Origin of the sequence: Anaerostipes caccae L1-92, assembly GCF_014467075.1 — a bacterium.
Lineage (GTDB): Bacteria > Bacillota > Clostridia > Lachnospirales > Lachnospiraceae > Anaerostipes > Anaerostipes caccae.
The window spans coordinates 3,539,992-3,590,719 of record NZ_AP023027.1 but is presented as its reverse complement, the minus strand read 5'-3'; the positions used below and the strand labels follow the sequence as shown (position 1 = coordinate 3,590,719).

At 42.1% G+C, this 50,728-nt stretch carries 54 protein-coding genes (1 of these 54 cut by a window edge); 42 read left to right on the top strand and 12 right to left on the bottom strand.

Annotated features, from left to right (window positions below):
- Positions 1–329 precede the first annotated feature (329 nt).
- Genes rpmH through rsmG form a run of 8 tightly spaced genes read left to right on the top strand, consistent with a single transcriptional unit; the run spans position 330 to position 6,907 of the window.
- Complete coding sequence (gene rpmH, locus ANCC_RS17495) at positions 330–464, top strand: 50S ribosomal protein L34 (RefSeq protein WP_006568113.1); 135 nt, start codon at positions 330–332, stop codon at positions 462–464.
- 52 nt (positions 465–516) lie between these two features.
- Entirely contained in the window at positions 517–864 is a 348-nt protein-coding gene (rnpA, locus tag ANCC_RS17490; protein ID WP_006568115.1) for a ribonuclease P protein component, read from the top strand.
- Positions 861–1,103, top strand: coding sequence for a membrane protein insertion efficiency factor YidD (gene yidD, locus ANCC_RS17485; protein ID WP_006568116.1), 243 nt, complete (start codon positions 861–863; stop codon positions 1,101–1,103). The genes rnpA and yidD overlap by 4 nt, the downstream gene beginning before the upstream one ends.
- Positions 1,100–2,095 carry a YidC/Oxa1 family membrane protein insertase gene (locus ANCC_RS17480; RefSeq protein WP_006568117.1) on the top strand — a complete coding sequence of 332 codons (996 nt, stop codon included), beginning with the start codon at positions 1,100–1,102 and terminating at the stop codon, positions 2,093–2,095. The genes yidD and ANCC_RS17480 overlap by 4 nt, the downstream gene beginning before the upstream one ends.
- Position 2,096: 1 nt before the next feature.
- Complete coding sequence (gene jag, locus ANCC_RS17475; RefSeq protein WP_006568118.1) at positions 2,097–2,873, top strand: RNA-binding cell elongation regulator Jag/EloR; 777 nt, start codon at positions 2,097–2,099, stop codon at positions 2,871–2,873.
- Positions 2,874–2,928: 55 nt separating this feature from the next.
- Positions 2,929–4,302, top strand: a complete 1,374-nt coding sequence (mnmE, locus tag ANCC_RS17470; RefSeq protein WP_039946904.1) for a tRNA uridine-5-carboxymethylaminomethyl(34) synthesis GTPase MnmE — start codon at positions 2,929–2,931, stop codon at positions 4,300–4,302.
- Positions 4,303–4,304: 2 nt separating this feature from the next.
- Positions 4,305–6,188 carry a tRNA uridine-5-carboxymethylaminomethyl(34) synthesis enzyme MnmG gene (gene mnmG, locus ANCC_RS17465; RefSeq protein ID WP_006568120.1) on the top strand — a complete coding sequence of 628 codons (1,884 nt, stop codon included), beginning with the start codon at positions 4,305–4,307 and terminating at the stop codon, positions 6,186–6,188.
- Between the two features lie 8 nt (positions 6,189–6,196).
- Positions 6,197–6,907 (top strand): 16S rRNA (guanine(527)-N(7))-methyltransferase RsmG, encoded by a 711-nt coding sequence (gene rsmG, locus ANCC_RS17460; protein WP_006568121.1) that lies wholly within the window; start codon positions 6,197–6,199, stop codon positions 6,905–6,907.
- On the opposite strand, the gene ANCC_RS17455 is transcribed toward rsmG, so the two are convergent.
- Positions 6,904–7,854, bottom strand: coding sequence for an alpha/beta fold hydrolase (locus ANCC_RS17455; protein ID WP_039946905.1), 951 nt, complete (start codon positions 7,852–7,854; stop codon positions 6,904–6,906). The genes rsmG and ANCC_RS17455 overlap by 4 nt on opposite strands.
- A gap of 108 nt (positions 7,855–7,962) precedes the next feature.
- Here ANCC_RS17455 and ANCC_RS17450 point away from each other — a divergent pair, with 108 nt between their 5' ends.
- The 8 genes from ANCC_RS17450 to ANCC_RS17415 all read left to right on the top strand — a co-directional run bounded on the left by ANCC_RS17450 (position 7,963) and on the right by ANCC_RS17415 (position 15,753).
- Positions 7,963–8,733, top strand: coding sequence for a hypothetical protein (locus ANCC_RS17450; RefSeq protein WP_390610117.1), 771 nt, complete (start codon positions 7,963–7,965; stop codon positions 8,731–8,733).
- Between the two features lie 12 nt (positions 8,734–8,745).
- Positions 8,746–10,437, top strand: coding sequence for an arginine--tRNA ligase (gene argS, locus ANCC_RS17445; RefSeq protein ID WP_006568124.1), 1,692 nt, complete (start codon positions 8,746–8,748; stop codon positions 10,435–10,437).
- A gap of 162 nt (positions 10,438–10,599) precedes the next feature.
- The gene (locus ANCC_RS17440) at positions 10,600–11,373 is read left to right on the top strand and encodes a ParA family protein (RefSeq protein WP_006568125.1); all 774 of its coding nucleotides are present in this window, start codon (positions 10,600–10,602) and stop codon (positions 11,371–11,373) included.
- On the top strand, positions 11,370–12,263 hold the full coding sequence (locus tag ANCC_RS17435; protein WP_006568126.1) for a ParB/RepB/Spo0J family partition protein: 894 nt from the start codon (positions 11,370–11,372) through the stop codon (positions 12,261–12,263). Before ANCC_RS17440 ends, ANCC_RS17435 begins: the two co-directional genes overlap by 4 nt.
- A 10-nt stretch (positions 12,264–12,273) precedes the next feature.
- A complete protein-coding gene (locus ANCC_RS17430; RefSeq protein WP_006568127.1) occupies positions 12,274–12,771 on the top strand; it encodes a DUF4446 family protein in 498 nt (165 codons plus the stop codon).
- A gap of 18 nt (positions 12,772–12,789) precedes the next feature.
- Positions 12,790–14,067, top strand: coding sequence for a serine--tRNA ligase (gene serS / locus ANCC_RS17425; RefSeq protein WP_006568128.1), 1,278 nt, complete (start codon positions 12,790–12,792; stop codon positions 14,065–14,067).
- 10 nt (positions 14,068–14,077) lie between these two features.
- On the top strand, positions 14,078–14,749 hold the full coding sequence (locus ANCC_RS17420; RefSeq protein WP_006568129.1) for a response regulator transcription factor: 672 nt from the start codon (positions 14,078–14,080) through the stop codon (positions 14,747–14,749).
- Positions 14,746–15,753 (top strand): sensor histidine kinase, encoded by a 1,008-nt coding sequence (locus ANCC_RS17415; RefSeq protein WP_006568130.1) that lies wholly within the window; start codon positions 14,746–14,748, stop codon positions 15,751–15,753. The genes ANCC_RS17420 and ANCC_RS17415 overlap by 4 nt, the downstream gene beginning before the upstream one ends.
- Before the next feature lie 39 nt (positions 15,754–15,792).
- Here the strand turns inward: ANCC_RS17415 and ANCC_RS17410 are convergent, their stop codons facing one another.
- Positions 15,793–16,005, bottom strand: a complete 213-nt coding sequence (locus tag ANCC_RS17410) for a hypothetical protein (protein ID WP_022261129.1) — start codon at positions 16,003–16,005, stop codon at positions 15,793–15,795.
- 81 nt (positions 16,006–16,086) lie between these two features.
- The gene (locus tag ANCC_RS17405) at positions 16,087–16,437 is read right to left on the bottom strand and encodes a cupin domain-containing protein (RefSeq protein WP_006568132.1); all 351 of its coding nucleotides are present in this window, start codon (positions 16,435–16,437) and stop codon (positions 16,087–16,089) included.
- 175 nt (positions 16,438–16,612) lie between these two features.
- On the opposite strand from ANCC_RS17405, the gene ANCC_RS17400 reads away from it, so the two are divergent.
- The 12 genes from ANCC_RS17400 to ANCC_RS17350 all read left to right on the top strand — a co-directional run bounded on the left by ANCC_RS17400 (position 16,613) and on the right by ANCC_RS17350 (position 28,544).
- Positions 16,613–17,380 (top strand): ABC transporter ATP-binding protein, encoded by a 768-nt coding sequence (locus tag ANCC_RS17400; protein WP_006568133.1) that lies wholly within the window; start codon positions 16,613–16,615, stop codon positions 17,378–17,380.
- A complete protein-coding gene (locus ANCC_RS17760; RefSeq protein ID WP_006568134.1) occupies positions 17,370–17,765 on the top strand; it encodes an FtsX-like permease family protein in 396 nt (131 codons plus the stop codon). The genes ANCC_RS17400 and ANCC_RS17760 overlap by 11 nt, the downstream gene beginning before the upstream one ends.
- 30 nt (positions 17,766–17,795) lie before the next feature.
- Positions 17,796–19,418: an SLC5/6 family protein gene (locus ANCC_RS17395; protein ID WP_233458281.1), complete on the top strand. Its 1,623-nt coding sequence runs from the start codon at positions 17,796–17,798 to the stop codon at positions 19,416–19,418.
- Positions 19,419–19,590: 172 nt separating this feature from the next.
- A complete protein-coding gene (locus ANCC_RS17390) occupies positions 19,591–20,337 on the top strand; it encodes a DeoR/GlpR family DNA-binding transcription regulator (protein WP_009290224.1) in 747 nt (248 codons plus the stop codon).
- Complete coding sequence (gene pfkB, locus ANCC_RS17385) at positions 20,334–21,236, top strand: 1-phosphofructokinase (RefSeq protein WP_006568138.1); 903 nt, start codon at positions 20,334–20,336, stop codon at positions 21,234–21,236. Before ANCC_RS17390 ends, pfkB begins: the two co-directional genes overlap by 4 nt.
- 176 nt (positions 21,237–21,412) lie before the next feature.
- Positions 21,413–23,494 (top strand): BglG family transcription antiterminator, encoded by a 2,082-nt coding sequence (locus tag ANCC_RS17380; protein WP_006568139.1) that lies wholly within the window; start codon positions 21,413–21,415, stop codon positions 23,492–23,494.
- 6 nt (positions 23,495–23,500) lie between these two features.
- Positions 23,501–23,971, top strand: coding sequence for a PTS sugar transporter subunit IIA (locus ANCC_RS17375; protein WP_006568140.1), 471 nt, complete (start codon positions 23,501–23,503; stop codon positions 23,969–23,971).
- Positions 23,972–23,997: 26 nt separating this feature from the next.
- A complete protein-coding gene (locus ANCC_RS17370) occupies positions 23,998–24,300 on the top strand; it encodes a PTS sugar transporter subunit IIB (RefSeq protein WP_039946908.1) in 303 nt (100 codons plus the stop codon).
- A gap of 27 nt (positions 24,301–24,327) precedes the next feature.
- Positions 24,328–25,755 (top strand): PTS galactitol transporter subunit IIC, encoded by a 1,428-nt coding sequence (locus ANCC_RS17365; RefSeq protein ID WP_006568142.1) that lies wholly within the window; start codon positions 24,328–24,330, stop codon positions 25,753–25,755.
- Between the two features lie 3 nt (positions 25,756–25,758).
- Positions 25,759–27,051: a sn-glycerol-1-phosphate dehydrogenase gene (locus ANCC_RS17360; RefSeq protein WP_006568143.1), complete on the top strand. Its 1,293-nt coding sequence runs from the start codon at positions 25,759–25,761 to the stop codon at positions 27,049–27,051.
- Positions 27,052–27,064: 13 nt separating this feature from the next.
- Positions 27,065–27,760, top strand: a complete 696-nt coding sequence (locus ANCC_RS17355; protein ID WP_006568144.1) for an L-ribulose-5-phosphate 4-epimerase — start codon at positions 27,065–27,067, stop codon at positions 27,758–27,760.
- A complete protein-coding gene (locus tag ANCC_RS17350; protein ID WP_006568145.1) occupies positions 27,741–28,544 on the top strand; it encodes an HAD-IIA family hydrolase in 804 nt (267 codons plus the stop codon). The genes ANCC_RS17355 and ANCC_RS17350 overlap by 20 nt, the downstream gene beginning before the upstream one ends.
- Before the next feature lie 79 nt (positions 28,545–28,623).
- Here ANCC_RS17350 and ANCC_RS17345 read toward each other — a convergent pair whose 3' ends face one another.
- On the bottom strand, positions 28,624–29,166 hold the full coding sequence (locus ANCC_RS17345; protein WP_039946911.1) for a Uma2 family endonuclease: 543 nt from the start codon (positions 29,164–29,166) through the stop codon (positions 28,624–28,626).
- 163 nt (positions 29,167–29,329) lie between these two features.
- Here ANCC_RS17345 and ANCC_RS17340 point away from each other — a divergent pair, with 163 nt between their 5' ends.
- From ANCC_RS17340 to ANCC_RS17755, 3 genes are all read left to right on the top strand, one after another.
- A complete protein-coding gene (locus ANCC_RS17340; RefSeq protein WP_039946913.1) occupies positions 29,330–29,869 on the top strand; it encodes a 5-formyltetrahydrofolate cyclo-ligase in 540 nt (179 codons plus the stop codon).
- A gap of 103 nt (positions 29,870–29,972) precedes the next feature.
- On the top strand, positions 29,973–30,455 hold the full coding sequence (locus ANCC_RS17335; protein ID WP_006568148.1) for an MGMT family protein: 483 nt from the start codon (positions 29,973–29,975) through the stop codon (positions 30,453–30,455).
- Between the two features lie 108 nt (positions 30,456–30,563).
- Complete coding sequence (locus tag ANCC_RS17755) at positions 30,564–31,400, top strand: hypothetical protein (RefSeq protein WP_006568149.1); 837 nt, start codon at positions 30,564–30,566, stop codon at positions 31,398–31,400.
- A 189-nt stretch (positions 31,401–31,589) separates the two neighbouring features.
- Here ANCC_RS17755 and ANCC_RS17325 read toward each other — a convergent pair whose 3' ends face one another.
- Together ANCC_RS17325 and ANCC_RS17320 are read right to left on the bottom strand one after the other, a co-directional pair.
- Positions 31,590–32,426 (bottom strand): class I SAM-dependent methyltransferase, encoded by an 837-nt coding sequence (locus ANCC_RS17325; RefSeq protein WP_039946915.1) that lies wholly within the window; start codon positions 32,424–32,426, stop codon positions 31,590–31,592.
- A 177-nt stretch (positions 32,427–32,603) separates the two neighbouring features.
- Complete coding sequence (locus ANCC_RS17320) at positions 32,604–33,527, bottom strand: helix-turn-helix transcriptional regulator (RefSeq protein ID WP_006568152.1); 924 nt, start codon at positions 33,525–33,527, stop codon at positions 32,604–32,606.
- A gap of 131 nt (positions 33,528–33,658) precedes the next feature.
- Here ANCC_RS17320 and ANCC_RS17315 point away from each other — a divergent pair, with 131 nt between their 5' ends.
- Entirely contained in the window at positions 33,659–34,546 is an 888-nt protein-coding gene (locus ANCC_RS17315) for a PHP domain-containing protein (RefSeq protein WP_330367896.1), read from the top strand.
- 67 nt (positions 34,547–34,613) lie between these two features.
- Here ANCC_RS17315 and ANCC_RS17310 read toward each other — a convergent pair whose 3' ends face one another.
- Positions 34,614–35,681 (bottom strand): undecaprenyldiphospho-muramoylpentapeptide beta-N-acetylglucosaminyltransferase, encoded by a 1,068-nt coding sequence (locus ANCC_RS17310; RefSeq protein ID WP_006568154.1) that lies wholly within the window; start codon positions 35,679–35,681, stop codon positions 34,614–34,616.
- A gap of 25 nt (positions 35,682–35,706) precedes the next feature.
- Positions 35,707–35,952 carry a TIGR03905 family TSCPD domain-containing protein gene (locus ANCC_RS17305; protein ID WP_006568155.1) on the bottom strand — a complete coding sequence of 82 codons (246 nt, stop codon included), beginning with the start codon at positions 35,950–35,952 and terminating at the stop codon, positions 35,707–35,709.
- A gap of 112 nt (positions 35,953–36,064) precedes the next feature.
- On the opposite strand from ANCC_RS17305, the gene ANCC_RS17300 reads away from it, so the two are divergent.
- The 5 genes from ANCC_RS17300 (at position 36,065) to ANCC_RS17280 (ending at position 40,335) form a co-directional block, all read left to right on the top strand.
- Entirely contained in the window at positions 36,065–36,781 is a 717-nt protein-coding gene (locus ANCC_RS17300; protein ID WP_006568156.1) for a 5'-methylthioadenosine/adenosylhomocysteine nucleosidase, read from the top strand.
- Positions 36,782–36,845: 64 nt separating this feature from the next.
- A complete protein-coding gene (locus tag ANCC_RS17295; RefSeq protein WP_006568157.1) occupies positions 36,846–37,547 on the top strand; it encodes a hypothetical protein in 702 nt (233 codons plus the stop codon).
- Between the two features lie 47 nt (positions 37,548–37,594).
- Positions 37,595–38,395 (top strand): delta-lactam-biosynthetic de-N-acetylase, encoded by an 801-nt coding sequence (locus ANCC_RS17290; protein ID WP_039946919.1) that lies wholly within the window; start codon positions 37,595–37,597, stop codon positions 38,393–38,395.
- A 72-nt stretch (positions 38,396–38,467) separates the two neighbouring features.
- Positions 38,468–39,814, top strand: a complete 1,347-nt coding sequence (locus ANCC_RS17285) for a glucose-6-phosphate isomerase (RefSeq protein ID WP_006568159.1) — start codon at positions 38,468–38,470, stop codon at positions 39,812–39,814.
- Positions 39,815–39,822: 8 nt separating this feature from the next.
- A complete protein-coding gene (locus tag ANCC_RS17280) occupies positions 39,823–40,335 on the top strand; it encodes a dCTP deaminase/dUTPase family protein (RefSeq protein ID WP_006568160.1) in 513 nt (170 codons plus the stop codon).
- A 185-nt stretch (positions 40,336–40,520) separates the two neighbouring features.
- Here the strand turns inward: ANCC_RS17280 and ANCC_RS17275 are convergent, their stop codons facing one another.
- The 3 genes from ANCC_RS17275 to ANCC_RS17265 form a co-directional block, all read right to left on the bottom strand.
- Positions 40,521–41,942 (bottom strand): IS1096 element passenger TnpR family protein, encoded by a 1,422-nt coding sequence (locus ANCC_RS17275; RefSeq protein ID WP_006568161.1) that lies wholly within the window; start codon positions 41,940–41,942, stop codon positions 40,521–40,523.
- 125 nt (positions 41,943–42,067) lie between these two features.
- Positions 42,068–43,792 (bottom strand): phospho-sugar mutase, encoded by a 1,725-nt coding sequence (locus ANCC_RS17270; RefSeq protein WP_006568163.1) that lies wholly within the window; start codon positions 43,790–43,792, stop codon positions 42,068–42,070.
- 54 nt (positions 43,793–43,846) lie between these two features.
- On the bottom strand, positions 43,847–44,821 hold the full coding sequence (locus ANCC_RS17265; protein ID WP_006568164.1) for a phosphotransferase: 975 nt from the start codon (positions 44,819–44,821) through the stop codon (positions 43,847–43,849).
- 149 nt (positions 44,822–44,970) lie between these two features.
- On the opposite strand from ANCC_RS17265, the gene ANCC_RS17260 reads away from it, so the two are divergent.
- Positions 44,971–45,426: a hypothetical protein gene (locus tag ANCC_RS17260; RefSeq protein ID WP_022261120.1), complete on the top strand. Its 456-nt coding sequence runs from the start codon at positions 44,971–44,973 to the stop codon at positions 45,424–45,426.
- A gap of 69 nt (positions 45,427–45,495) precedes the next feature.
- A complete protein-coding gene (locus tag ANCC_RS17255) occupies positions 45,496–46,308 on the top strand; it encodes a hypothetical protein (RefSeq protein WP_006568166.1) in 813 nt (270 codons plus the stop codon).
- 57 nt (positions 46,309–46,365) lie between these two features.
- On the opposite strand, the gene rbr is transcribed toward ANCC_RS17255, so the two are convergent.
- Entirely contained in the window at positions 46,366–46,905 is a 540-nt protein-coding gene (gene rbr, locus ANCC_RS17250; protein WP_006568167.1) for a rubrerythrin, read from the bottom strand.
- Positions 46,906–47,061: 156 nt separating this feature from the next.
- Here rbr and ANCC_RS17245 point away from each other — a divergent pair, with 156 nt between their 5' ends.
- The 3 genes from ANCC_RS17245 to ftsH all read left to right on the top strand — a co-directional run.
- Complete coding sequence (locus ANCC_RS17245) at positions 47,062–48,366, top strand: pyrimidine-nucleoside phosphorylase (RefSeq protein WP_156340704.1); 1,305 nt, start codon at positions 47,062–47,064, stop codon at positions 48,364–48,366.
- Positions 48,367–48,422: 56 nt separating this feature from the next.
- Positions 48,423–48,827, top strand: a complete 405-nt coding sequence (locus ANCC_RS17240; protein ID WP_006568169.1) for a protease complex subunit PrcB family protein — start codon at positions 48,423–48,425, stop codon at positions 48,825–48,827.
- Positions 48,828–48,896: 69 nt separating this feature from the next.
- A protein-coding gene (ftsH, locus tag ANCC_RS17235; protein WP_006568170.1) for an ATP-dependent zinc metalloprotease FtsH crosses the window boundary here: on the top strand, positions 48,897–50,728 show its 5' portion. The gene runs 160 nt beyond the window's last position; 1,832 of the gene's 1,992 nt are visible here — the first part of the coding sequence; it begins with the start codon at positions 48,897–48,899; its stop codon lies beyond the right edge, outside the window.

Here is a 50,728-nt window from a genome sequence, read left to right as displayed (position 1 = left end):
TACAATCATAATACAATATATGTTGTCTGTGAAAAACTGTGGATAAATTTATTCACAAAATAAACACTAGGAAATATCAGGGGTTTCGACACATATAAACATATGATAAACAAATATTTCACATAGTTTTCCACATGTTATCCACAAATTGTGTATAACTTTTTAGAGTCCTACAATATCTATGGATGGAATAACTTTATCGCAAAAAAACATAGAATTCTCTTGACTTATGCAGGTGATTTTGACTATAATGGGAGTGATGTTTTTTAGAAAATATATGGTTTCATATATAAAATTACTATTTTTTGATTAAGGAGGTGTTTCTAGACATGAAAATGACATTTCAGCCAAAGAAAAGACAGAGATCTAAAGTTCATGGTTTCAGAAAGAGAATGAGCACTGCTAACGGAAGAAAAGTTATTAAGAGCAGAAGAGCAAAAGGAAGAAATAGATTGTCAGCATAGGTCGCAGTGATGTGACCTTTTCTTTTCTCTAAATAATAGGGAAGGAAAAGATATGAAGCATTATCATTCATTAAGAACAACTAAGGAATTTCAGCAGGTATATAAAACCGGTAAATCAAAAGCAAACAGATATTTAGTTTTATACTGCAGGGAAAATCAGCTTAATTATAATCGTTTTGGAATCTCTGTCAGCAAGAAGGTGGGAAACAGTGTCGTGAGACACCGGGTGACCAGGCTTCTGAGGGAGAGTTACCGTCTTCGTGAGTCAGAGTTTAAGCAGGGATTTGATCTTGTAGTTATTGCCAGAAATACGGTTAAGGATGAAGGTTTTCACACGGTGGAAAGTGCTTTGCTCCATCTGATGAAGCTTCATCGTTTAAAAAGAGATGAAAAACATTGAAAAAGATTTTGATTTATTTGATACAGTTTTATAGAGCACATTTGTCTAAATTAAAAGGAAAAGGAACTTGCATTTATACTCCGACCTGTTCAGAGTATGCAGTTGAAGCACTGGAAAAACACGGCGCGCTGAAGGGAAGCCTTCTGGCTGTGTTTCGAATATTGAGATGTAACCCTTTTGCAAAGGGAGGATATGATCCTGTTCCGGAAGTGAGAAAGGTGAAAGGTAAAAAGAAATGATGTATTTGGCTCAAGCAGCCCAGGCAGGCAGCGGTGGATTATTGTCTCCGATTGTATGGGTTTTCGGCGAGATCATGAAGTGGATTTACAATGGATTATCAGCTGTCGGTATTGAGAATCTTGGATTGTGTATTATTTTGTTTACATTGATTTCAAAGTTGATTATTTTTCCGCTGACGATCAAGCAGCAGAGAAGTATGAAGATCAACCAGGTGGCACAGCCTGAAATGATGAAGATTCAGAAGAAATACCGTGGTAAGAGAGATCAGGCATCTATGATGAAACAGCAGGAAGAGATGCAGAAAGTCTATGACAAGTATGGGACAAGCCCTACCGGAGGATGTGCGACTACATTGATCCAGTTTCCGATCATCATGGCTCTGTATTATGTAGTCAGAAATCTGGAAGGTTATATTCCTAACATTCCTAAGAGTGCGTATGAATTTGTTCTTGGAATTAACATTCAGAATACACCGGGATTCAAACTGAGTATTTATCTTATTATCCCGCTTTTGTCCGCTTTCTTTCAATATTTAAGTGCACGTACATCTATGGCAGACATGGATTCAGATAATCCGGCGGCAGGTATGTCTAAGAATATGATGCTGATGATGCCTATTATGTCTTTATTCATGTGTATCACTCTTCCGGTGGGAATTGGTATTTACTGGACTGCAAGTGCAGTTTTCCAGTGGGTACAGCAGATTTTGATCAATAATTACTATAATCATACAAACATGCAGAAGATCATTGAGAAGAGCAGAGAGAAAGCAGCCAAGAAGAAAGCTAAGAAAAAGGGTCCTTCAATGTATGAAAAAATGATGGGTGCTGCAAACGGCAGTACACCGTCAGAATCATCCCAGGATAATACGATCAGCAGCATTGCAAAGAAAAAAGTCACAAAAAATGTAGAGTATAACACAGAATCCCAGGGAGGAATTGCATCTAAGGCAAATATCGTGAAGAACCGGATGGATAAAGGGGGAAAATAAAATGGCAGTAACGCGTTTTACTGGCAAAACGGAATCTGATGCGGTTATGAATGCGGCCATGGAGCTGGGAATTCCGAGCACAGAAATTCAGTATGCAGTGATTGACAAAGGGAGCAACGGATTTTTAGGACTCTTTAAAAAGCCGGTGATCATTGAATTGACGGAAGAAGAAAAACCGGCTGAGCCTGTAATGGAAGATAAACCTGAGAAAACAGAGGAGGTGCAGGCTGCTCCAGAAAAGAAAAAGAAACAGGTCCAGGAACCCAAGAAGGCTGCCAGTGAGAATCCGAAAGAAAAAGTTTATAAACGCCCGGATAATATTGATCAGATCATAGACGACACAGAAGCATATCTGGATGAAGTATTAAAGGCGATGGGACTTGTTCCTAAATTAAATCTTTATTATAATACGACCGGAAATGTGCTGAATATTAATGTTACCGGTGAAAAGATGGGCGCTCTGATCGGAAAGCACGGACAGACACTGGATGCACTCCAATATCTCACGAGCCTGTTTGTGAATAAAGAAAGCGAAGCTTTTATTAAAGTAAAGCTTGATACGGAGAATTACAGGGAGCGCAGACAGGAAACTTTAGAAAAGCTTGCGCTCAGCATTGCAAATAAAGTGAAGAAGACAAAAAAACCGGTTCATCTGGAGCCTATGAATCCGAATGAACGCCGGATTATCCATTCTGCACTTCAGAGAGATCCTAAGATCGTGACAAAAAGTCAGGGAAAAGATCCTTACCGCAGAGTGGTTGTCATGCTGAAAAAATAATGAATTTGGGTTGCCTTTTGCGGCAGCCCTTTTTTGCCTTGCGGAGGACATTGAAATGGGAACAGATACAATCGCAGCGATAGCTACACCGCTGTCCAGCAGCGGGATTGGGATTATAAGAATCAGCGGGCCGGAAGCCATAGATATTGCTTCTGAAGTATTCCGCCCGAAAAGAGAAAAAGATATAAAAAAGGCAGCCACTTATACGGCTCATTACGGACATGCAGTGAAGGACGGAAAGGATATTGATGAATGTATTCTTCTGATTATGAAAGGTCCTCATTCCTATACTGCCGAAGACGTGGCGGAGATCAACTGTCACGGCGGAGTCGTCGTGATGAAAAAAATACTGTCTTGTATCATTGAAGCCGGGGCGAGGCCGGCAGAACCGGGTGAATTTACAAAACGGGCATTTTTAAACGGGAGGATTGATCTTTCCAGAGCAGAGGCCGTAATGGATCTGATTCACTCCAAAAATGAATTTGCCATGGAAACATCCTTAAAGCAGTTAAAAGGAAGTCTTTCTGAAAAAATTCGTTCTTTGAGAAAAGAGATTGTTCATAGTGTGGCGTTTATTGAATCCGCATTGGATGACCCTGAGCATTATTCTGTAGACGGATTCTCTGAACAGCTGAAAGTACAGGTAGAGCACGCCAGGGATGACATTCAGAAGTATCTTGATTCATCCGACAACGGGCGTATATTGAAAGAAGGTATTCACACGGCGATTGTGGGAAAACCCAATGCCGGGAAGTCTTCGATATTAAATGTCCTGCTGGGTGAAGAAAGAGCTATTGTCACAGATATCGCAGGAACTACAAGGGATACTCTGGAAGAGTCGATTCAGATCAACGGGATTCCGCTGAATGTGATCGATACGGCGGGTATTCGGGATACGGATGATGTTGTTGAGAAGATCGGTGTGGATAAAGCGAGAGATTCGGTGATAAAAGCGGATCTCGTCCTCTATGTTGTGGATACTTCGGTTCCGCTGACAAAAGAAGACGAGGAAATTATGAAGCTTCTTAACGGAAAGCAGGTAATTGTACTGTTAAATAAATCAGATCTGGAAACAAAAGTTTCTGAAAGTGAGTTTCTTGACAGAGGATTCCAAAATATCGTTCCAGTATCGGCGAAAAGTCTTTACGGACTGGAAGATCTTTATGAGAGGATCAATGATCTTTTCTTTAACGGAAGGGTATCGTTTAACGACGAAGTATACATTACAAATATGAGACATAAGAAAGCGCTGGCAAATGCAAAGGACAGCCTTGATCTGGTTCTGAAAAGCATCGAGGACCGGATGCCGGAGGATTTCTTTTCGATTGATCTCATGGATGCCTATGAGGAACTTGGCTATATTATTGGGGAGTCTGTGGGCGAGGATCTGGTAAATGAAATATTTGCAGAATTTTGTATGGGTAAATAGAGATGAAAAATTTAGAAGAATTTTATGATATTGTAGTTGTAGGTGCGGGCCACGCAGGCTGTGAGGCAGCATTGGCCTCAGCGCGCCTTGGATTTAAAACAATTTGTTTTACAGTGAGCATGGACAGTATAGCCCTGATGCCGTGTAATCCGAATATAGGAGGAAGCTCCAAGGGACATCTGGTAAAAGAGATCGATGCTCTTGGCGGTGAAATGGGTGTGAATATAGATAAGACTTATATTCAGTCCAAAATGCTGAACCGTTCCAAGGGACCAGCTGTTCATTCACTCAGGGCACAGGCGGATAAAAAGATGTATTCCATGGCTATGACACAGACAATGGGAAATACAAAAAATCTTACGGTCAGGCAGGGAGAAGTGACACAGATTCTGACACAGAACGGCAAAGTCACGGGAGTAAAAACTTACTCGGGTGCCGTTTATCATGCGAAAGCAGTGATCCTCACAACCGGTACTTACCTGAAAGCCAGGTGTATTTACGGAGATGTGAGCAATGAGACTGGGCCTAACGGTCTTCAGGCAGCCAATTATCTGACACAGTCTCTGAAGGATCTTGGAATTGAAATGCGCCGGTTTAAGACTGGAACTCCGGCCAGAATTGATAAGAACAGCATTGATTTTAATAAGATGGAAGAACAGTTCGGGGATGATAAAATTGTTCCGTTCAGTTTTACAAATACTAGAGAAGATATACAGAGAGATCAGATTTCCTGCTGGCTGACTTACACAAATGAGGAGACGCATGAGATCATCCGTGAAAATATTGGGCGTTCCCCATTATTTTCAGGTGCCATTGAGGGTACAGGCCCCCGGTATTGCCCCTCTATTGAAGATAAGATCGTAAAATTTCCGGATAAAAACCGGCATCAGGTTTTTATTGAACCTGAGGGTGAATATACGAATGAGATGTATGTGGGGGGAATGTCAAGTTCTCTGCCTGAAGACGTCCAGTATGCCATGTACCGCAGTGTGACGGGGCTTGAAAATGTTAAAATCATCAGAAATGCATATGCTATTGAATATGACTGCATCAATGCAACACAGCTGAAGCCTTCTCTGGAATTTAGGAAAATAGGAGGGCTGTTTTCAGCAGGACAGTTCAACGGAAGTTCCGGATATGAAGAGGCAGCTGCCCAGGGACTGATCGCAGGCATAAATGCTGCGAGAATGATCCAGGGAAAGGAATCTCTGGTCCTTGACCGCTCCCAGGCTTATATAGGTGTTCTGATCGATGATCTTGTAACAAAGGAGACGAGTGAGCCGTACCGTATGATGACTTCCAGGGCAGAATACAGGCTTTTGCTGAGACAGGATAATGCGGATCTCCGTCTTTCGAAAATAGGATATGAAATGGGGCTAATCAGTGAAGAGAGATATCAAAACCTGCTGGAGAAAGAAGCGCGGATAGAAAAAGAAATCAATCGGCTCAGCCGCGTAAATGTCGGGGCTTCAGGAAAGGTTCAGGATCTGCTTTCAAAATGTCAGAGCACGGAGTTAAAGTCTTCTGCGACTATGGCAGAACTGATCAGGAGGCCGGAGCTCACTTATGATATGCTTTCTCCCATTGATCCGGACAGGCCCGAATATCCTGAGGATGTGAGAGAACAGGTGAATATTAATATTAAGTATGAAGGTTATATCAAACGCCAGCTTTCTCAGGTGAGACAGTTTAAACGCTTAGAGAAGAAGAAAATCCCTGAGGGAATAAAGTATGAAGATATAGGTAACTTAAGGATTGAAGCAATACAGAAGCTGTCTAAGATACGTCCTGCATCGATTGGACAGGCGTCCAGGATTTCCGGGGTATCCCCGGCAGATATTTCGGTTCTTCTCATTTATTTGGAACAGCTTCATCAAGGGGCTTAGGAGTGTATATGATTAGTTTAAGAGAAAAAGCAGAAGAGTTAGGAATTGCATTGACAGACAGGCAGCTTGCTCAGTTTGAAATATATTATGAATTACTGACAGAGAAAAATAAGGTAATGAATCTTACTGCGATCACTGAGAGAGAGGATGTGATCCTCAAACATTTTGTGGATAGTCTGGCATTGGTGAAGGCGGAGTGTGGATTTTCTTCACAAAAAATTCTCGATGTGGGGACAGGAGCGGGATTTCCGGGAATTCCTTTAAAGATTGCATTTCCTGGATTAAAGATCGTACTTCTGGACTCCCTGAATAAGAGAGTTAAATTTTTGCAGGAAGTGATCGATGCTCTGGAACTGCATGATATTACGGCAGTCCATGGAAGGGCGGAGGACTACGCCAGGCAGAAGGAATACCGTGAGCAGTTTGACCTGGTTGTCTCCAGGGCAGTTGCCAACTTGAGCACGCTTTCGGAGTATTGTCTTCCCTATGTAAAGGTATCAGGAATGTTTCTTCCTTATAAATCCGGCAGGATCGAAGAAGAAATGAGAGAAGGAAAGCATGCGGTACATCTCCTTGGTGGAGAGATTGAAGATGTTGTGTCATTTGTACTTCCGGGTACAGACATGGAGAGGACTATTCTTAAAATAAAAAAACAAAAGGCAGCCCCGAAGCGCTATCCGCGCAAAGCAGGGCTGCCGTCAAAAGAGCCGATCCGTTAAAAAAAGATTTTGCAGGCTTTCAGGACTTCATCGGGATTTTCCAGATGAGGCAGGAGTTTTGACCCTTTAATAAAATGATATTCAACGGAAGGATTCAATACCTGGTACTGTTCAATGGTGTTTTCGGCCTCTGGCGTATGATCTCCCATGAGGAAGTAAATACTGTGGTTTAAATTTTTTATGGATGGAATCAGATTACAATTCAGGTAGTCTGAGATGAGGCTTGCATACAAATATTTTGTGTCTGATCCACATTTGTGAGCGGATTCATGACAGATATCCACATATTTCTGCTTAATGTCCTTAGGTCTGTGGAAATATTCCCGGGCAAGTTTTTTCTGGATCATTGGTCTGCTGTGCAGGATATTGTAAGTGAGTGTGCCGATGATCGGAAGCTCCATAAAATATTTGAGTACTTTTTTGCGGTTCCCGGGATAACGCCCTGCTTTTGTCATATTTTCAGGATTGATCATCATGAGCCGGCTGAAATTCCTGGGTTCTGTGTAGCATGCCAGAAAGATCAGAGATGATGACTTTCCGCTGGCGATGATGTCAGTCTTTGTGCCGATTACATTTTTGATAAAATCATTGATCAGCTGAACATAAAGATAGCTTGTATAAGTGATCCGCGGTTTGTCGGAACGGCCGCATCCCAGAAGATCCAAAGTATAGACCGTATGTGACCTGGAGAGTTCTTCTTTTATTTTATAAAATTCCAGTTCTGAGCTGCAGTTGTTCAGATCGTGAATGAGGAGAAGCGGAGAACCGGTTCCATGTTTTGTATAGTAGAGACTGCCGAATCTCCAGGAGTAAGTATTGCCGTATTTGGAGAACAGAGCATCCTTCATGGAGGATAGTGAGAAGACAAGCTTATTTATCAGATATACACATATTGTTGAAACAGTTGTAATGGTGGCCAGATTTCGCAGTTTTTTATAGAAACGCATACAGAGTCTCCTTTCTAATTTATTACTATTATTATATGACAAACAAGGATTTGATACAATAATACTTTGCATTCCTTAGAAATTCGTTTATCATAGAGAAAAGAGGTGGTGAGATATTTGGATGAGAAGAAGATTGATAAGGATCAGCTGATGTCAGATCTGGCAGCCTATTTATCTGAAGAATATATGGAGTGTGTGGCTGAAAAAGAAAAATTTATAGAAGAAAAATATAAACTGGAAGAAGAAAAAGAGCGGCTGATCCGTTGTGTGATGCTGGAAAAAGAAAAGAGACAGATTCGGTCAGTATTTTCTCCTTTGTCCTTAGATGAAAACCTCATGGAAGAAGTGAAGGAACCGGATACAAGAGAAGTGGAACATGCATTGGATGTGTTATCCAAAAATATACGGAAGATACAAAAAAAGTGTGATAGGCTGAAATCATATTTAAAAGGACTGGAAGAAACTTATTTTGTGGTTTCTGGTTTAGAGGAGCTGGATAAGAGTCAAGAGGAGGTTCTGTTTCTTCCTGCATTTTATGAACTTATGGATCATTTCAGAAAAATTCATCCTGAGATTACAGTCAGCTTTGAGAGAATAGAAAAAGAATCACCGGTGATTCTTACATTTTCATTCTTGACAGGATTTCATCAGATGATGAGATATTCTGTTCAAAAAATAGGAATTTGTTCTTTAAATATAGATACCTTTATTGAACATGACAGAATTATGCTGCAGTTTGTTATGAAACCAAAAAAACAGGCATCCATTCAAAAATTTAAAAAAAATAGAAATATATTGGAAGACATATTGACCAGAGAATTTGCAATTACCAGATGGCAGGAAAATTCAGTGGTATTGCAGGCAATCATAGAAGCATAAGTGAGGAGAAAGATGAGAAATAAAATAATTGATTTAATTACAGATTCTATTAAGGAATTGGACAGAGAGACAGTGAGCCGTATTTTAGAAATACCTCCTCAGGAGGATATGGGTGATTTCGCATTTCCATGTTTTCAGCTGTCTAAGATTTTCCGAAAAGCTCCGAATATAATAGCACAGGAGGTAGCAGAAAAGATAAAGAAAACAGATTTTGTCTCTAAGACGGCAGCTATGGGGCCTTATGTAAATTTCTTTATTGACAGAACAATGTTTGTAAGTGAAATGTTAAAACAGGTTTCTGTGGATAACTATGGAAGTTCTGAGATTGGATGTGGAAAAACTATCTGTATCGATTATTCTTCTCCGAATGTGGCAAAGAATTTTCATGTCGGTCATCTGAGGACCACACTGATTGGAAATTCTATTTACCGTATTTATAAAAAGCTTGGTTATCGGGTAGAGAGAATCAATCATTTGGGTGACTGGGGCACTCAGTTTGGAAAATTAATCGTTGCCTATAAAAAATGGGGAAGCAAAGAGGCTGTGGAACAAAACGGTATATCTGAACTGATGAAGATTTATGTAAAATTTCATGAAGAAGCAGAAAAGGACGATACTTTAAATGATGAGGCCCGGGCATGGTTTGTGAAGATGGAGCAGGGTGATGAAGAGGCTCTTTCTATCTGGGAGTGGTTTAAAGATATAAGTTTAATTGAATATAAAAGAATTTATGAACTTTTGGATGTAGATTTTGACTCTTATGCCGGTGAAAGCTTTTACAGGGACAAGACTTCTGCCGTTGTGGATGAGTTAAAGAAAAAAGGAATGCTGAAAGAAAGTGAAGGCGCCTTTATCGTTGATCTGGAGAAATATGATATGACTCCTTGTCTGATTATGAAAAAGGATGGAAGTTCTATTTATGCTACCAGGGATCTTGCCGCTATTTTTTATCGGAAAAAAACATATGATTTTGAAAAATGTATCTATGTCACCGGTATGGAACAGAAACTTCACTTTGCACAGGTGTTCAAGGTGGTGGAACTTATGGGATATGAGTGGGCCAAAACAGATTTGATTCATGTACCTTATGGGTTGGTTAGTCTGGAAGGCGGAAAACTTTCTACCAGAAGCGGCAATATTATTTATGCAGAAGATATTCTCCGTGAATCTGTATCAAAAATCAAAGAGGTCATCAATGATAAAAACCCGGATTTACAGGATAAAGAAGAAGTTGCAAAGATGGTAGGTATTGGTGCCATTATTTTCAATGATCTTTATAATCAGAGAATAAAGGATGTCACATTCAGCTGGGATAAGATTCATAGCTTTGATGGTGAGACGGGCCCTTATGTTCAGTACACTTATGCACGTGCTGCCAGTGTTTTGAGAAAGACTGGAATAACAGATGTGCCTGAAGAAATAGATTCTTCTTTATTGACAGATGAAGCATCGGTTTCCTTATTAAAAGAATTGATCCGTTTTCCAGAAGTTGTAGAGACAGCAGCAGAACGTCTGGAACCTTCGGTTGTTGCAAGATTTGTTATGTCTGTCGCCCAGGCATTTAATCATTTTTATCATGAAAATCAGTGTAATGTGGAAGATGAAAAACTTAAAAGGGCAAGGGTTAAGTTAGTAATAATTGCAAAGAAAGCAATCAAAGACGGCCTCGATCTTCTTGGAATGAAGTGTCCGGAACAGATGTAGTAAGAATATAAAGTTGGCTAAAGCAGATATGAAATTTCATATCTGCTTTGTTTTTATGTTTCACGTGAAACATTATTGTATTTATTTTCATGTTTCACGTGAAACATCTGGAAATGAAAAGTTGTAAGTGATATAATATTTCTTAAAAGGAGATTATATAATATGGGAAGAATTATCGCAATTGCTAACCAAAAGGGCGGCGTCGGTAAAACAACGACGGCGGTGAATCTTTCTGCTGCCCTGGCTGCTGCAGGAAAAAAGACACTTATCATAGATATGGACCCTCAGGGAAATACAACAACTGGTCTGGGATTGGACAAAAATGAATTAGAACATACGGTTTATGAAGTGATTTCATCTGAAATTACATTTGATGAATGTATTTGTCCGGAAGTTATTGAAAACTTATCTTTGGCCCCAGCTAACCGTAATCTGGCCGGAGCAGAAATAGAATTGATGACAGTAGACCGCATGCAGTACATACTAAAAGAGAAACTTCAGCCGACTGTCGAAAACTTTGAGTTTATTATCATAGACTGTCCGCCTGCCCTGGGAATGCTCACAGTCAACGCTATGACGGCTGCAGATACCGTAATTGTACCAATTCAATGTGAATTTTACGCACTGGATGGATTGACACAGTTAATGTATACGATTGAGTTGATACAGAAGAGTCTTAATCCTGACTTGAAAATTGAAGGTGCAGTGTTTACTATGTATGATGCCAGAACAAATTTATCGCTGCAAGTTGTAGAAAATGTAAAATCATATTTGAACCAAAATATTTATAAGACAATTATTCCGAGAAACGTGCGTTTGGCAGAGGCACCGAGCCATGGACTTCCGATTAATTTGTATGATCCTAAGTCAGTTGGTGCAGAGAGCTATCAAATGCTCGCAGAAGAAGTCATTGCAAACGGAGGAAAAGAGGAATGACGACGAAAAAGAAAACAGGATTAGGACGGGGACTGAACACATTGATACCAAGTGCTCCGGTTAAGGACACCGAATCAGAAAAGATTTTAAAAAAAGAAGAGCAAATAAAATCGGAGATTGTGGTACCGATATTGAAAGTAGAACCAAATCCGAATCAGCCCAGAAGACAGTTCGATGAAGATTCTCTTCAAGAGCTGGCGGATTCGGTCAAGCAGTATGGAATTCTTCAGCCGCTGATTGTAAAAAAACATGATAAATTTTATGAGATCATCGCGGGAGAGCGCAGATGGAGAGCAGCTAAATTAGCGGGCTTAAAAGAAGTGCCGGTGCTGATTAGAGATTATGCAGAAAATGAAATAGTAGAAATTGCATTGATCGAAAATATTCAAAGAGAAGATTTAAATCCCATTGAAGAAGCACTGGCTTACAAAAGGCTTATGGAGGAATTTTCACTGAAGCAGGACCAGGTGGCGGCAAAAGTTTCGAAGAGCCGTGCTGCCATCACGAATTCACTGAGACTTTTGAAACTGGATCAGAGGGTCCAAAATTTGTTGTCGGAAGAAATGATCACTACGGGGCATGCCCGTGCACTTCTGGCGATTGAAGATCCCGATCAGCAATATGAGACTGCGATGAAAGTTTTCGATGAGAAACTCAGTGTCAGAGAAATTGAGAAGCTTGTAAAACAGATGTCAAAGAAAAAGAAGGAAACTCCGAAAGAGGAGAATAAAGTTCAGGAATTTCTGTTTGCCAATATAGAAGAATCCTTGAAACAGGCACTCGGCAGCAAAGTGAATATAAAGAATCGAAATAACAAAGGAAAGATTGAGATAGAGTACTACTCAAAAGAAGAGCTGGATCGTTTAGTTGATATGCTGAGAACGTTATAGGAGGAATGAAATGACAACAGGTATTACAATTTTTGGAATTGACTTATTTTATGTTTTATGCGGCTTAGCCGGTGTATGTACCCTGGCACTGCTTTTAATTGTAGTATTGCTGGTGAAGACCAGCAGGTTAAAAAAGAAGTACCGCATGTTTATGAAGGGGGAAAATGGAAAGTCCCTTGAAAAGACTTTTGTAAAACATTTTGATGAATTGGAAAGAATTGAAGAAAATCATAAAATACTTGATGAAGAAATGGGAAGACTGAAAGATAAGCTTCAATTATCATATTCCAAAATGCAGGTTTTAAAATATAATGCATTTAAAGAAATGGGCGGAGAGACGAGTTTTGCGATTGCACTTTTGGATCACAGGAACAATGGAATTGTATTGAATGCCATGAGCAACCGTTATGGAAGTTATATGTATGCAAAAGAAATTAAAGATGGCCGTTCAGAGGTAGCACTTTCTAAAGAAGAGCAGATTGTGTTGGAAGATTGTATGAATAAATAAACATATCAGGAGGAAATCATGTTAGACATTAAATTTGTGAGAGAAAACCCGGAAGCAGTAAAACAGAACATTAAAAATAAGTTCCAGGACCGCAAACTGCCGCTGGTAGATGAAGTCTTAGAATTAGATGAAAAAAACAGAGAGATCAAACAGGAAGTTCAGTCTCTGAGAGCCAATAGGAATAAGATTTCCAAACAAATTGGCGGATTGATGGCACAGGGAAAAAAGGAAGAAGCCGAGCAGCTGAAACAGGAAGTGTCAAACCAGGCCGGCAGGATTGAGGAACTGACAGAGGAAGAAAAAGAAGTAGAAGAAAAAATCTTAAAAATCATGATGACCATTCCGAATATCATTGATCCGTCAGTGCCGATCGGAAAAGATGACAGTGAAAATGTAGAGATCGAGAAATTCGGTGAACCGATTGTCCCTGACTTTGAGATTCCTTATCACACGGAAATTATGGAAAACTTCAGCGGTATTGATCTGGACAGTGCAAGAAAAGTGGCAGGCCAGGGATTTTATTATTTGATGGGAGATATTGCGAGGCTTCATTCGGCAGTCATCTCTTATGCCCGCGATTTTATGATCAACAGAGGATTTACTTACTGTGTGCCGCCGTTTATGATCAGAAGTAATGTTGTGACCGGCGTCATGAGTTTTGACGAAATGGATGCCATGATGTATAAGATAGAAGGGGAAGATCTCTATTTGATCGGAACGAGTGAACACTCTATGATCGGTAAATTTATCGATACGATGATTCAGGAAGAAGAACTTCCGAAGACCCTGACAAGCTATTCCCCATGTTTCCGAAAGGAAAAAGGAGCTCATGGACTGGAGGAGAGGGGAGTTTACAGAATCCATCAATTTGAAAAACAGGAAATGATCGTTGTATGTAAACCGCAAGAAAGTATGGACTGGTATGAAAAACTGTGGAAAAATACCGTAGATCTGTTCCGTTCTCTGGATATTCCGGTCCGGACATTGGAGTGCTGTTCCGGAGACCTGGCTGATCTCAAAGTAAAATCAGTAGATGTAGAGGCATGGTCTCCGCGTCAGAAAAAATACTTTGAGGTAGGAAGCTGTTCTAATCTTGGAGATGCACAGGCACGGAGATTAAAGATCCGTGTGAATGGAGAAGACGGCAAGTACTACGCCCATACATTGAACAACACGGTCGTTGCACCGCCTCGAATGCTGATCGCATTTTTGGAAAATAATCTTCAGGCAGACGGCAGTGTAAAGATACCGGAGGCACTTCAGCCTTATATGGGCGGAATGAACGTCATTCAGTAAAGGATTTTATATGGAAAAAGCAAAGATTATTTTAGTGGAAGATAATCAGAAGATTCAGAAAGAACTCTGTGAGTTTCTGAGCAGATATGATTATGAGACAAAAGCACTCAATAACTTTGAAAATATAGTGGAGGATATCCTGAAGGAAAGGGCTGATCTGGTCCTTCTGGACATCAACCTTCCCGTGTACGACGGATATTATATATGCCGTGCGGTCAGAGAAAAATCGGATGTCCCGATCATCGTCGTCACAAGCAGAGACAGCGAGATGGATGAGCTGATGAGCATGAATCTGGGAGCCGATGATTTTATTTCTAAGCCGTATAACACACAGATTCTTGTGGCACGGATATCTTCTCTGCTCAAGCGTACAAAACATGTGAAAGAAGACTGGCAGATGACTCATAAGGGACTTTTGATCAATCTGTCAAACAGTACGGCATGCCACGGAGAAGAGCAGATAGAACTGAGCAAAAATGAAGTGAAGATTCTGTCTGTGCTTGTGAAGCATAAAGAGGAGATCGTTTCCAGAGATAATCTGATGGAAGAACTGTGGCAGTCCAATGAATTTGTAGATGACAATACACTGACGGTAAATATCAACAGGCTCAGAAAAAAACTGGATTCCATCGGGCTTGCCGATTATATTGTCACAAAGAGAGGGCAGGGGTATCTTGTATGAGCTTCAGGGCATATTTAAGAGATAAGTCATTATTTTTTGGACTTCAGATATTTTATCTGGCTTTTCTCGTATGGATGCTGAATCTGTTCCACGCCACAACCTTTGCTATTATATATCTGCTGTGTCTGTACTTTATTCTTATGATTCTTGCACTGGGAAATGAATATTTTAAGAGAAAACGTTTTTATGAGACGGCGCTGGAAAGTATGGATTCCTTAGATAAAAAATTTATGCTCCCGGAGCTTCTTGACAGGCCTGATTTTACAGAGGGAAAAATATTTTATGACTGTCTGTCACAGACTAATAAGTCTATGAGCGATGAAGTGGCAGAGTATAAGATCTCTGCCCAGGATTACAGAGAGTATGTAGAAATGTGGATTCACGAGGTGAAGACGCCCATTGCCGCTTCCAGGCTCATGATAGAAAATAATCCGTCTGAGGTGACAAAAAATATCAGCGAAGAACTGGAAGAAGTGGAATACTATCTTGAGCAGGCGCTGTATTATTCCAGAAGCAACGGAGTAGAGAAGGACTATATTGTAAAACGTATGAATCTGAATTCCATGGTTCAGGAACTGATCCGCAGCAATTCCAAGATTTTGATCCAGTCGAAGGTAAAGGTAAGCCTTGAAAATCTGGATTATGATGTTTATACGGATGAAAAATGGATGTCATTTATTCTAAAGCAGGTATTGATCAATGCAGTAAAGTACCGCAAAGATCATCCTGAAATCCGGTTTACAGCAGCAGATGAAAAGGAACAGGTACAGCTTTTTATAGAGGATAACGGCATCGGAATATCAGGAAAAGATCTTCCAAGAGTTATGGAAAAGGGTTATACGGGGACTACAGGAAGGAAGTATGCCAAATCCACGGGAATGGGATTGTATCTTTGCAGAAAGCTCTCAGATAAGCTTGGAATTGGATTTGCTGTCCGGTCAAAAGAAGGAGAAGGCACACAGATTAAAATCACATTTCCAAAAAATTCATTTGTGTATATGTAGATAAAAACCGCTGGACATAAGAATGTCAGCGGTTTTGTGTTATTTTGGATCATGTTCATCTGCATTTGGGCAGTCTTTGATATTTATTACCGGAGGACGGAAGGGATATAACTCCTCATAGGATTCCATCGCTGCCTCAGACTCTGGATTGGCAGGAATTAGTCCGGTACAGTCAGTCGTGGAACAGGTAGAACACATATCAAAAATGTTTTCATCGATTTCTTCATTGGTCAGTTCTTTTTTCTTTTTCATGATATCAACCTCCTTGTTGAGATACAATTAGTATGGTTGGTCCATGAAAAAAATATCATTCAAGAAGATTTTTCTAAAATTTTATTTGTCTAATAATATTAAGGCGATGATTTCCAGGTCTGTGTCACCGATATTTTCAATGCCGTGACCGCATCCGCTCATAGTATATGTAGTATCCCCTGCATTCACTTCATATTCGGTACCATTGTCATTGTACATGCCTTTTCCGGCTAAAATATGATAGGCTTCTCCTTCCTTTTCGTGGACATGATAGCCGAAGGAGCATCCCGGCGGGATGATGATTTTGCCGAACAGACGGCTGCTTTCTTTCATCTCTTCCTTTGTCAGAAAAGAAGTCTTCCGGATCGTTCCTTTGCCTCCCCGTGCATTTTCTACACTCTCAAACTTTACATCTTCATTTTTTAAATACATAGCTTTACCTCCATTTTTCTTGGTTATAGTATCAGTATAGAGGATAGCTTTTTAAATTACAATCCAAATAGAAAGTGACAAAAGTGTAAGTTTGCTGTAAGACAGTTCGATGGATAGAGTAAACAGACAGTGATATAGTAAGGATAACATAAAGAAAGCAAAGGAGAATTGGGATATGAAAACAGTATTGCAAGTTCAAAATATGGAAAAATATTATGGAAACAAAGGAAATGTGACAAAGGCTGTGGACGGCATCAGCTTTGACGTGGAAAAGGGTGAATACATCGGTATTATGGGAGCGTCCGGAAGCGGAAAAACTACGCTGCTTAACTGTATTTCCACGATTGACCGTGTGACCTCGGGCCACATCTTTATAGACGGAATGGATGTGACAAAACTAAAAGGGAAACATCTTTCCAAGTTCCGGAGGGAACAGCTGGGATTTATCTTTCAGGATTTCAACCTGCTGGATACACTGACTGCCTATGAAAATATAGCGCTGGCTCTGACCATTATGAAAACTCCGGCAAAGGAAATTGATGAAAGGGTAAAATCAATCGCGGAAAAATTAATGATAACAAAAGAACTGTCCAAGTATCCGTATCAGCTTTCCGGAGGACAGAAGCAGAGAGTGGCAAGCGCAAGGGCTATGGTAACCGACCCGTCCCTGATCCTGGCCGATGAGCCAACCGGAGCACTGGACAGCAAGTCTGCAAGAATGCTTTTAGACAGTATGGAAACTATGAACGCGGAACTGCATGCCACGATTCTTATGGTGACTCACGATGCGTTTACGGCAAGCTACTGTAAGCGGATTCTGTTTATCAAAGACGGTAAGATTTTTAATGAACTTGTGAGAGGCAGGGATTCCAGAAAAGAGTTTTTTGACCGCATCATTGAAGTGGTGACATTGCTTGGAGGTGACAGTACAAATGTATTCTAAATTAGCGTTTGGAAATGTAAAAAAGAGCATAAAAGATTTTACGGTATATTTTTTGACGCTGACATTCGGTGTCTGCCTGTTTTATGTATTTAACTCTATCGGCAGTCAGGAAGCGATGCTTAAAATTAATGAGTCACAGAAAAGTATCATTGAAATGCTTCAGATGGCAATCAGTTCGTTGTCTGTGTTTATTGCAGTAATTCTTGGGTTTCTTGTGATCTATGCCAACAGGTTTTTGATCAAAAGGCGGAAGAAAGAGCTTGGACTTTACCTGTGCCTGGGAATGGATAAACGGCAGGTTTCTAAAGTACTGATCATCGAAACCTTGTTTATTGGGGTGTTTGCACTGGCAGCAGGACTTCTGGCCGGAGTATTTTTATCTTAGGGGCTGTCTGCGGTAACTGCAAAAATGTTTATGGTAGAGATGAAGGAATTTACTTTTGTATTTTCCGGAGAAGCATTTATAAAGACGATCATTTACTTTGCGGTTATTTTCCTGATTGTTATGATCTTTAATACGTTCAGTATATCCAAGGTAAAGGTCATTGACCTTTTAACAGCAAATAAAAAGAATGAAGATTTAAAAGTAAAAAAACTGGGAGTTTCTGTTGTATTGTTTTTGATTTCTGTATTATGTATTGGAGTAGCTTATTACTTTATTCAGGAAAACGGTATGATGGAAGTAGATGGTCAATTTTGGATGAGTATTATCTTTGGTACGATCGGAACATTTTTGTTTTTCCTGTCTCTTTCCGGATTCTTTTTAAGAATTTTGAAGACGAACAAGAAGTTTTATTACCGAAAGCTTAATATGTTTATTTTAAGACAGATCAATTCAAAGATTACTACAACCTTTGTATCCATGACACTGCTCTGTTTGATGCTCTTAGTGGCAATCGGTGTATTTTCTACTGGAGCCGGACTGGCAACGACAATGGGCGGAGATATGAAGAAGGCGACACCATATGATGTATCTTATGTTAAGTATTTCCCGGAAGAAGAGAAGAACTTTAAAGTAAAGACAGACATGAGAAAAGAGTTTGAGTCAAAAGGAATCGATATGAACAAATTTGTTGATAAATCATGTATGATTTCCACAAGGCTCAATGCAAAACTTAAATTCAAGATATTCTTAAACGGCCGTGATAAACTTGTAGATTATCCTAAAGGTGTAAAAGAATCAATGGAAAAGTCATCGCCTGAAATTATAGGTTTATCAGACTACAACGAAGCCATGAGAAAGCAGGGAAAACAGACGATCAGTCTGAAGTCGGATGAATATGCAGTAAACTGTAATTTTGACAATATGAAGAAGCTGTGGAAAGACGTATGTAAAGACAGGGTAGAGATCAAAATGGACGGCAGGGCTCTGACTGCAAAGAGTTCTATGATCGACAGTACCTATTATTCTGCGTCTTCTCTGCCAATGGACATGGGAACTTTGATCGTTCCTGACGATGTTGCAGAAAAGTTTTCTGTGCATACAGTTGTGTATAACTGTCAGTTAAAAGATGATGTAGAAGAAAATACCCATAAACTAAGTAAACTGATGGAAAGTGTGTATCCGAACAAAACAATGGAGGAAAGAAATAAAGCGCCGTATCACACAGCGATCTATAGGGTAGAAATGATCGAACAGAGCGCGGGACTGAGCACTGTGATTACCTACATTGTTATTTATATAGGAGCAGTCTTCCTGATTACATGTGCAGCCGTTCTGGCACTGCAGCAGCTCAGTGAAAATTCAGATAACGTGGAAAGATATAATCTGCTGAGAAAAATAGGAGCGGATGAGCGAATGATCAATCACGCTATGCTGGCACAGATTGTTATTTATTTTATGGTTCCGCTGAGCCTCGCTCTGGTGCACTCCTATATCGGTGTGAAGGTTGCCAGTAACGTGATCGCAACATTGGGAAATGTAAATGCACTCAACGGCATCCTGGCTTCGGGAGGCGCTATCCTCGTGATTTATGGGGGATATATGTTGGCAACATATCTTGGAAGCAAGGCTGTCATCAAGGATAAAAACAGATAATCAGATGATAAAACCATATAAAAAACAGCAGATTTTCGAATATCTGCTGTTTTTTATTTCTTAAAAGGATCTTGTCATGCAGGTTTTTAAGGAATTTTAATGATTGAAAATGCATGATATTGATTGACTTTGAATGAAATGGTGTTATAATAAAAGAAAAAGAGGTGATTTTATGCTGCCGGATGAACGGTTTCGGAGGATTTTAGAGATAATACGGAAAAAACAGTCTGTCACAGTGCAGGAACTGGTAAAACAGATCGGGATATCTGAGTCAACAGTCCGCAGAGACCTGGCGGCTCTGGACAAAAAAGGTCTGCTGCATAAAGTTCACGGAGGAGCCACTTCTATTGATGCGGGATTTGGTGCAGAAGAAACAGTCGCGAAGAAATCTCTGAAAAATGTGGATGAAAAACGCCGGATCGCACAATACTGTGCAGAGATCATCAGGCCGGACGATTTTATTTATCTGGATGCCGGAACGACCACAGAGATGATGATTGATTTTCTGACAGAGAAAAAAGCTTCTTATGTCACCAATGGAATCATGCATGCAAAAAAACTCATGGATTATGGTTTTAGGGTATATTTGATCGGAGGAGAACTGCGTGCGGTAACTGAGGCGGTAGTCGGGGAGGAAGCCCTGGAAAGTCTCAGAAAGTATAACTTTACAAAAGGATTTTTTGGGATCAACGGGATTTCGAAAAAAAGCGGTTTTACAACACCGGATGTAAACGAAGCACTGGTAAAGAAGACAGCTCTTAGTCAATGTCTGGATGCTTATATCTTAGCCGATGCATCTAAATTCGGCAGGATTTCAGCAGTCTGCGTGGCCGGGCTGGATCAGGCAGTCATAGTTACAGGGAAACTTAAGGAACCAAGCTTTTTAAAATATACAGCGATTAAGGAGGTATCAGAATGATTTACACAGTAACATTTAATCCGGCGATTGATTACGTCATCAAGGTGGATGACCTGACTCTTGGGAAGGTAAATCGGACCAAAAGGGAAGATATGTACTGCGGCGGCAAGGGGATTAATGTATCGAATGTACTTGCCAATTTGGGGATCGACAGTGTGGGATTTGGATTTATTGCAGGTTTTACGGGAGATGCTATTGAGACAGGGGCAAAACAGCTGGGATTTAAGCCGGACTTTATCCGTCTCAGAGAAGGCATGACAAGAATCAATGTCAAGATCAAGTCAAATGAAGAGAGCGAAATCAACGGACAGGGACCGGATATCCATGAGGATGAACTGGAAATGATGTATCAGAAGCTGGATACATTAAAAGACGGAGATATATTGGTCCTGGCCGGAAGTATTCCGAACACTCTCCCTGAAGATGTATATGAAAAAATTATGGAAAGGCTTCAGGATCGAAAGATTCAGATCGTCGTGGATGCTACGAAAGATTTGTTATTAAACGTTCTGAAGTATCATCCGTTCCTTATCAAGCCGAACAATCATGAATTGGGAGAAATGTTTGGGGTTGAACTGAAAAATAATGAAGAAATCATTGAGTATGGAAAGAAGCTTCAGGAAAAAGGTGCAAGGAATGTTCTCATTTCCATGGCAGGAGATGGAGCAATCCTGATCACAGAGGAAGGGGATGTACACATTTCTCCTTGTCCAAAAGGTGAAGTTAAAAACTCTGTGGGAGCAGGCGATTCTATGGTCGCAGGTTTCCTGACCGGATATCTCAAAGCTGGAGACTATAAGGAAGCATTAAAGATGGGAATTGCCACGGGAAGCGCCAGTGCATTTTCTGAGGATCTTGCAACGAAAGATAAGATTATGGAATTGTATGAGCAGCTTTAGAATAATTTAATTGTCAAGTAGGAAAAAAGAGAAGTTTTTATGGCTTCTCTTTTTTTTGCACTTATTTGTGAAAAGAAATGTAACGGTGACATTTCTTTTCACAAAAGATGAAAAACCTCAAACTGTTTTTTACAGAGTGCGGATGATATACTCAAACCATAGATGAGGTGATAAATATGAACAAGAGATCTCGGGAAATCTTATCTACTCTGATTCAGAAAAAAGAATATGGGCAGGCGGCACAAATGAAGGAGCTTGCAGAGCAGTTCGGAGTTTCCGTAAGGACCATCCGGAATGACTTGGAGCAGATTAATGAATTTCTCAGCAAAAATGAATTGTCCGGCGTGAGTCTCGGAAAACAAGGCGTCATTGAGACGGGAAAAGATATAAATATGGCAAGGCAGTATCTTTTCCGGGATAATTTTTATTCCTATAAGCTGGAGAAAAACGAGAGAAAGATATTTATGGCGACATTGCTGATCTGTGAAAATGATTACCGGACCCTTTCGGATCTGGCGGACTGCATGTATGTGAGCCGGTCCACAGTGATTCAGGATTTGGAAAGCCTTAAAAAGTTTTTCAGGAAGCACAGACTTTATGTTGTCTCCCATTCCAATAAAGGATTGATGTTAGAAGGTGAGGAAAAAAACAAGAGATTATTGTTATTCTCCATGGTAAAAAGCAGTGAATCCGTATACCGGGAGGCACCGGTTTTTGAGAGACTGATCGGTTCTCTGAAAGAGGAGTGCCGGGTAGATATGGAAGATCTGAAGACTATGGAAAAGGTTATCAATCTGGCGGAACATTTTTCGGGAAGGTTTCTCACAGACACTTCCTTCACTGACCTTAAATATTTTCTTCTCTTAAGCCTGTACCGCATGCGGCTTAAAATTTATGCAGAGCAGGACGGCAAGAAAAACAGCAAATATGAAATGGCGGGGTATATATTAAAGCAGCTCAGTGACTTTGCTGGCATTGAGGTTGTGGAGGACGAAGTTAAATTTCTCGGCAGAATATTAAATGAGATGCGTTATATCAAAAAGACGACCAGCAACCAGGAAATTGTTAAGATGCAGGTGATCACAAGAACCTTTATTGAGCATGTTTCTATTGACATCGATTTGAATTTGCAGGGAGATTATATCTTCTATGAAAATCTCATTAATCATCTGGAATCCATGTTTTCATCAGCCATACGGGACAACACGGTGAGTTCAGTGGTGACAGAAGTCCTGGAGCGCTATCCGAAGATACAGAAAGCGGTACAAAACAATGTATTTGTCCTGGAAGATTACATAGGGCGGAAGCTGAATGAGGTAGAAATCTCATATATTGTGGTGCATATCTGTGCCGCAATTGAAAGAAACAGAAACTCCGCGGAGCGTTATTCGGTAATTCTGGTATGCAACGGAGGAATCGGAACATCCCAGCTTCTTCTGGCCAGGCTTAAAAAGTATTTCAATTTTCATGTAGCAGATATCATACCGGCTCATGACCTTAAGAATGTGGCTGTTGACGAGGCTGATGTGATTCTCTCTACAGTAGCTCTGGACACCGATTTAGAGTATATCCAGGTGGATCCTCTGCTGAATGACGGAGACTGCATCAATGTAGGGAAAAAACTTTCGAGGCTGAAAGGAAACCGGAGCACCGGTAAAAAACAGACGAAGAAAGAAAAGCCTGAGGCAGTTCATATGAAGCGGATCAAGGAAATCCTTACTTCGGATACGGACCCGGAAAAAATGATATTTAAAATAGAAGAGGTCGTCAATGAGTTCTTTCACAAAGAGGTGAGCCTGCCTCTGGCTGAAATGCTTCCAAAGCAGGCCATAAGGCTGAATGTGAGCTGTAAAACCTGGCAGGAAGCCGTCAGACAATCGGCTCAGTATCTGCTTGAAAATGATTGTATCGAGGAAAGATATATAAGTTCCATGATAAAGAATGTGGAGCAGAACGGCCCTTATATTCTCGTGGCACCGGGGTTCGCACTGCCCCATGAAGCTTTAAATGCCGGTGCAAAAAAGGTGGGTATGAGCCTGATCAGACTGGATGAGCCGGTAGTATTCGGTAAACCGGAGTTTGATCCTGTGGAGTGGGTCTGCTGTTTAAGCGCAATTAACAAAGAAACACATTTAAAGGCTATGTTCCATCTCGTGAATCTGTTTCACAATGAGAAGTTTCGAAATAAAATACGGCCGGCCCAAAGCAGAGATGAAGTCTATAACGCAATCAAACGATATGAATATGAAATGAGGTAATGCAGCATGATTTGGGAAGATTTAAAAGAGGAACTGGTGCTTACGGATCTCGATGCCGAAAGCTCCGGGGAAGTCTTTGAGCGTCTGGGAAAGACACTGATAGAGGAAGGTTACTGCAGGGATTCCTATATTGACGCCTTAAAGACAAGGGAAAAGGATTTTCCTACAGGGGTCAACATGGGAGGAGTAGGAATAGCCATTCCGCATACAGATAAAAGCCATGTGTACAAAGGCGCGGTAGCCATCGGAATCTTAAAAAAACCTGTGAAGTTTTATCAGATGGGGACAACAGATGAAGTGGTCATGGCAAGACTGGTATTTATGCTTGCCGTGGACGATCCGGAAGAACATCTGGTATTTTTACAAAGGATTCTGCAGGTGCTGCAGGATTCAAACACACTGAAACAATTGACGGAGTGTACGAAAAAACAGGACGTCATCCACATTATAAAAGAAAAAGAACAGTCACTTTCCTGAACAGGAAAAATGAAAGGAGATTTATTATGTCAGCAGTCAATATTTTATCCGTTTGCGGGTCTGGAACCGTAACATCATCTATGGTAGCGGCAAAATTGAAGGAAAAATTAGGAGAACGGGGATATTCTGTCTCCACTACGGAAGCCAGACCGACAGAGGCATTAAATCTTGCCCAGTCAGGGAGATTTGATATTCTTGCACATACCAGCCCGCTCCCGGACGGGGATTACGGCATTCCGATGGTTAATGCTTTTGCGTGCATTACAGGTATGGGAGAAGATGAATTTTTTAATCAGATTGTGGAAGCACTGAGGTCTGTCGGAAAATAAAGAGAGAGTAAAACGGAGGAAATACATATGGAAGCAATTCTTGCAACACTGAAAGCAATCATCGACAACTTCGGATCGGCAATCATCGTACCATTTATTATTTTCATTATAGCATTGATTTTTAAAGTCAAAGTACAGAAAGCATTTTTATCAGCGCTTTATGCAGGAGTATCCCTGATGGGATTTACTCTGATTCTCGGAGCGTTTACACCGATCATCACACCGATGGTCAAGAATATGTCCCAGGTCATGGCAGGCGTCACAGGGGTAAATTTAAATACGTTTGACGTGGGATGGCAGGCGACCTCCGTCGTTGCCTTTGCAACCAGCGCGGGAATGATCTATCTGGGTCTGGGGATTCTTTTACAGACGATCCTGTTCCTTGTAAAATGGACGAATATTTTTCAGCCGTCGGATCTCTGGAATAACTATTCCTATATTGTCTGGGGCGCCATGGTTATTTTCAAGACCCACAATTTTATTTTGGGAATCGCATGTATGATTCTTTTGAATCTGTACAGTCTGCTCATATCAGAGCTGGTTGCAAAGAGGTGGTCTAAATACTATAACTATCCCAACTGTACCATTATTGCCATGCACAATGTAGAACCCGCGATTTTTGCAATTTTGTTTGATCCGATCTTAAATAAGCTTGGATTCAACAAATTAAAACTGAATCCAAAATCGATAGAAAAGAAAATCGGATTTCTCGGGGAGCCCATGACTCTTGGATTTTTCCTCGGAATGTTTATCGGGATACTGGGAAGCATCAATAAACTTGGAACCATCGCCGGATGGGGTGATATTTTAGAAGCTGCGATAGCTACCAGTGCGGTCATGGCGATCTTTCCTAAAATAGCAAGTATGTTTGCCCAGGCGTTTGCGCCGATCACGGAGGCCGCAAGAAAATTCATGGGCAAAGCAGGTGACAGGGAATGGTATATTGCCGTCAACGATGCGGTCGGCTATGGAGAACCTGCTACTCTTACAAGCGGACTTCTGCTGATCCCTATTATGATCGTGGTTTCTACGATCCTCCCGGGCAATCAGGTGCTGCCGGTAGTAGATCTTCTGGCTATCCCATATATGGTACAGGGCCTGGTAGCGGTCTATAAAGGAAATATGTCAAAGATTCTTGTAGCCGGAACAATTTGGTTCAGCTTAGGGCTTCTCATGTGTACTTATACAGCTCCGCTGTTTACGCAGGTGGCAATCTCCGCGGGATTTGCGATCCCGGCGGGAGCAGCCATGATTACGAGCTTTAATATTCTTGGAAAACCAATGCTTGGGTTCGTATTCCTTGCATTCCTTTCCGGAAATCCTGTCTTCATCGCGATTGCAGTGATTGTCTACGCAGTCATGTTTGCAGTCTTTAAACTGAAGAACAAGGAGATCGTAGCTTACTTAGACCGTCAGGCGGAAAAAAATGAATCAGCGGAAGAAGCAGGGGTGTAAAGTATGAAGGTAGATGTGAATAAATTTTTAAAGCCGTGCAGCTGCGGCAGAAAACATGAAATCATTGTGGACGATATAATTATAGAAAGCGGGGCAGTCAGCAGACTCCCCGAGATCCTTGCAAGGGACGCATATAAGAAGTTTCAAAATATTGTAATGATCTGTGATGAAAATACTTATGAGGCAGCGGGAAAGACGGTGGAACGCCTTGTGCCGGGTCTGAAAAAGGCAGTCCTTGATCCGGAAAACCTCCATGCCAATGAACATGGCGTGGAGGCGGCACAAAAGTATCTTGACCAGATGGGCGAGCTGGATCTGATGATCGCTGTTGGGTCCGGGACCATCCATGACATCTCAAGGTATCACGCCTACGAGAAAAAAATTCCTTTCTTCTCCGTACCGACGGCGGCCAGTGTGGACGGTTTTGTATCCACAGTAGCAGCTATGACATGGCACGGATTTAAAAAGAGCTTTACTGCCGTATCGCCGATCGTTGTCATTGCGGACACGGATATTTTCAGCAGGGCACCGATGCGGCTGACGGCTTCCGGTGCTGCAGATTTGCTCGGGAAATATACGGCTCTTGCAGACTGGAAGATCACACATATCCTGATGGGAGAATATATTTGTGAAGAAATCTGTGAGATGGAGTATCAGGCACTGGATGCGCTGAAGGCCAGTCTTCCGGGACTGGCAGCCGGCGATGCGAAGGCTTATGAAGAGCTGATGTATGGACTCCTGCTTTCCGGTCTTGCCATGCAGATGACCGGCAACTCAAGACCCGCATCTGGGGCGGAGCATCATATGTCCCATTTGTGGGAAATGGAAGTGCTGAATGATTACATTGACTTTTACCACGGGGAAAAGGTTGGCGTAGGGCTGATCCTGGCTTCAAAAATCTACCACAAAGCGGCAGAGAAAATGCGCGGTGAAGCATTTACAGTGAAAGAATCTATGCCTGTAGAAGAAGAACTGATCAGAGTGAATTTTACTAAGCTTGGAATGTATGAGTCTATCATAGAAGAAAACACACCGAACCTGCTGGAAGAAGTTGACTCACAGAAGCTTTTGGAAAGGAAAGATGAGATCGCGGCGGTGATCGATGAGATCCCTTCAGCCGGAGAGCTTACCGATATGCTCAAAGAAGTGAATGGGGTCAGAACCCTTGAGGATCTTGGCTTTGACGAAAGCTTTCAGGAAAAAACTGCAAGATTGTCTCCTTATGTGAGAGCAAGAATTACCTTCATGAGACTGCTCAAGTTTTATAGTTTTTATGAAGAAGTGATCAACGGTTAGGGGGAAGGAAGATATGCTGGAAGAATTAAAAGAGCAGGTGTATGAGGCAAATATGGAGCTCCCGGCAAAAGGGCTCGTCACATATACTTGGGGAAATGTAAGCGGAATCGACCGCAGAAAGGGAATGTTTGTTATCAAGCCGAGCGGAATCGCCTACGAGGAACTCAGACCTTCCGATATGGTGGTTATGGATCTTGACGGAAATAAGGTGGAAGGGGATTATCATCCTTCCTCCGATACCCCGACCCATCTGGAACTATATAAGGCATTCGGACAGATCGGCGGTATTGTACACACACATTCTGCCTGGGCAACTTCTTGGGCCCAGGCGGGAAGGCCGGTTCCATGTTATGGGACCACTCACGCAGATTATTTTTATGGACAGATTCCATGTGCCAGAGGGCTCAGCGCAGAAGAAATCAGGGAAGAGTATGAGAAAAACACAGGTCTTGTCATTATAGAGACATTTCAGGGAAAAAATCCATCCTATGTCCCCGGAGTGCTTTGTACAAATCATGGGCCGTTTTCATGGGGGAAGGATGCCATGGAGGCCGTCCACAATGCGGTAGTGCTGGAAGAGGTAGCAAAGATGGCTGCCAGGACAGAACAGCTGAGAACAGAAGTGCATGAAGCGCCGAGGATGATTCAGGATAAACATTTTTTCCGGAAACACGGGCCGAACGCCTACTATGGAAATGCCGGAAAGTGAGGATGCGATGCTGGAAAACACTAAGGTCTTTGTTCTGGATATGGACGGCACGATCTACCTGGGGAGGGAACTGTTTCCGTTTACAAAAGATTTCCTCTCCAAAGTCACAGAGACAGGCAGGACGTTTTATTTTTTTACAAATAATTCATCCAAAAGCCAGCAGGCTTACATTGAGAAGCTGGATTTTATGGAGATTAAAATCACGAAAGAACAGATGATGATCTCCAGTCATGTGATGATCCGGTTTCTTATGGAAGAACATCATGGAAAAAGTGTCTATGTAGTGGGTACCCCCTCTTTGCTGGAGGAATTCAGGAAATTTGGAATAACACTTGTACAGGAAGATCCGGATATCGTGGTCCTGGGGTTTGACACGACTCTGACTTATGAAAAGCTTTCAAAAGCCTGCAGCTTTATACGCAGCGGCTGTCTCTATTACGGAATCAATCCGGATCTGAACTGTCCCATGGAGGGAGGAACTTTTATACCGGACTGTGGTTCCATGGCAAAGCTTGTGGAGGCTTCCACCGGAAGGTATCCGGAGTTTTTCGGAAAACCGTCCCGCCATACACTGGATTATATCATACGGGAGACCGGGTGCAGGCCGGAAGAAATAGCAATCGTCGGTGACCGGATTTACACGGACATTGCCGTGGCAGACGGAAGTAATGTGACGTCGATTCTGGTGCTGAGTGGAGAGAGCACTATGGAAGATGTGGAGAAGAGCAGTGTGAAGCCAGATCTGATTGTAAATGATTTAAGTGAGTTGACAATGCATCTGTAGAAGAAATATGTGTATTTAATTTTCATTATGGGGAGTTCCGTTACGGAACTCCCCATATAATGTATTAGTTTATGAATGATTATAAGTCAATTTTGCGAAAATCAATGATCAAATTTTCATAAATCTTGGATTTTACACTATCATGAAAGGTATATTCCGTAATATCTTCATTCATTAAATCGTGAACCATAATCCTGGACTTTTCAGGATCAACGATCCAGTATTCACGCACACCGGCAGAACGGTATTTAAAAAGCTTGATACTGTAATCCATGCGCCTGCTGCTCTGTGAAACAATTTCAATAATCCAATCCGGAGCCCCATGGCATCCCCTGTTATCCAGCTTGTTTTTATCACAGATCACAGATATATCAGGTTCTACATAATTCATGTCATCATTATTGAGAAAGACTGCAAAAGGTGCAGGATAGACTTCACATGAATCGTTTGAACTGTCAATGTAGTTTGCTATATATTGATTTAATTTGCTTATAATTTTTTGATGATTTCTGGTGGGCGGTGCCATATAATAAATGTGTCCGTTAATCAGCTCTGCCCTTGTACCATTGTGCATAGCATAAATATCTTCAGTGGTATAGAGTTTTTCTCTGGCTGATGACATATAAACACATCCTTTCATGGGGATTATAAGCAGCTTAATTAATAAATAAGCAGTTTTTTTATTATAATATGAGAAGGTATTTAGCACAAGTGTACCCACTTCATTTATTGTTATGCTATTCTTTCTGGTAAGAAAGTATTCTGAAAGCAAAGGAGATAAATTTATGGAAGATAAAAAGATGGTCCGTCAACAGATCAGGGAAAAGCTGAAAAAGTTATCCACAGAATACATGCAGGAATCAGATGAAAAGATACAGGAGATTATCTTAGAGTTACCGGAATTTAAGAGAGCCGAAACCGTTTTCTGTTATATATCCGTTGGAAAAGAGGTGTCCACGGAAAAGATTTTAGAAGAGTGCTTCCGACAGGGAAAAACTGTGGGTGTTCCGTTATGTACCGAACCGGGTATCATGGAAGTCAGGGAAATCAAGGGGATGGAACAGCTGGAAAATGGAATTTATGGACTGTTGGAACCGAAAAAAGATACTCTTCTTATCCGGAAAAAAGAAATTCAGCTGGGGATAATTCCATGTGTATCAGCGGACCTCTGTGGAAAACGCCTTGGACATGGGGCCGGATATTATGACCGGTATCTCTCTGATGCAGACTTTTATAAAGTTCTGTTGTGCAGAAGAAAACTTTTGTGGGAAAAAATCCCCACAGATGATTATGATGTATCTATGGATTTGGTGATTACAGATTAGATTGTACAGATATATCGTTTATATTTTTTGAAAATTATTTTCAAACCGTCTCATTGCATGGGGATTAAGTATAGTCTATGATTGAGAAAAGGAGGCGGGAATTATGGCAAATGAAGATAAAAAAGATTTTAATAAAATGCTCTACGAAGACAAAGGGATGCCCAAAATACAAATTGTGACGGATGAGGCGACGATAAAAAGATATGGCGGGGAAAGGATGTATTTTGCTCCTCCAGTCACTTATGATGAGATAATGAAAAAGATTCCCTGTGGAAAAGTGATTACCGTAGGCACGATCAGAGTCTATCTGGCTAAAAAGAATGATGCAGATTTTACAGATCCCATCACGGCAGGAATTTTCGTGTCGATTGCTGCCTGGGCAAGCTGTCAGCGTTCTGAAGATGAAACACCTTATTGGCGGACGCTGAAAGCAAGGGGAGAGTTAAATCCTAAATATCCCGGAGGGATTGAAGCGCAAAAAGAAAGATTAGAAGCCGAGGGACATACGATTGTTCAGAGAGGCAGAAAAAATATAAAATATTATGTGCAGGATTATGAGAACGTGCTTTTTGATTTAGAAGGATGATTGGTTTTAAATACGAATGCCCAAAATAGAACTTGCCCACATTGCCCGCGGTCAATCTGTTATATTCTTCTTGAAGTTATTCATCAGTTTTAGAACAAAGGAGAAGACATGAACATTTGGGAGAACACAGTACTGACAGATCAGGGAAAAGTATTACAGGCAAAGTTATTAAAGGGACAGACATTAAAAATCAAAAGAGCAGCCACAGGGACGAAAAAAGTACCGGTGGTGGATCTCAGACAGCAGACCAGTGTTACGGAAGGGGGATATGACCTTACGCTTCAGCCGGCAAGGACAGAAGGGGATAAGACAGTTATCCCAGTACTGCTTGAGAATAAAGGTCTGAACGAGAGTTATGATCTATGGCAGGTTGGATTTTATGCGGAAGACCCTGATGAGGGAGAGATCTTATTTTGTCTTTCACAGGCTTCTCAGGCAAAGAATATTCCTGCAGAGGCAGAAAGCCCCGGGTTCTCGATTACATGGGATTTTTATTTTAATACATCGGATACGGCACCGTTTGAAGTGGTATTGGATTCTGCAGGATTGGTGAGTATTGAACAGTATCAGATTCATACAGATGAAATAAATAAGGTGAGTGGAAAGATTGATTGTTTAAATTCGGTTTTAGAAACACTAGGAACAAAGATAACAGACGTTCGTAATGTTTTTGGGTATGGCACTTTCCATAACGGTTTTATTCAAATTGGAAAATTAGTTTGTGTGTCATTTGGGGTTGGTCTGGCCGCAAATATTGCCGCTGGAAAAAATTTATGCAGTGGACTACCAAAACCACTATCAGATATTGCAATATTAAATGTATACAATGGTGTAATGTCTAGTTATTCAAGGGCAAAAGTAACTAGTGATGGAGTATTATATGTAGAATCTGCACATAACTCTGGAGATTCACTATTGGTAAATGGAGCATATATTGCAAAATAAACTTAATATTTAACTGAAAATGAGAGACTCTCTACCGATCTTTATATTTTTGATTAGGTTTGGTATTTTATCAATTATTAATCAAGGAGCCATACACATACAGTTATTTCGCAATTGTAATATTTATTATCATAATAATACAGGTGGCCCTGCAGTGTAAAATGCACCGCAGAGCCACCCTTTCATGTATTATTCTATCTTTTGAGCCGATATGCACATTGTCTGTCCGTCCGGTCCATATGGAGCTCCGGCAATATCACCATAAACGTTTATATTGATGAAACCGGCTTCCAGTAAATCATGTTTGATCTCTTTTAGTGTAAATGTATGTTCCCAGACATTATACAGGGAAAAACTATCCTCGGTTACAACCGCATACTGGTTTAAAAAAGTTTGATCCTCCTCATAGCGGTAAAATGAATGAAGAGTTAAACATAGCTTTTCACTCCAAAAACCATTTTCACGAATATCCCAGTCCGTAGTTTCTTTCACGCCTTTATATTTTAAAGGAGTAAAAACATCAAATAAGAAAATACCCTCAGGAAAAAGAGAATCATAAATCTTTGCCAATAGTTTCTTTCTTGTATCGCGGGACAGAACACCAAAATCGCAGTATATGAGGGTTATCAGATTGTACTGAGAACCAAAATGAATCTTCGTGTAGTCTCCTTGAACGTATTTAATTTCTTTTTTAGTTTGGTAAGCCGAATTTTTCGCATAAGCGACAGATCTGTCTGACAAATCTATGCCGGTAACATCGTATCCCAGGTCGTAAAATAATTCAGTATAAATACCAGGGCCGCATCCCAGGTCTAATAATAACGGATACTCCTCTGGGCAAAAGTTTTCTGAAATCCATCCGGCAGATGTTTTCACAAAGCTTATTTCTCTTGTGGCTGAATCTAAATGCTCATTTAAGTGTGCTGCCAGCATACTTTTGGAGATGTGATCGTCATCCCAAATATTGTTGTTGGTCTGTTCAAACAGATCCGGTCGTCTTTCTAAGAGATTCAATAATTTTTTCATAATGTTTTGTCCTTTCATAATCTTGTTTGCATAACAACAAAACCTGTGTTTACAGATTCTAAAAAAATACATGCAGTTCGGATTATTTTTCGATTTCCACGTTTCATTTATACTGCTGTTTACGCAGCATCAAATGCGCCGGACAAAACCATCTCCCTTATAGTAAATATGAATGAATTATAAAGGAAGTGCAGAGGAAAGTAAAGTTTTATTATTCTTTCGATATTCCCTAGGAGAACATTGATACTTCCGCTTAAACGTTAAAGAAAAATTGCTGGGACTGTCAAAACCGCATCTTGTAGAAATTTCAGCTATACTCTTGTTTGTGTTTATAAGCAGCAGGGCGCCTTTGGACAGGCGGTATCGAATCAAGTACTGCATAGGTGAAATACCCAGAGTACGGTGAAAGCAGCGGAGGCATTCCCTCTCTCCGATATTTGCGGCCTGCGCAATATCGCAGAGCTTTAATGGTTCAGCATAACGGGACTGTATCATATGAATCATCTCCTTGATCCTGAAAGAATCCTGATCTGGTTTTGCAGAAGTATCAGAGATCTCAGGCTTATAAAATGTACAGAGAAGAAAGCAAAGTCTGGAAAGACATTCCCGGACGGTAAACTCATATCCTTCCCGGTTATTTGCCAAAGCGTCAAAGGCCATCATGAAACATTGTCTGATACTGACACCGGACGTATCTTCCGCAGAAAATAACACACAGTCCAAAGTACAGGAACTGATCAGAGGATACATATATTTTTTATAGAAGACCGAGCTGTCAGAACCGGAGATTAAATCGGTATGGAAGACCAGAGAATGAAGTCTGCATTCATTCGAGGTCTCTGCCTCGTGGAGGATGTTTGAATTGATCACGAGGCAGTCTCCGGCATTCATCCGAAAACGTTTTCCCGGGACCCGGACATCTAAAGTGCCTGATGGAAGGAAAATCACTTCGAGTTCCTCATGCCAGTGCCAGGGAATCCTGTTTATGGCATGAGAAGAATAGACAGAATCATAACCTGCACACGGAAATTCTATTGTACCGTGGGGACACACTTCCCTCCTGTCCTGGTCTGTAGAAACCGTACATTCCTGTAAACTCATAAGAAATCCTCCATTTTGTCGCTTTTCTTATATTATAAGTCTGAATATTGATTGTTTCAATTAGAAAAAGACGGTATTTATATAGATAGTACAAAGACCAGCGAATGGCATTAACAGGAGGTATGATTTTTATGATAGATTTACATATGCATTCTTATTACAGCGACGACGGGGAATATCAGCCGGAGGAACTGGTGAAAAAGTGTAAGGAAAAAGGAATTCAGTATATGGCTGTTACCGACCACAACAGCGTCCGGGCAGTCGGTGAGGGGAGAGAAGCAGCGCAAAAAGAAGGGATTCATTTTATTTCAGGAGTAGAGGTTGACTGTACCTTCAAAGACAGAAACTTTCATGTATTAGGCTATGGAATTGATGAGCAGAATCCGGTATTTCAGAAGATAGAAGACAATATATCAGTGCAGAGTGAAGAAGCTTCCGTAAAAATGCTGGAGGCAACAAGAAAACTGGGATTTGACGTGTCTGAGAGTGATATGGAAAAACTGACCGAAACGATGTTTTGGAAAAACCGGTGGACTGGTGAAATGTTTGCGGAAGTGCTGCTTAACAAGCCGGAATACAGGGATCACGATCTGCTCCTTCCATATCGTCCGGGTGGGGAGAGGAGCAGCAACCCATATGTGAATTTTTACTGGGATTATTATTCTCAGGGAAAACCCTGCCATGTGGATATAACGTTTCCTGCCATGAAAGAAGTGATCAGCCAGATTCATGAGAGCGGCGGGAAAGCTGTTCTTGCACATCCGGGACAGAATTTGAGAGATCATATGGAACTGTGGGAAGAAATCGCAGTTTCAGGAATTGACGGTGTGGAGGCTTTCAGCAGCTATCATACGCCTGAACAGGCATTGTTTTTCAGTCATGAAGCAGGAGAGAAACAGCTGTTTATCACCTGCGGAAGTGATTTTCACGGAAAGACAAAGCCGTCCATCAGTATCAGACAGCATGGGTACAGCGGCTCCTGGGAAGAGCTGTTAAAACAGCTGGAAGGGATTTTGTAATCTTGGTATAAACTTATAAAACAAAAACTCTGCCGGAATTTTTTCCTGAGGCAGAGTTTTTGTTTTTTTATTTTACTGAGAGTTCATTGGCCAGTTTTACGATGGTTCCAATCGGATCGGAAAGCTCACTCTGGTTCATTGCATTTATATAACTTGCCCTGTTCTCATAAACCTCATGGACGGCGTTCAAGAGTGATTTGGACGTCACTTCTTCTTCGTTCAAGACATAACTGTAACCCTGCCGCTGGAAAGACTGGGCATTTAAGATCTGATCGCCCCGGCTGGCATTTAAACCGAGAGGAATGAGAATATTTGGTTTCCTCAATGCGAGAAGTTCACAGATGGCGTTGGCACCTGCCCGGGAAATGATCACATCCGCACAGGCAAAAAGATGTTTCAGTTCTTTTTTTACATACTCAAACTGGCAGTAGCCGCTCTTTCCCGCAAGCATTGTCTCCAGGTTGTTTTTTCCGCAGATGTGAATGATCTGAAAGTCTTCCAAAAGCTCGTCAATATTCTCCCTGACCGCATTGTTGATTGCCACGGAACCAAGGCTTCCGCCGATGATCAGCAGTACCGGCCTGGAAGATGTAAAGTCACAGAGCTTCAGTCCTTTTTCCCTGGAACCGGTAAAGAGTTCCTCACGGATCGGAGACCCGGTCAGGACAGCTTTGCCCTCGGGGAGGTGTTTTACTGTCTCAGGAAAATTACAGCATACTCTGCTGGCGCTTGGAATACTTAATTTGTTTGCAAGGCCCGGCGTCATGTCGGATTCATGGATGATGACCGGGATGCCAAGATGCTTGGCAGCGATGACCACGGGTACGGTGACGAAGCCGCCCTTGGAGAACACAACATCGGGTCTCAACTTTTTAAGTGTTTTTTTTGCATCGAAATATCCCTTCATGACCCGGAAAGGATCGGTAAAATTTTTTACGTCAAAGTATCTTCTCAGCTTTCCGGAAGAAATTCCGTAATAGGGAAGATCAATATCTTCGATTAATTTCTTTTCCATGCCGTCCTTGGACCCGATATAGCTGATCTTATATCCCTCTTTTTCAAGAGCAGGCACCAATGCCATATTCGGAGTGACATGGCCGGCTGTACCCCCTCCGGTCAATACGATTCTTTTCATAATACCTCCAAAATCAAAACAAATGTCATCGGGTCTCTTTATATTCCTTTAAAGCTTTGGAGAGCTGGTCAGGACATGAGGTTCCGCGGAATCCGCACTGAATGCCTGAGAGGCGTTCGATCACCTCATCTACCTGCATTCCTTTGACCAGGGATGCCACACCGGTAGTATTCCCCTGGCAGCCTCCCCGAAACTCTACATTTTTTACCACATTGTCTTCTATTTCAAATTCGATCGCATTGCTGCAGACGCCTTTTGTCTTGTATATCACTATAATTACCTCCTGTTATATTTCTTTTATGGCATATTATATCATAAAAGTTCCAAAAGCTGTGGTATAATTTTTGTCAGGCTAAATTTATTGTTTGAAAGGAGAAGAGATTATGAAGATAGGAATCATAGGAGCAATGGAGGAAGAAGTGGAATCTTTGATCTCATCTATGGAGAATGCACAAAAAACTTCAAAAGCTTCCATGGATTTTTACGAAGGCAGGCTCTGGGGAAATGACGCAGTCGTGGTTATGAGCGGAATCGGAAAAGTGAATATGGCCGTCTGCACACAGATCCTGATCGACTGCTTCAGTGTTGATAAGCTGATCAATACCGGAGTCGCAGGAGGGCTTTATAAAGAGATAGAGATTGGGGATATCGTAATCTCCAGCGACGCGGTGCAGCATGATATGGACGCCGTGGGATTTGGATATAAGCCGGGAGAGATCCCGCGAATGGAGTGTTCCGTATTCAGGGCAGATGAAGAACTTATAAGAGAGGCAGAAGAGGCGTGCAGGAAGGTCAACCCCGATATCCGTTGTTTTACAGGCCGGGTTTTAAGCGGCGACCAGTTTATTTCAAGCGATGAAAAGAAACACCGGCTCATAGAGAACTTCGGCGGATACTGCGCGGAAATGGAAGGAGCAGCCATGGCGCAGACAGCATATTTAAACAAAGTACCGTTCGTAGTGCTCAGGGCGATTTCCGATAAATGCGACGATACGGCAACAGTAAGTTACAGCGAATTTGAGGAAGCTGCAATAAAGCATATAATTAGACTGATTCACGGTATTTTAGACAAAGAAGCGTCAAACTTTGTAAGGCAATAATCCGTGTATTCCCCTCTTTGTGATTTTATAATATAAGAATCATAAAGGAAGAAGGAGAAATATCATGGATGTATTAAAAAACGCATTTTTTTTACCGGGACTGATTGCAGTTATGGCCGCAGGTGTCCTGTCAAAACTTATTGTCTGGAGGAATTACCGCAGGCTTTTAAGAGATTCTTATGAGATGGACGGAAATAAGAAACAGTGGATGGGAGTGCTGAAAAAAAAGTTCGAAAGTTACTATCAGCTGGAGGCCAACCTGAACAACATTCCCTGTGTTGTGGACAAGTATATGAAAAATCACAAAATAGCAGGAGTGTCTTCCGAGATCATGGAACAGATCACCGGATTGTGTGCCGTTTTGAGTTTTTTCCTGGGTTGTCTTGGAACAGTACGGGGATACATAGAAGGAGCCGATTTAAGTGTTGTGGCAGAGAGTCTGTTTTTAAGCCTGTCGGCCGGACTGTTTCTTGTGTTTGTGGACAGGCTGGTCACCTTTGACGGAAAAAAACAGCTGGTCAGAGCCAATCTGATCCATTTTCTTGAAAATATTCTTCCAAACCGCTATCTCAAATCTGTGAAAAAACAGGAAAAAGAAGAACAGGCAAAGCAGAAGGAGAAGCAGAAAGAAAAGGAGCAGGTAAAGGAAGAAAAGAAAGAAGCAAAAAAAATAGAAAGACACTGGCAGGAAGCGGCCGCATCCAGAGAATTTGAACTGACCGATGAAGAAATGCAGGCGGTGAAAGATTTTATAAATGGATTATAAATCTAATGTATACATAATAGAATAATAAAAAAGCAGGAAATCAAACCATGAGGAAAGTTTTATTATTATTCTGCATCATTTGCATGCTTGGTCTTGCCGGCTGCCAAAAGGAAGAGGCGCAGGTGGAGACTACGAAAGTGATCAGCCAGGGAAGCAATACAAAAGAAGGATGGTGGCTGAAACGAAATAAAGAACATCAGCAGCCGGAATTTTCACAGAATGTGGATCTGTCCAAATATGACGCATACTCTGTGGATACGAAGGCGAAAAATAAGAAAGTGATGTATCTGACCTTTGACTGCGGATATGAGAATGGTTTTACGCCCAAAATTTTGGATGTATTAAAGAAAGAGAAAGTTCCGGCGGCATTTTTTGTGACGAAGCCTTTTATCCGGGAAGATCCGGATTTAGTAAAGAGAATGAAGAAAGAGGGGCATGTGGTGGGAAATCATACGGTCCATCACAAGAGCATGCCAACGGTTTCAGACAGGGACAATAAGCAGGAACTCATCGACTGTGCGGAATACTGCAAAAAAACAACCGGTTATGATATGGATATGTTTATGCGCCCGCCTATGGGGGAATACAGCGAACATACATTAGCGCTGACAAAGAAGCTCGGATATAAGACAATTTTCTGGAGTATGGCATATGTGGATTTTAATGTGAACAGCCAGCCGGGCAAGGACTATGTAGTTCAGCATTTTGAAGAAAATTACCATAATGGAGCCATTCCGCTGATGCACAATGTATCCCAGTCTAACGCCGAAGCGCTGGAGACCGTTATCAGGAATATGAAGGCAAAAGGATTTGAATTCCGGTCGCTGAAAAAGCTCCCGGACTATTGAACAGAAGGGCGTTATTTGTTAAAATATAGATAACGCATTTAACCAAGAGAGACAACAGTAAAGGAGAAAGACATGGGAAAAATTAAGTTTGATTACAGCAACGCAAAAGATTTTATCAGAGACCATGAGATCGACATGATCGAGAAGCAGGTTGCGGATGCGAAAGAGTATTTGCTGTCAAGAAAAGGCCCGGGAAATGACTTCTTAGGATGGATCGACCTTCCTGTGGATTATGATAAAGAAGAGTTTGCGAGAATCAAAAAAGCTGCAGAAAAGATTAAGAGTGATTCCGATGTATTGGTTGTCATTGGTATTGGAGGGTCCTACCTAGGTTCCAGAGCCGTGATCGAAGGGCTGTCCAACAACTTTAACAATAAGCTGGACAAAGAAGTGAGAAAAGCTCCGGAAGTATACTTTGCCGGACATAATATCAGCGGTACATATGTTAAACAGCTGATCGATGTGATCGGAGACAGAGATTTCTCTGTCAATGTCATCTCTAAATCAGGTACGACGACAGAACCCGGCATTGCATTCCGTATCTTCAAAAAGCTTCTTAAAGACAAATACGGAAAAGAAGAAGCAAACAAGCGCATCTACGCTACCACAGACAAGGCAAGGGGAGCATTGAAGACACTTGCCACAGACGAGGGATACGAGACTTTCGTTGTGCCGGATGATGTAGGGGGACGCTTTACAGTCCTGACAGCCGTAGGACTCCTTCCGATCGCAGCTGCGGGAATTGACATTGATGAGTTTGTAAAGGGATTCCAGGACGGAAGAGAGATGTTCTTAAACGCACCGTTTAATGAAAATCCGGCGATGCTCTATGCTGCCATCCGAAACATTCTCATGCGCAGAGGAAAGGGCATGGAGATCCTCGCAAACTACGAGCCGAACCTTCACTTTATCTCTGAGTGGTGGAAACAGTTATACGGAGAAAGCGAAGGAAAAGACGGAAAAGGCATCTTCCCTGCATCTGTTGACTTCTCCACAGACCTGCATTCTTTAGGCCAGTTCATTCAGGACGGATCTTCCAATCACTTTGAGACCGTGCTGAACGTGGAAGAACCGGAATTAGACATTGTGCTCGAAGCAGAAGAAAACGATCTGGACGGATTAAATTATCTGGCAGGCAAGACCATGAACTTCGTAAACCAAAACGCTATGAAGGGAACCATCTTAGCTCATGTGGACGGAGGCGTTCCGAACTTAAGATTTGATATTCCTAAGATGGATGCATACCATCTTGCGCAGCTGTTCTACACATTTGAGTCTGCGTGCGGTATGAGCGGTTACTTAAACTGCGTAAATCCATTTGACCAGCCTGGAGTGGAAGCATATAAGAAAAATATGTTTGCCCTGCTTGGAAAACCTGGATTTGAAGACAGAAGAGAAGACTTATTAAAGAGATTATAGGAGAACAAATGAAAAAGATTGCACAGTTCCATAAAGTAAGTTTTGGACAGTTTTTAGAAAGCTGGCAGGATACCTTTGAAGGTACCTCCGAGGATGAAGTGAGACAGATTTTTGACAGTATTGAGCTTCCAAAGAGGGCTACCAGAGGTTCCGCCGGATACGACTTTTACAGTCCGGTTGACTTTGAACTCAAACCGGGTGAGACGATCAAGATTCCGACAGGCATTCGTGTGTATATGGAAGAAAGCTGGGTACTGAATCTGTTTCCGCGCAGCGGCCTTGGGTTTAAGTTCCGCCTTCAGATGAACAATACGGTGGGGATTATCGACAGTGATTACTTTTATTCAGACAACGAGGGACATATTTTTGTCAAGCTCACCAATGATTCCAATGAAGGAAAAATTGTGAGAGTAGAAGCAGGAACTGGGATCGTACAGGGTATTTTTATGGAATATGGTGTGACCATAGACGATGATGCAAAAGAAGTCCGCAACGGCGGATTCGGCAGCACAACCAAATAACAGAAAAAAGACCTTGCCTTTAAAGGGCAGGGTCTTTTTTTGACAGAAAGTATATGCCTGAATATGTAAATATCACGTTTTTGAGAGTTAGTGGCCAATGATATGATATTCAGGAGAAAAGTTATATAACTTCCATAATACCTTCTAGTATAGAAACATCTGTAATGAAAAAAAGGTGAATGGCTTCAGGAATCTTCCTGATGTTCCATCTGTTCCAGTTCTGCAGGGGTATGGCCGGAAGCTATGAACAGGCGGGTGTCCGCATAAAGATCCATCATCCTCCCCGCAAAGTTGTCTGCCTGTTCCTGATCTGCAAAGGCTACATCGCCTTTTTGAAGCATCTCAAAGATCTGTTCCGGATCAGCTCCAACCTTCATAATATAAGAGATCCGATTTGTGAGATCCACAGCTTCTGTCACTTGAAATCCCAGCTCATCAACCAGATAAGAAGTAAATTTCAGAGATGCCTGACCATTATCAAAGGTTCCCTGAAAAATTTCTTCACGGGATGGATGATAATAGGCATAGTCCTTCCGGATCGAAGAAATATCCTCAAGGAGGCTGGGATCTTCAAGAAGCATAGAGTCTACAAACATTTTATTATGATATCCGAAACTGAAGGCATGAGGGCTTGGCAGAAAATAAAGGTTGATCAGGTCCCTGGGCGTGATCTGTACCTGCTCATACTCGTTGTACAGTTCTGCAATATGCTCAAGCGGCGCGGCTCCGAAAATACGGACACAGTAATAACAGTACTGAATCTGTTTCCATGTCAGTTCCCTGCGTTTCCTGAAATTCTCAGTATTCATGGCGGAGTAGGATGCAGATACATCCGGCGGAATATAAATTTCGTCATCCTCATCAACGGCACAGTAGCCTCCGTCCAGAAAGGCATCAAAGATATCTTCGTCATCAATGGGGAAGTATCCATCCAGCGCAGCTTCAAATGCCCGGATCTCAAGATCCGTAAGGGTCAGAAAAAAGCTGCCCATAGCGTCAGGTTTTATGATATATTCAGAAAGATATGAGGCCAGATCAGGCTTTTCCATCTGTGAACAGTGGTCCAGCTGATGGATATGGGCAATCTCCAGAAGATCATCTTTTGTATACTGAAGATAAACATCCCTGAGGGAATCGGAAGAAAAAGAGGGCGGGACGTCTTCTGTTTTTTTTCTGAGGGTTTCTGAAGGCTCCTTTGTTCCGTCCTCCAAGAAGCAGAGGTTTTCCTTCATAGAGAGATTGAGATCTTCCAAACGGGTATCTGCACGGAAATCGCCTTTATATTTTATGATTTCCGGAAAACGGTTTTGGTAAGCGGGGATTAATTTTTCTGTCTCTATCCGAAACTCTGTCTTTCCCTTTAAAATATATGTGTAATCAATAAATTGTTTATCCTTCATGTAAGAATCGATCAGCAGAGAATTATCAAAGATTCTTTGATGGTGCACAGGGATTTCAAAACGAAACAGACACCGCCCGGATTTTTGGAATGCGGCCTGTATAATTTCGTGGAGACCGGAAAATGATATACAGTCAGGAATGAATATACGTCTCCACATCGGTGGCCTGCTGTTTTTTATGATGACTTTTATCTGATATCCGCCCATAATCAACCTCCTGTCTGTAATGCTTGTGCCGAAGTTTTATTACATTCATTTTATCACATAAACAGGGCAGAAAAAAGACGGAGCAGGAATCCTCCTGATCCGTCTTTTCTGTCATAGATTCATGATTATGAAAACTGTCCTACCCAGGTCTCGATCTTGGCACCGATAGCTTCTGCATCCTCCATGGAGGAACCTTTCACCCCATAGTAGAACTTGATCTTAGGCTCGGTTCCGGAAGGGCGCACGCAAAGCCATGCGTTGTTTTCTAATTCGTAGTAGAGTACATTAGAAGCTGGAAGTCCGGTTGGCACTGTCTCACCGGTGGTAAGATCCGTGATCGTGTCGTTCTGGTAATCGCGGGATTTTAATACCTTGAGCCCTCCGATTTCTTTCGGCGGGTTCTCTCTCAGAGACTTGAGCATGTTCTGGATCTTTTCAGCTCCGTCCAGTCCTGCGAATTCAAGGGCTTTCACTTTATCCAGATAATAGCCGTACTTCTCATACATGTCGGTCATTGCATCCCACAAGGTCTTGCCCTGAGTCATATAATATGCAGCAGCTTCACAGAGTGCCACAGTTGCGGATACCGCATCTTTATCCCTTGCATAAGTTCCGATCAGGCAGCCGTAGCTTTCTTCCAGACCGAACAGGTAAGTTCCTTTGCCTGTATTTTCAAAGTTCAGCATCTGCTGTCCGATGAATTTGAATCCTGTGAGCACTTCGATCAGGTTTACGCCGTAGCCGTCAGCCACTGCGTCTACCAGATTGGTTGTGACAATCGATTTTACAACGGCTCCGTCATCCGGAAGTGATCCGTTCATGGCTTTCTTCTGGCTTAGGACATATTCACACAGAAGAGAACCGGACATGTTGCCGGTCAGAGCGATATAGTCTCCGGTCTTTGAATCTTTCACATAGACTCCGAGACGGTCGGCATCAGGATCTGTTGCCAATACAAGGTCGGCATCCTTTTCTCTGGCAAGCTTCAGGCCAAGTTCAAATGCCTCTTTGGATTCCGGATTTGGATAGCTTACGGTTGGAAAAGCCCCGTCGGGAAGTTCCTGCTCCGGCACTACATAGACATTCTGGAATCCTAAATCTTTTAATACGCGGCGGACAGGGAGATTTCCTGTTCCGTGCAGAGGAGTATAAACAATTTTTAATTTGGATGCCATCTGGTCAATCGCATCCTGATTATGTACTTGCTTTTCTACTTCGGCGATGTATGCATCGTCGACTTCTGAGCCGATTACCTCATATAATCCGGCACTGACTGCATCTTCCCTGGACATGGTCTTAACCTTGGAAATATCTGTGACGGCGTTGACCTTGGCGGTTACCCCTTTGTCGTGAGGCGGCGTAAACTGCGCACCGTCCTCCCAGTATACTTTATAGCCGTTATATTCCGGAGGATTGTGGCTGGCAGTAATGTTAATTCCAGCAATGCAGTTATAGTAGCGGACTGCAAAGGACAATTCCGGGGTCGGACGGAGTGATTCAAAAATATATGCTTTGATGCCGTTTGCTGCCAGGCACAGCGCTGCTTCGTCAGCAAATTCCGGAGACATATGCCGGGAATCAAAAGCAATGGCAACGCGCTTTTTGTCCGTGCCCTGTTCCAGAATGTAGTCTGCGAGTCCCTGAGTCGCCTTGCGGACTACATAGATATTCATACGGTTGATGCCGGCACCGATGATCCCGCGAAGGCCTGCTGTTCCAAAAGCCAGGTCAGAGTAAAACCGCTCTTTGATCTCGTTGTCATCATCCTGAATGTTCTTAAGTTCCTCTTTTGTAGCTTCATCAAAATATGGATTGTTAAGCCATTCCTGATATGTTTCCTGATAGTTCATAGTAGTGCTCCTCCTTTACGTTTTTCCTTATGTTTTATTATAACTTATCTGGGCCTAAAAAACATTATAAAAGTTGTGATATTGTAAAAGAAATTTCTCTCTTTTTTCTTTTAAATCAACAATATCCTGAAGCTTATTGAGATATCTTGGAGATACCCAGTGTTTTTTATGATTCATGTACTGATTTGAGATTTTCCAAAGCTTTTCCGGGTATAAAAAAAGCACATACAAAAAAGAATAATCATTCATTGTGAGGCGCTGAACCTTACTGTAGCCTTTCAGCATAGTCTCACAGATACTGAACTGATACTCATTTTTTTCCAGAGCCTTTCGGATAAAATAATACAGATCGGTCAGAGGATAGCCATAATAAAAATGTTCAAAGTGAAGTGTAGCAGTCCCATGGGGTCCCATCAATACATTGTGATGGTTGTAGGAACCGTGGCACCATCCTTCCCTTAACCCTGTAAGTTCTTCCATTTTTGCGCTGGAATCCTCAAGCTGTTTCCAAAATGGCTGAATTTCCTGCAAAAAAAGATACTCGAAGTCTCCTTTGTTCTTTCTGCTCCCGATATATTTCCAAATACTTTTGAGCTCCCGTCTCCGCTGATGATAGCTTTTTGTCAGGGAGAAATGAGGCGTTCCGTAGTCCGCACGGTAGGGAATTCTGCCTGACGCGCGGTGGAAAGAGGCAAGATTCCTGCAGGCGGAAGACAGATCGGAAGGAGAGTGGATATTGCATTCTGTACCATTGAAAGTCCTTCTCATAACAAAAGGCTCATAGTATTTATCATAAGAAATAAATTCATGTTCTTTGTTTTCGATATATTGGTCAATTTTTGTAAATCCCTGGTCAATCAATTCTTCTTTCCACTGATGCTCGACAGCCAGACGTTCTTCGGACAGTTTCGTAGCAGACAGGGCAAATAACCCCTGATCAGTGCCGCAGATGATCTCGCCGCGGCCTCTTTTTAAATAATCAACATGCAGATCATATTGATCTAAAAGTATTTTGTATTTGTCGTTCACAATATGCCCTCCTCAAAGTTCTACCTCTAATTGTATGTGCCCGGGGTGCCGGATATGATATCGTCTTGTAATTCGGAAAAAAATGAAGTATACTGGTACTAATCTAAATGTTACAAATGTTACAGAAGTACAATTGGAGGAACGAAATCATGAGAAAGAAATATTTACTTATAACATGTATGCTGATGATCGGGGCTGTCGGCCTGATGGCATGCGGAAAGAAGAGTCCGAGTTCTGAGGTTTCCACAGAAGCCACAACGGCTGAATCAGAGGAGACGACGGCCAGCGAGGAAGTTTCTACGGTGGCTACCGAGGAGACGGAAGCGACAACGGAAGCGGGCAAAACTACCACAGAAGCGACGATCGCAGACAAAAAGGATGAGAAGAAGAAACCGGTAAGTGCAACTGGAGTGTACAATGGTTTCGGCGACAGTAATTCAGTGGAAGTAAAGATGTCCAACGGGGAATACAAGACGTTCATCATTGAGGATGAAAAGGTTATGGATGCCTTAAATGACATGGAACCGGGCACAAAGATCTCCTTTACTTACGGAGCATTGGAAGGCCAGGCAAACATGCAGATTTTATCCGTGAAGAAAAAATAAGCGTAAAAAGCACATAGGAATTTATGGTTCCTGTGTGCTTTTTCTTACAATGAGGGGAAGGGCATAGGTATGAAAAAATCAGGAAAAATATTTCGGAGACTGACCGTTCTTTTATTTACAGGATTGCTCAGTATTACATTTTCAGCTCCGAGGGAGGCTTCGGCAGCATCTGCAAAGTATGCAGCTTATTCAGAAAACAATATTTATAAAGTGGGAAAACACCGCTATAAGGCATCAGTCAAAAATCAGGGAAGCCGTCCGAAAGCCATGCTGTATCGGAAGAAAAAAGGAAAATGGAAGAAACTGCTGACGCATCAGAATACTTATGGCATAACGGTAAAGGCCGAATATGGAAAATGGCTGTATTATTCTGTTTACCCCTATGATTCCGATCAGCATCTGTATCGTTTCAATCTGAAGACGAAGAAAAAGTATCTTGTGCGACGGAACGTGCGTCACATGCTGATTTCAGGAAACAGGCTTTATACAAATGGATTTGCCACCGATGCGAGAAGTGTTCCGATCTATGTGAGCAGGACAAACGGCAAAAAGGCAAAGTGTATCACGAAAAAAGCCAACCAGGCGAGGATGAAAATCTATGGAAAACGGCTTTATTATCTGGAATGCACTTACAACCGGCAGCACACAAAGAGTACGGACCGCCTTGTGAGCAGGAAGCTTAACGGAAAAGGCAGAAAGGTTCATTCAAAAAAGATCAAAAGCCCGTCTTCGGTGCTGTCTTTCAGCAGCCGGTCACTGGTCTATGCAAAACCGGTCTCCGGGACAATGAGATATTACAGAATCAATCTTAAAACAAAGAAGCAAAAAAGAATCTATCCCTCAGCACGCAGGGTAGATCAGTGGATACGGAACTTTTATTAAAAAACCGCGGCAGGACTTTAAAGTCTGCCGCGGCTTTTTGCTGCCGTCTCTGTTTTCTTAATAGTCTTCTGAATGAATCTGGAAGAATTTTTTCGGATGTGCACAGACCGGACATACTTCAGGCGCCTCGGTTCCGTAATGTACATGTCCGCAGTTTGTACAGATCCATGCCTGTTCAGTATCTCTCTTGTAAACAATCCCTTTGTCGATATTTTCTGTCAGCTGCTGATAGCGTTCGTCATGGCGTTTTTCGATGTCTGCAACCATCTCAAACAGTGCTGCGATTTCATCGAAACCTTCCTCTTTTGCTTCTTTGGCAAACGTTGGATACATATCTGTCCATTCAAAATTTTCTCCCGCAGCAGCATCTTTTAAGTTCACTTCTGTTGAAGGCATTCCGTCATGTAATAGTTTAAACCAGATTTTTGCATGTTCTTTTTCATTTAATGCGGTTTCAGCAAAGATGTTGCCGAACTGCACATAGCCGTCTTTTTTTGCCTGGCTTGCATAAAAATCGTATTTTGTACGTGCCTGTGACTCCCCTGCATATGCAGCCATCAAGTTCTGTTCTGTCTTCGTTCCTTTTAAATTTGGCATTCCACATAACCTCCTGATTCTATAATAGTAATTATTACTGTTTTATTATCTCAGATATAAGTACATAAGTCAATACATACTCTGTTATTATTATGGTACAATAAGGATAAAATATTCAATTAATGGACGCATTGTATGCTTAAAGGAGGCGGCCCTATGAGAATGTATGATCTGATCTTGAAGAAGAGAGATGGGTATTCCCTTTCAAAAGAAGAAATCAGGTGGATGATAGACCACTATTTACATGGAAATATTCCGGATTATCAGATGTCGGCAATGATGATGGCAGTGTATTTCAGGGGAATGGACACACAGGAAACCTTTGAACTCACGATGGCCATGGCAGAGAGCGGCGACCGGCTGGATCTGTCCGGAATTCCGGGTATAAAAGCAGATAAGCACAGCACCGGAGGAGTGGGGGATAAGACCTCTCTTGCGCTGGGACCGCTGGCGGCATCCTGTGGTGTTCCTGTGACAAAAATGTCGGGAAGAGGACTGGGGCATACAGGAGGCACCATTGATAAACTGGAAAGCATTCCGGGATTTCAGACTGCGCTTACAGAAGAGAGGTTTATGGAACAGGTAGCATCCGTGGGCATAGCGATCATGGGACAGACAAAAGACCTGGCACCGGCGGATAAGCTTTTATATGCACTTCGTGACGTGACGGCTACCGTAGATCAGATCTCGCTGATCGCCAGCAGCATTATGAGCAAAAAGCTTGCAGCCGGAGCAGATGCTATACTTCTGGATGTGAAGTGCGGCAGCGGTGCTTTTATGAAAAACTTTGAGGATGCAAGGAAGCTTTCGGAGGCTATGATCCGGATCGGGAAAACTGCCGGAAAAAATATGGCAGCGGTCATATCAGATATGGATCAGCCTCTGGGGAGAGCAGTCGGCAACGCGCTGGAAGTAAAAGAGGCCATTGATACACTCAAGGGAGAAGGCCCCGAAGATTTTACGGAGCTTGTGCTGACACTTGGCTCCCGGATGCTCTGTATGGCAGAGAGAGCAGAAACGCCGCAGGAGGCACAAAAAATATTAAAACAGAAGATCACGGACGGGAGCGCGCTGCATAAATTCACAGAATTTGTCATGGCACAGGGTGGAGATCCGTCCTGGATCGAACATCCGGAAAATTTCTGCAGGGCAGATTATATAGAAGAAATCCCTTCTGTAAAAACCGGATTTGTCACTGCCTTTAATACCCAGGAGATCGGGGTCTGTTCTCTCCTGCTGGGCGGAGGAAGAGAGACGAAAGAAAGCGCGGTCGACCCGTTTGTGGGACTGGTACTCCGGAAGAAAAAAGGAGAGTCAGTAAGAAAAGGAGAAGGGCTGGCAGTCATATACGCCAATGATAAAGAAAAGCTGGCAAAAGCAAAAGAGCATTTTTTGAAAAACGTAACGATTGAGTCTGAGAGGAAGATGCCGGAGCCGCTGATCAAAGAGATACTTTCTTAAAAGAATTCATGAGAAGCTTTCTTTTTTCATATGTTAATAAAAAAACGGAGCGCTCTATGAAAAGATATATCTATATCATGTTATTCATGATGACTTTAGGCTGCTTTTGTGCCGGATGTTTAAGACAGGAGAAGCATGGCGCAAAAGAGAATGTAGACTATGCAGTCTGCAAAAAAGAAAATCTGCCGAAAGAATTAACGGCAAGAATTAATGAACAGAAGGATAAAGTTTTTCATTTTACGTATTCTATGAAAGAGACAATGTACTATGTGATCGGATATGGGAAACAGACCGGAAGCGGATATAAGATCCGGGTGAAAAAAATGACTATGGATGAAGGCCATGTCTATATTGACACGAATCTGATCGGAGTTCCGAAGCGGCAGCAGGAAAAAGGATATTCGTATCCATATATCGTGATCAAGAGCCAGAATTATGAAAAAGACGTAGTATTTTTGTGATATGTCACAAAAACTTTAGAATTGTTTTATTGATTTTCAAGCAGTGAAACCATATAATGGAGTCTATAAATGCTTGAGAAGATCGAAGGAGGAAAAGCGTTCGTGGATAATAGACAGAAGAAACCGGATAAAAATAACAAGAATTCGATTCAGATGATTATATCGATTTTGATTACATCCATTTTAGTGGCTGTCTTGTTTAACTTTGTAGTAGGCAAATGGAAAAACGGTACAGAGACCGAGATTTCCTACGGCAAGTTTGTCAAGATGATCGAGAAAAAAGAAATTAAAAAGGTTGTGTTTGAAAGTGATGTGATCACGGTCATCCCGAAAGAATCAGAGAACCCGCTGTATAAGACTACATACAAAGTAGTCCAGCTTCCCGTACCTGATTATCAGCTGGTCAACCGGCTGGAGAAGGCAGGGATCGAAAATTACCAGGCAAAGGCAAAGGACGGATCTGAGGTCCTGATGAGTGTTCTTGTGAGCATTCTGCCTGCCATCATTATCTTTGGACTGCTGATGTTTATGATGCGCGGAAAGAGCGGCATGATGGGCGTAGGAAAATCTAACGCCAAGGTCTATGTGGAGAAAAAGACAGGTGTCACTTTTGCCGACGTTGCGGGACAGCAGGAGGCCAAGGAGTCCCTGACCGAGATGGTGGATTTCCTGCATCACCCTGACAAGTATTTAAAAATCGGTGCGAAACTGCCCAAGGGAGCACTGCTTGTGGGGCCTCCGGGTACCGGTAAAACCCTGCTTGCCAAAGCAGTGGCGGGAGAAGCAAATGTTCCGTTTTTCTCCCTGTCCGGTTCTGATTTCGTAGAGATGTTCGTCGGTGTCGGTGCGTCCAGAGTCCGTGACCTGTTCAAGCAGGCACAGTCTATGGCTCCGTGTATTATATTTATAGACGAGATCGATGCCATCGGAAAAAGCCGTGACACCGGCATCCAGGGCGGAGGAAACGATGAGCGGGAACAGACATTAAACCAGCTTTTATCAGAGATGGACGGATTTGATACTTCAAAAGGACTTGTCATTCTGGCTGCTACCAACCGTCCGGAAGTGCTGGATAAAGCGCTTCTGCGCCCGGGACGCTTTGACCGGCGCGTCATCGTAGAGCGTCCGGATCTGAAAGGAAGAATCGAGACATTAAAAGTCCATTCCAAAGATGTCAAGATGGATGAGAGCGTAGACTTTGAAGAGATCGCCCTGGCTACATCAGGGGCAGTGGGGTCGGATCTGGCCAATATGATCAACGAAGCGGCGCTGGCCGCCGTCAAGGCAGGAAGGGAGTATGTGTCTCAGTCAGACCTCTTTGAGGCTGTAGAAGTAGTCATCGCCGGAAAGGAAAAGAAAGACCGTATCCTCGGCAAAGAAGAAAAACAGATTGTTGCATACCACGAGGTGGGACATGCGCTTGTCATGGCGCTTCAGAAGGAGTCTGAGCCGGTGCAGAAGATTACCATCGTTCCAAGGACCATGGGAGCGCTCGGATATACGATGCAGAGACCGGAGGAAGAGAAGTACCTGAATAAAAAAGACGAGATGCTGGCAGACCTGGTATCTTTCTTTGGAGGCCGTGCGGCCGAAGAGATCAAGTTCCATACGGTGACAACCGGCGCGTCCAACGATATTGAACGGGCCACGGCCATCGCAAGAGCCATGGTGACACAGTACGGTATGTCAGAAGAGTTCGGCCTGATCGGTCTGGAATCCATTACCAACCGTTACCTGGACGGACGTCCTGTTATGAACTGTGCGGAATCCACCGCCGCAAAGGTAGACCAGGTGGTTATGGGAATCTTAAAAGATGCATATAAAAAGGCACTTGACCTGATCAGGGCCAATATGGACATCCTGGATGAGGCGGCACAGTTCCTGATCGAGAAAGAGACGAT

Excerpts from the sequence above, each read along its gene's own strand:
- rpmH (WP_006568113.1), top strand. The coding sequence starts at position 330 with ATGAAAATGACATTTCAGCCAAAGAAAAGACAGAGATCTAAAGTTCAT.
- rnpA (WP_006568115.1), top strand. The coding sequence starts at position 517 with ATGAAGCATTATCATTCATTAAGAACAACTAAGGAATTTCAGCAGGTA.
- ANCC_RS17480 (WP_006568117.1), top strand. The coding sequence starts at position 1,100 with ATGATGTATTTGGCTCAAGCAGCCCAGGCAGGCAGCGGTGGATTATTG.
- jag (WP_006568118.1), top strand. The coding sequence starts at position 2,097 with ATGGCAGTAACGCGTTTTACTGGCAAAACGGAATCTGATGCGGTTATG.
- mnmE (WP_039946904.1), top strand. The coding sequence starts at position 2,929 with ATGGGAACAGATACAATCGCAGCGATAGCTACACCGCTGTCCAGCAGC.
- mnmG (WP_006568120.1), top strand. The coding sequence starts at position 4,305 with ATGAAAAATTTAGAAGAATTTTATGATATTGTAGTTGTAGGTGCGGGC.
- rsmG (WP_006568121.1), top strand. The coding sequence starts at position 6,197 with ATGATTAGTTTAAGAGAAAAAGCAGAAGAGTTAGGAATTGCATTGACA.
- ANCC_RS17455 (WP_039946905.1), bottom strand. The coding sequence starts at position 7,854 with ATGCGTTTCTATAAAAAACTGCGAAATCTGGCCACCATTACAACTGTT.
- argS (WP_006568124.1), top strand. The coding sequence starts at position 8,746 with ATGAGAAATAAAATAATTGATTTAATTACAGATTCTATTAAGGAATTG.
- ANCC_RS17440 (WP_006568125.1), top strand. The coding sequence starts at position 10,600 with ATGGGAAGAATTATCGCAATTGCTAACCAAAAGGGCGGCGTCGGTAAA.
- ANCC_RS17435 (WP_006568126.1), top strand. The coding sequence starts at position 11,370 with ATGACGACGAAAAAGAAAACAGGATTAGGACGGGGACTGAACACATTG.
- ANCC_RS17430 (WP_006568127.1), top strand. The coding sequence starts at position 12,274 with ATGACAACAGGTATTACAATTTTTGGAATTGACTTATTTTATGTTTTA.
- serS (WP_006568128.1), top strand. The coding sequence starts at position 12,790 with ATGTTAGACATTAAATTTGTGAGAGAAAACCCGGAAGCAGTAAAACAG.
- ANCC_RS17420 (WP_006568129.1), top strand. The coding sequence starts at position 14,078 with ATGGAAAAAGCAAAGATTATTTTAGTGGAAGATAATCAGAAGATTCAG.
- ANCC_RS17415 (WP_006568130.1), top strand. The coding sequence starts at position 14,746 with ATGAGCTTCAGGGCATATTTAAGAGATAAGTCATTATTTTTTGGACTT.
- ANCC_RS17410 (WP_022261129.1), bottom strand. The coding sequence starts at position 16,005 with ATGAAAAAGAAAAAAGAACTGACCAATGAAGAAATCGATGAAAACATT.
- ANCC_RS17405 (WP_006568132.1), bottom strand. The coding sequence starts at position 16,437 with ATGTATTTAAAAAATGAAGATGTAAAGTTTGAGAGTGTAGAAAATGCA.
- ANCC_RS17400 (WP_006568133.1), top strand. The coding sequence starts at position 16,613 with ATGAAAACAGTATTGCAAGTTCAAAATATGGAAAAATATTATGGAAAC.
- ANCC_RS17760 (WP_006568134.1), top strand. The coding sequence starts at position 17,370 with ATGTATTCTAAATTAGCGTTTGGAAATGTAAAAAAGAGCATAAAAGAT.
- ANCC_RS17395 (WP_233458281.1), top strand. The coding sequence starts at position 17,796 with ATGGTAGAGATGAAGGAATTTACTTTTGTATTTTCCGGAGAAGCATTT.
- ANCC_RS17390 (WP_009290224.1), top strand. The coding sequence starts at position 19,591 with ATGCTGCCGGATGAACGGTTTCGGAGGATTTTAGAGATAATACGGAAA.
- pfkB (WP_006568138.1), top strand. The coding sequence starts at position 20,334 with ATGATTTACACAGTAACATTTAATCCGGCGATTGATTACGTCATCAAG.
- ANCC_RS17380 (WP_006568139.1), top strand. The coding sequence starts at position 21,413 with ATGAACAAGAGATCTCGGGAAATCTTATCTACTCTGATTCAGAAAAAA.
- ANCC_RS17375 (WP_006568140.1), top strand. The coding sequence starts at position 23,501 with ATGATTTGGGAAGATTTAAAAGAGGAACTGGTGCTTACGGATCTCGAT.
- ANCC_RS17370 (WP_039946908.1), top strand. The coding sequence starts at position 23,998 with ATGTCAGCAGTCAATATTTTATCCGTTTGCGGGTCTGGAACCGTAACA.
- ANCC_RS17365 (WP_006568142.1), top strand. The coding sequence starts at position 24,328 with ATGGAAGCAATTCTTGCAACACTGAAAGCAATCATCGACAACTTCGGA.
- ANCC_RS17360 (WP_006568143.1), top strand. The coding sequence starts at position 25,759 with ATGAAGGTAGATGTGAATAAATTTTTAAAGCCGTGCAGCTGCGGCAGA.
- ANCC_RS17355 (WP_006568144.1), top strand. The coding sequence starts at position 27,065 with ATGCTGGAAGAATTAAAAGAGCAGGTGTATGAGGCAAATATGGAGCTC.
- ANCC_RS17350 (WP_006568145.1), top strand. The coding sequence starts at position 27,741 with ATGGAAATGCCGGAAAGTGAGGATGCGATGCTGGAAAACACTAAGGTC.
- ANCC_RS17345 (WP_039946911.1), bottom strand. The coding sequence starts at position 29,166 with ATGTCATCAGCCAGAGAAAAACTCTATACCACTGAAGATATTTATGCT.
- ANCC_RS17340 (WP_039946913.1), top strand. The coding sequence starts at position 29,330 with ATGGAAGATAAAAAGATGGTCCGTCAACAGATCAGGGAAAAGCTGAAA.
- ANCC_RS17335 (WP_006568148.1), top strand. The coding sequence starts at position 29,973 with ATGGCAAATGAAGATAAAAAAGATTTTAATAAAATGCTCTACGAAGAC.
- ANCC_RS17755 (WP_006568149.1), top strand. The coding sequence starts at position 30,564 with ATGAACATTTGGGAGAACACAGTACTGACAGATCAGGGAAAAGTATTA.
- ANCC_RS17325 (WP_039946915.1), bottom strand. The coding sequence starts at position 32,426 with ATGAAAAAATTATTGAATCTCTTAGAAAGACGACCGGATCTGTTTGAA.
- ANCC_RS17320 (WP_006568152.1), bottom strand. The coding sequence starts at position 33,527 with ATGAGTTTACAGGAATGTACGGTTTCTACAGACCAGGACAGGAGGGAA.
- ANCC_RS17315 (WP_330367896.1), top strand. The coding sequence starts at position 33,659 with ATGATAGATTTACATATGCATTCTTATTACAGCGACGACGGGGAATAT.
- ANCC_RS17310 (WP_006568154.1), bottom strand. The coding sequence starts at position 35,681 with ATGAAAAGAATCGTATTGACCGGAGGGGGTACAGCCGGCCATGTCACT.
- ANCC_RS17300 (WP_006568156.1), top strand. The coding sequence starts at position 36,065 with ATGAAGATAGGAATCATAGGAGCAATGGAGGAAGAAGTGGAATCTTTG.
- ANCC_RS17295 (WP_006568157.1), top strand. The coding sequence starts at position 36,846 with ATGGATGTATTAAAAAACGCATTTTTTTTACCGGGACTGATTGCAGTT.
- ANCC_RS17290 (WP_039946919.1), top strand. The coding sequence starts at position 37,595 with ATGAGGAAAGTTTTATTATTATTCTGCATCATTTGCATGCTTGGTCTT.
- ANCC_RS17285 (WP_006568159.1), top strand. The coding sequence starts at position 38,468 with ATGGGAAAAATTAAGTTTGATTACAGCAACGCAAAAGATTTTATCAGA.
- ANCC_RS17280 (WP_006568160.1), top strand. The coding sequence starts at position 39,823 with ATGAAAAAGATTGCACAGTTCCATAAAGTAAGTTTTGGACAGTTTTTA.
- ANCC_RS17275 (WP_006568161.1), bottom strand. The coding sequence starts at position 41,942 with ATGGGCGGATATCAGATAAAAGTCATCATAAAAAACAGCAGGCCACCG.
- ANCC_RS17270 (WP_006568163.1), bottom strand. The coding sequence starts at position 43,792 with ATGAACTATCAGGAAACATATCAGGAATGGCTTAACAATCCATATTTT.
- ANCC_RS17260 (WP_022261120.1), top strand. The coding sequence starts at position 44,971 with ATGAGAAAGAAATATTTACTTATAACATGTATGCTGATGATCGGGGCT.
- ANCC_RS17255 (WP_006568166.1), top strand. The coding sequence starts at position 45,496 with ATGAAAAAATCAGGAAAAATATTTCGGAGACTGACCGTTCTTTTATTT.
- rbr (WP_006568167.1), bottom strand. The coding sequence starts at position 46,905 with ATGCCAAATTTAAAAGGAACGAAGACAGAACAGAACTTGATGGCTGCA.
- ANCC_RS17245 (WP_156340704.1), top strand. The coding sequence starts at position 47,062 with ATGAGAATGTATGATCTGATCTTGAAGAAGAGAGATGGGTATTCCCTT.
- ANCC_RS17240 (WP_006568169.1), top strand. The coding sequence starts at position 48,423 with ATGAAAAGATATATCTATATCATGTTATTCATGATGACTTTAGGCTGC.